At 26.2% G+C, this 57,671-nt stretch carries 59 protein-coding genes (2 of these 59 running past the window's edge); 13 read left to right on the forward strand and 46 right to left on the reverse strand.

The features are described 5' to 3' along the window. The 3 genes in view from B0175_RS01495 to B0175_RS01505 are tightly spaced (each overlapping or abutting the next) and all read left to right on the forward strand, a layout consistent with a single transcriptional unit that may run on beyond the window. On the forward strand, positions 1-678 hold the 3' portion of the coding sequence (locus B0175_RS01495) for a metallophosphoesterase (RefSeq protein WP_108526962.1). Its footprint begins 54 nt before the window's first position; the window shows 678 of its 732 coding nt (coding positions 55-732); the start codon falls outside the window, past its left edge; the stop codon is at positions 676-678. Then, complete coding sequence (locus B0175_RS01500; RefSeq protein WP_108526963.1) at positions 675-1,352, forward strand: response regulator; 678 nt, start codon at positions 675-677, stop codon at positions 1,350-1,352. Before B0175_RS01495 ends, B0175_RS01500 begins: the two co-directional genes overlap by 4 nt. Further along, on the forward strand, positions 1,342-2,718 hold the full coding sequence (locus tag B0175_RS01505; RefSeq protein ID WP_108526964.1) for a sensor histidine kinase: 1,377 nt from the start codon (positions 1,342-1,344) through the stop codon (positions 2,716-2,718). Before B0175_RS01500 ends, B0175_RS01505 begins: the two co-directional genes overlap by 11 nt. 348 nt (positions 2,719-3,066) lie before the next feature. Here B0175_RS01505 and groL read toward each other — a convergent pair whose 3' ends face one another. The 5 genes from groL to panD all read right to left on the reverse strand — a co-directional run bounded on the left by groL (position 3,067) and on the right by panD (position 6,656). Then, positions 3,067-4,701, reverse strand: a complete 1,635-nt coding sequence (gene groL, locus B0175_RS01510; RefSeq protein ID WP_108526965.1) for a chaperonin GroEL — start codon at positions 4,699-4,701, stop codon at positions 3,067-3,069. Continuing rightward, on the reverse strand, positions 4,701-4,958 hold the full coding sequence (groES, locus tag B0175_RS01515) for a co-chaperone GroES (RefSeq protein ID WP_108526966.1): 258 nt from the start codon (positions 4,956-4,958) through the stop codon (positions 4,701-4,703). The genes groL and groES overlap by 1 nt, the downstream gene beginning before the upstream one ends. A 136-nt stretch (positions 4,959-5,094) precedes the next feature. Beyond that, positions 5,095-5,955 carry a polyprenyl synthetase family protein gene (locus B0175_RS01520; RefSeq protein ID WP_012012251.1) on the reverse strand — a complete coding sequence of 287 codons (861 nt, stop codon included), beginning with the start codon at positions 5,953-5,955 and terminating at the stop codon, positions 5,095-5,097. 4 nt (positions 5,956-5,959) lie between these two features. Then, the gene (locus B0175_RS01525) at positions 5,960-6,280 is read right to left on the reverse strand and encodes a YbaB/EbfC family nucleoid-associated protein (RefSeq protein ID WP_108526967.1); all 321 of its coding nucleotides are present in this window, start codon (positions 6,278-6,280) and stop codon (positions 5,960-5,962) included. Next, positions 6,273-6,656, reverse strand: a complete 384-nt coding sequence (gene panD, locus B0175_RS01530) for an aspartate 1-decarboxylase (RefSeq protein ID WP_108526968.1) — start codon at positions 6,654-6,656, stop codon at positions 6,273-6,275. The genes B0175_RS01525 and panD overlap by 8 nt, the downstream gene beginning before the upstream one ends. 153 nt (positions 6,657-6,809) lie before the next feature. On the opposite strand from panD, the gene B0175_RS01535 reads away from it, so the two are divergent. Next, complete coding sequence (locus B0175_RS01535; RefSeq protein WP_020847396.1) at positions 6,810-7,343, forward strand: peptidylprolyl isomerase; 534 nt, start codon at positions 6,810-6,812, stop codon at positions 7,341-7,343. A gap of 27 nt (positions 7,344-7,370) precedes the next feature. Here the strand turns inward: B0175_RS01535 and B0175_RS01540 are convergent, their stop codons facing one another. The 14 genes from B0175_RS01540 to B0175_RS01605 form a co-directional block, all read right to left on the reverse strand. Then, the gene (locus tag B0175_RS01540; RefSeq protein WP_004510490.1) at positions 7,371-7,850 is read right to left on the reverse strand and encodes a chemotaxis protein CheW; all 480 of its coding nucleotides are present in this window, start codon (positions 7,848-7,850) and stop codon (positions 7,371-7,373) included. A gap of 73 nt (positions 7,851-7,923) precedes the next feature. Next, complete coding sequence (gene xseA, locus B0175_RS01545) at positions 7,924-9,111, reverse strand: exodeoxyribonuclease VII large subunit (RefSeq protein ID WP_108526969.1); 1,188 nt, start codon at positions 9,109-9,111, stop codon at positions 7,924-7,926. 25 nt (positions 9,112-9,136) lie between these two features. Then, a complete protein-coding gene (ubiE, locus tag B0175_RS01550) occupies positions 9,137-9,847 on the reverse strand; it encodes a bifunctional demethylmenaquinone methyltransferase/2-methoxy-6-polyprenyl-1,4-benzoquinol methylase UbiE (RefSeq protein ID WP_108526970.1) in 711 nt (236 codons plus the stop codon). Positions 9,848-9,932: 85 nt separating this feature from the next. Continuing rightward, complete coding sequence (locus tag B0175_RS01555; RefSeq protein WP_108526971.1) at positions 9,933-10,181, reverse strand: hypothetical protein; 249 nt, start codon at positions 10,179-10,181, stop codon at positions 9,933-9,935. Next, positions 10,178-10,969: a P-loop NTPase family protein gene (locus tag B0175_RS01560; RefSeq protein ID WP_108526972.1), complete on the reverse strand. Its 792-nt coding sequence runs from the start codon at positions 10,967-10,969 to the stop codon at positions 10,178-10,180. Before B0175_RS01560 ends, B0175_RS01555 begins: the two co-directional genes overlap by 4 nt. A 49-nt stretch (positions 10,970-11,018) precedes the next feature. Then, the gene (locus B0175_RS01565; RefSeq protein WP_108526973.1) at positions 11,019-11,831 is read right to left on the reverse strand and encodes a TIGR00282 family metallophosphoesterase; all 813 of its coding nucleotides are present in this window, start codon (positions 11,829-11,831) and stop codon (positions 11,019-11,021) included. Continuing rightward, entirely contained in the window at positions 11,832-14,255 is a 2,424-nt protein-coding gene (locus B0175_RS01570) for a PAS domain-containing sensor histidine kinase (RefSeq protein WP_108526974.1), read from the reverse strand. Next, a complete protein-coding gene (locus B0175_RS01575) occupies positions 14,252-16,291 on the reverse strand; it encodes a PAS domain-containing sensor histidine kinase (RefSeq protein ID WP_108526975.1) in 2,040 nt (679 codons plus the stop codon). Before B0175_RS01575 ends, B0175_RS01570 begins: the two co-directional genes overlap by 4 nt. Then, positions 16,292-16,669, reverse strand: a complete 378-nt coding sequence (locus B0175_RS01580; RefSeq protein ID WP_108526976.1) for a response regulator — start codon at positions 16,667-16,669, stop codon at positions 16,292-16,294. After that, positions 16,662-18,074: a methyl-accepting chemotaxis protein gene (locus B0175_RS01585; protein ID WP_108526977.1), complete on the reverse strand. Its 1,413-nt coding sequence runs from the start codon at positions 18,072-18,074 to the stop codon at positions 16,662-16,664. The genes B0175_RS01580 and B0175_RS01585 overlap by 8 nt, the downstream gene beginning before the upstream one ends. A gap of 51 nt (positions 18,075-18,125) precedes the next feature. Beyond that, positions 18,126-19,259: a BaiN/RdsA family NAD(P)/FAD-dependent oxidoreductase gene (locus B0175_RS01590; protein ID WP_322873859.1), complete on the reverse strand. Its 1,134-nt coding sequence runs from the start codon at positions 19,257-19,259 to the stop codon at positions 18,126-18,128. An 18-nt stretch (positions 19,260-19,277) separates the two neighbouring features. Next, the gene (locus B0175_RS01595; RefSeq protein WP_108526979.1) at positions 19,278-20,513 is read right to left on the reverse strand and encodes an ArsS family sensor histidine kinase; all 1,236 of its coding nucleotides are present in this window, start codon (positions 20,511-20,513) and stop codon (positions 19,278-19,280) included. Next, positions 20,510-21,190 (reverse strand): response regulator transcription factor, encoded by a 681-nt coding sequence (locus tag B0175_RS01600; protein WP_108526980.1) that lies wholly within the window; start codon positions 21,188-21,190, stop codon positions 20,510-20,512. Before B0175_RS01600 ends, B0175_RS01595 begins: the two co-directional genes overlap by 4 nt. A gap of 82 nt (positions 21,191-21,272) precedes the next feature. Next, positions 21,273-21,719, reverse strand: a complete 447-nt coding sequence (locus B0175_RS01605) for a Spy/CpxP family protein refolding chaperone (protein ID WP_108526981.1) — start codon at positions 21,717-21,719, stop codon at positions 21,273-21,275. Positions 21,720-21,822: 103 nt separating this feature from the next. Here B0175_RS01605 and B0175_RS01610 point away from each other — a divergent pair, with 103 nt between their 5' ends. After that, positions 21,823-22,764 (forward strand): endonuclease/exonuclease/phosphatase family protein, encoded by a 942-nt coding sequence (locus B0175_RS01610; protein WP_108526982.1) that lies wholly within the window; start codon positions 21,823-21,825, stop codon positions 22,762-22,764. On the opposite strand, the gene B0175_RS01615 is transcribed toward B0175_RS01610, so the two are convergent. The 3 genes from B0175_RS01615 to B0175_RS01625 are packed head-to-tail and all read right to left on the reverse strand — an operon-like array spanning position 22,761 to position 26,583. Next, positions 22,761-23,279, reverse strand: coding sequence for a GNAT family N-acetyltransferase (locus B0175_RS01615; protein ID WP_108526983.1), 519 nt, complete (start codon positions 23,277-23,279; stop codon positions 22,761-22,763). The two genes, B0175_RS01610 and B0175_RS01615, sit on opposite strands and share 4 nt — an antisense overlap. A gap of 11 nt (positions 23,280-23,290) precedes the next feature. Continuing rightward, positions 23,291-26,278: a transcription-repair coupling factor gene (mfd, locus tag B0175_RS01620; RefSeq protein WP_108526984.1), complete on the reverse strand. Its 2,988-nt coding sequence runs from the start codon at positions 26,276-26,278 to the stop codon at positions 23,291-23,293. Further along, complete coding sequence (locus B0175_RS01625; RefSeq protein WP_004510470.1) at positions 26,278-26,583, reverse strand: hypothetical protein; 306 nt, start codon at positions 26,581-26,583, stop codon at positions 26,278-26,280. The genes mfd and B0175_RS01625 overlap by 1 nt, the downstream gene beginning before the upstream one ends. A gap of 119 nt (positions 26,584-26,702) precedes the next feature. On the opposite strand from B0175_RS01625, the gene B0175_RS01630 reads away from it, so the two are divergent. After that, positions 26,703-27,080: a hypothetical protein gene (locus B0175_RS01630; protein ID WP_108526985.1), complete on the forward strand. Its 378-nt coding sequence runs from the start codon at positions 26,703-26,705 to the stop codon at positions 27,078-27,080. A gap of 17 nt (positions 27,081-27,097) precedes the next feature. Here the strand turns inward: B0175_RS01630 and B0175_RS01635 are convergent, their stop codons facing one another. Then, on the reverse strand, positions 27,098-27,805 hold the full coding sequence (locus B0175_RS01635) for a DUF445 domain-containing protein (protein ID WP_108526986.1): 708 nt from the start codon (positions 27,803-27,805) through the stop codon (positions 27,098-27,100). A gap of 115 nt (positions 27,806-27,920) precedes the next feature. Here B0175_RS01635 and B0175_RS01640 point away from each other — a divergent pair, with 115 nt between their 5' ends. Next, positions 27,921-29,624: a GNAT family N-acyltransferase gene (locus B0175_RS01640; RefSeq protein WP_108526987.1), complete on the forward strand. Its 1,704-nt coding sequence runs from the start codon at positions 27,921-27,923 to the stop codon at positions 29,622-29,624. On the opposite strand, the gene B0175_RS01645 is transcribed toward B0175_RS01640, so the two are convergent. The 5 genes from B0175_RS01645 to B0175_RS01665 are packed head-to-tail and all read right to left on the reverse strand — an operon-like array spanning position 29,625 to position 36,243. Beyond that, a complete protein-coding gene (locus tag B0175_RS01645; protein WP_228156047.1) occupies positions 29,625-31,748 on the reverse strand; it encodes a DEAD/DEAH box helicase in 2,124 nt (707 codons plus the stop codon). Next, a complete protein-coding gene (locus B0175_RS01650; RefSeq protein ID WP_108526989.1) occupies positions 31,732-32,904 on the reverse strand; it encodes a folylpolyglutamate synthase/dihydrofolate synthase family protein in 1,173 nt (390 codons plus the stop codon). The genes B0175_RS01645 and B0175_RS01650 overlap by 17 nt, the downstream gene beginning before the upstream one ends. A 2-nt stretch (positions 32,905-32,906) precedes the next feature. Continuing rightward, the gene (gene lptE, locus B0175_RS01655; RefSeq protein ID WP_108526990.1) at positions 32,907-33,431 is read right to left on the reverse strand and encodes an LPS assembly lipoprotein LptE; all 525 of its coding nucleotides are present in this window, start codon (positions 33,429-33,431) and stop codon (positions 32,907-32,909) included. A gap of 2 nt (positions 33,432-33,433) precedes the next feature. Further along, on the reverse strand, positions 33,434-35,899 hold the full coding sequence (leuS, locus tag B0175_RS01660; RefSeq protein WP_108526991.1) for a leucine--tRNA ligase: 2,466 nt from the start codon (positions 35,897-35,899) through the stop codon (positions 33,434-33,436). After that, positions 35,899-36,243, reverse strand: a complete 345-nt coding sequence (locus B0175_RS01665) for a DUF6394 family protein (RefSeq protein WP_108526992.1) — start codon at positions 36,241-36,243, stop codon at positions 35,899-35,901. The genes leuS and B0175_RS01665 overlap by 1 nt, the downstream gene beginning before the upstream one ends. A gap of 146 nt (positions 36,244-36,389) precedes the next feature. Between B0175_RS01665 and motA the strand changes: the two genes are divergently transcribed. The 3 genes from motA to B0175_RS01680 are packed head-to-tail and all read left to right on the forward strand — an operon-like array spanning position 36,390 to position 38,317. Beyond that, on the forward strand, positions 36,390-37,148 hold the full coding sequence (gene motA, locus B0175_RS01670) for a flagellar motor stator protein MotA (RefSeq protein WP_108526993.1): 759 nt from the start codon (positions 36,390-36,392) through the stop codon (positions 37,146-37,148). Positions 37,149-37,151: 3 nt separating this feature from the next. Next, positions 37,152-37,907 (forward strand): flagellar motor protein MotB, encoded by a 756-nt coding sequence (motB, locus tag B0175_RS01675; RefSeq protein WP_108526994.1) that lies wholly within the window; start codon positions 37,152-37,154, stop codon positions 37,905-37,907. 5 nt (positions 37,908-37,912) lie between these two features. Beyond that, positions 37,913-38,317, forward strand: coding sequence for a hypothetical protein (locus B0175_RS01680; RefSeq protein ID WP_108526995.1), 405 nt, complete (start codon positions 37,913-37,915; stop codon positions 38,315-38,317). Here the strand turns inward: B0175_RS01680 and B0175_RS01685 are convergent. From B0175_RS01685 to yajC, 4 genes are all read right to left on the reverse strand, one after another. Then, positions 38,310-38,489, reverse strand: a complete 180-nt coding sequence (locus tag B0175_RS01685; RefSeq protein WP_108526996.1) for a hypothetical protein — start codon at positions 38,487-38,489, stop codon at positions 38,310-38,312. The two genes, B0175_RS01680 and B0175_RS01685, sit on opposite strands and share 8 nt — an antisense overlap. 69 nt (positions 38,490-38,558) lie before the next feature. Next, positions 38,559-39,527, reverse strand: coding sequence for a protein translocase subunit SecF (secF, locus tag B0175_RS01690; protein ID WP_108526997.1), 969 nt, complete (start codon positions 39,525-39,527; stop codon positions 38,559-38,561). Further along, positions 39,527-41,092, reverse strand: a complete 1,566-nt coding sequence (secD, locus tag B0175_RS01695; RefSeq protein ID WP_108526998.1) for a protein translocase subunit SecD — start codon at positions 41,090-41,092, stop codon at positions 39,527-39,529. Before secD ends, secF begins: the two co-directional genes overlap by 1 nt. 66 nt (positions 41,093-41,158) lie before the next feature. Further along, positions 41,159-41,422 carry a preprotein translocase subunit YajC gene (yajC, locus tag B0175_RS01700; RefSeq protein ID WP_004510454.1) on the reverse strand — a complete coding sequence of 88 codons (264 nt, stop codon included), beginning with the start codon at positions 41,420-41,422 and terminating at the stop codon, positions 41,159-41,161. A 28-nt stretch (positions 41,423-41,450) separates the two neighbouring features. On the opposite strand from yajC, the gene B0175_RS01705 reads away from it, so the two are divergent. Next, positions 41,451-42,683, forward strand: coding sequence for an apolipoprotein N-acyltransferase (locus B0175_RS01705; RefSeq protein WP_108526999.1), 1,233 nt, complete (start codon positions 41,451-41,453; stop codon positions 42,681-42,683). A gap of 9 nt (positions 42,684-42,692) precedes the next feature. On the opposite strand, the gene B0175_RS01710 is transcribed toward B0175_RS01705, so the two are convergent. Genes B0175_RS01710 through B0175_RS01760 form a run of 11 tightly spaced genes read right to left on the reverse strand, consistent with a single transcriptional unit; the run spans position 42,693 to position 54,017 of the window. Further along, positions 42,693-44,492 (reverse strand): Lnb N-terminal periplasmic domain-containing protein, encoded by a 1,800-nt coding sequence (locus B0175_RS01710; RefSeq protein ID WP_108527000.1) that lies wholly within the window; start codon positions 44,490-44,492, stop codon positions 42,693-42,695. Further along, positions 44,476-44,916 (reverse strand): DUF3015 family protein, encoded by a 441-nt coding sequence (locus tag B0175_RS01715; protein ID WP_108527001.1) that lies wholly within the window; start codon positions 44,914-44,916, stop codon positions 44,476-44,478. Before B0175_RS01715 ends, B0175_RS01710 begins: the two co-directional genes overlap by 17 nt. Positions 44,917-44,971: 55 nt before the next feature. Next, positions 44,972-46,219: a CCA tRNA nucleotidyltransferase gene (locus B0175_RS01720; RefSeq protein WP_228156048.1), complete on the reverse strand. Its 1,248-nt coding sequence runs from the start codon at positions 46,217-46,219 to the stop codon at positions 44,972-44,974. Next, positions 46,158-47,048, reverse strand: a complete 891-nt coding sequence (locus B0175_RS01725; RefSeq protein WP_108527002.1) for a mechanosensitive ion channel family protein — start codon at positions 47,046-47,048, stop codon at positions 46,158-46,160. Before B0175_RS01725 ends, B0175_RS01720 begins: the two co-directional genes overlap by 62 nt. A gap of 11 nt (positions 47,049-47,059) precedes the next feature. Continuing rightward, entirely contained in the window at positions 47,060-48,763 is a 1,704-nt protein-coding gene (locus B0175_RS01730; RefSeq protein ID WP_108527003.1) for a proline--tRNA ligase, read from the reverse strand. A 16-nt stretch (positions 48,764-48,779) separates the two neighbouring features. After that, positions 48,780-50,078, reverse strand: a complete 1,299-nt coding sequence (hemA, locus tag B0175_RS01735) for a glutamyl-tRNA reductase (RefSeq protein ID WP_108527004.1) — start codon at positions 50,076-50,078, stop codon at positions 48,780-48,782. After that, positions 50,078-50,977 carry a polyprenyl synthetase family protein gene (locus B0175_RS01740; protein WP_046995304.1) on the reverse strand — a complete coding sequence of 300 codons (900 nt, stop codon included), beginning with the start codon at positions 50,975-50,977 and terminating at the stop codon, positions 50,078-50,080. The genes hemA and B0175_RS01740 overlap by 1 nt, the downstream gene beginning before the upstream one ends. Positions 50,978-50,987: 10 nt before the next feature. Further along, a complete protein-coding gene (locus B0175_RS01745; RefSeq protein WP_012012214.1) occupies positions 50,988-51,290 on the reverse strand; it encodes a DUF2018 family protein in 303 nt (100 codons plus the stop codon). A 9-nt stretch (positions 51,291-51,299) separates the two neighbouring features. Then, on the reverse strand, positions 51,300-52,592 hold the full coding sequence (hisD, locus tag B0175_RS01750; protein WP_108527005.1) for a histidinol dehydrogenase: 1,293 nt from the start codon (positions 52,590-52,592) through the stop codon (positions 51,300-51,302). Position 52,593: 1 nt separating this feature from the next. Next, positions 52,594-53,103, reverse strand: coding sequence for a shikimate kinase (locus tag B0175_RS01755; protein WP_004510442.1), 510 nt, complete (start codon positions 53,101-53,103; stop codon positions 52,594-52,596). 53 nt (positions 53,104-53,156) lie between these two features. Further along, positions 53,157-54,017 (reverse strand): 1-aminocyclopropane-1-carboxylate deaminase, encoded by an 861-nt coding sequence (locus tag B0175_RS01760; protein WP_108527006.1) that lies wholly within the window; start codon positions 54,015-54,017, stop codon positions 53,157-53,159. A gap of 66 nt (positions 54,018-54,083) precedes the next feature. Here B0175_RS01760 and B0175_RS01765 point away from each other — a divergent pair, with 66 nt between their 5' ends. Beyond that, positions 54,084-54,557, forward strand: coding sequence for a MotA/TolQ/ExbB proton channel family protein (locus B0175_RS01765; RefSeq protein WP_108527007.1), 474 nt, complete (start codon positions 54,084-54,086; stop codon positions 54,555-54,557). Next, positions 54,557-54,946, forward strand: a complete 390-nt coding sequence (locus tag B0175_RS01770; RefSeq protein ID WP_014468168.1) for an ExbD/TolR family protein — start codon at positions 54,557-54,559, stop codon at positions 54,944-54,946. The genes B0175_RS01765 and B0175_RS01770 overlap by 1 nt, the downstream gene beginning before the upstream one ends. Here the strand turns inward: B0175_RS01770 and B0175_RS01775 are convergent, their stop codons facing one another. The 3 genes from B0175_RS01775 to fbaA all read right to left on the reverse strand — a co-directional run. Then, a complete protein-coding gene (locus B0175_RS01775; protein WP_004510437.1) occupies positions 54,947-55,336 on the reverse strand; it encodes a DUF779 domain-containing protein in 390 nt (129 codons plus the stop codon). A 53-nt stretch (positions 55,337-55,389) separates the two neighbouring features. Beyond that, entirely contained in the window at positions 55,390-56,886 is a 1,497-nt protein-coding gene (locus tag B0175_RS01780) for an aldehyde dehydrogenase family protein (RefSeq protein WP_108527008.1), read from the reverse strand. Positions 56,887-57,037: 151 nt separating this feature from the next. Beyond that, positions 57,038-57,671, reverse strand: the 3' portion of a protein-coding gene (fbaA, locus tag B0175_RS01785; protein ID WP_108527009.1) for a class II fructose-bisphosphate aldolase. The gene runs 434 nt beyond the window's last position; 634 of the gene's 1,068 nt are visible here — the last part of the coding sequence; the start codon falls outside the window, past its right edge — the gene reads right to left on this strand; the stop codon is at positions 57,038-57,040.

A 57,671-nucleotide genomic window follows, 5' to 3' on the forward strand; every position in this document is an offset into this window, starting at 1 on the left:
TTAGATGATTTAAAGATTCTTCATTTAAGTGATTTACACATAAATAAAAAAACTTCAATAGAAAAAATTTTAGAACTTGTAAATTTTTGTAATAGTTTAGAATTTGACTTTTGTATTATCACTGGAGATATAATCGATACAAAAGTAAAATTTATAAAAAAACAACTTGAAATTTTAAACTCATTGAAAAAAGAGGTTTTTTATATAAGTGGAAATCACGATTTAGTTTATGGATTAGAAGATTTAAAAAAAGAGTTAACAAATTTTATTTTTATGGATAATAAAACTTTTAAAATTAATTATAAAAATGAGATTATTCATCTAGCAGGACTTCCAGATAGATTTTCAAAGTTTTTTAAAATAAAAAGAGAAGAAAAAGTAGTAGAAGATTTTTTGAAAAACTCTCCATCTATTTTTATCTCACACCAACCAAAAGATTATAAAATTGCGTTAAATTCAAATACAAATCTATTTTTGTGTGGACATACACACGGTGGTCAAATCTATCCTTTTCACTATTTAGTAAAGTTAGTTCAACCTTTTTTAGCTGGACTTTTTTATAAAAATAAAACAGCAATTTATGTAAATAAAGGAATAGGCACTTGGGGAGTTGATTTTAGATATAAAGCAAATGCAGAAATTACAATATTGAAATTAATAACAAAAAGTGTAAAATGATTTTTATGAAGATACTAATAATTGAAGATGATTTAAAAATCATAAACTTTTTAAAAAAAGGTTTAGAAGAAGAGTGTTATGTTGTGGACTTTTCTACAAATGGTGATGAGGGATTATATCTAGCTAGTGTTAACTCTTATGATTTGATTTTACTTGATATTATGCTTCCAATAAAAGATGGAATAGAAGTATGTAAAAGTTTAAGAAGCTCAAATATTCAAACTCCTATTATTATGTTAACAGCAAAAGATTCTATTGAAGATAAAATCAAAGGTTTAGATATTGGAGCAAATGATTATTTAGCAAAACCATTCTCTTTTGCAGAATTACTTGCAAGAATCAGAGTCCAATTAAGAGTAACAGCAACAACTCAAACAAAACTATCTATTGCAGATTTAGAGCTTGATTTACTAAATAAAACAGCTTCAAGAGCAAATCAAAATATAGTTTTAACAGCCAAAGAGTTTTCACTTTTAGAGTATCTAATAAAAAATAAAAATAGAGTTTTAAGTGAAACAACAATAAATGAAGCACTTTCATCATTTGAAGATTCAAATATCAGTAATATTGTAAATGTTTATATTTATAGATTAAGAAACAAAATCGATAAAAATTTTGAAAATAAACTAATAAAAACAGTAAGAGGAATAGGATTTAAAATCAGTGAAGATTAATTTATCAATCAAAAAGAAACTTTTATTTTATAGTTTTTTTATTCAAACTATTATCTTAGTAATTTTTTCTTTTTCTTTATATAAAGCATTAGAAATTTCAACTGTTGATAAACTTGAAGCAACTTTGAAAGTAATAGTTCTTGATATAACAGATGATGTACTTGAAAAAAATAAAATTACAGATAATATTTTAGATGAAGAAAATGAATATAAATTTGAACCTCTTTATATTAGAATTTTAAATAGCAAAAATCATGAAAAAATAACTCAAACAGAGAATTTTCCTGACGATATTGAAGATAATGACAATTATTTGAATAATTTAAAAGAAAATGTTATAACTTTTGAAGAACAAAACAACTACTTTGTAAGCAGAATTAAAATAGATTTTCATGGGGAACAAAGCATCATTATTGAAGCAGTTACAACAAAAGATATTTTAACTTCAACTTTAGAAAATCTTCTTTATATTTTAGGATTTATTCTTCCAATTATTCTTATTTTTGCTGTTATTGGAGGAAATTTTATAATCTACAAATCATTTTTACCAATTGAAAATATTTTAGTTGAACTAAAACAGATAAATGCAAATGATTTATCAGCAAGATTAAAAACAACAAAATCAAAAGATGAAATAAACCAACTAATAAATGAAATTAATTCTTTATTATCAAGACTTGAAAACTCTTTTGAAAGAATGTCCCAATTTAGTTCAGATGCTTCTCACGAACTAAAAACTCCTCTTACAATTATAAAAGGTGAAATCGAAGTAACTTTAAGAAAAGATAGAACGATAAATGAATATAAAGAAGCTTTAAAAACATCTTTAGAAGAGATAGCAGGAATTGAACAAACCATAAATGATTTACTATTTTTAGCTAAAAATGAACAAGAGTTAATTGTAGATAAACAAGAAGAGTTTTATTTAGATGAACTTGCAGATGAAGCAATAAATGAACTTAAAAATTTTGCAAAACTTCATAAAATAAAAATATCTTTGATAGTAGAAGATAGCTTAGAGATGAAAGGATTTGCAAGTTTATTAAAAATTGCAATAAAAAATATTTTGAAAAATGCTATTCAATTTAGTTATGAAAATAAAGAAGTTATAGTAAAAATATTTAAAGAAAATGATTTTTTAAATATCTCTATTGAAGATTTTGGGATTGGAATTCCTGCAAATGAACAAGAAAAAATTTATGAAAAGTTTTATAGGACAGATAAAAGTAGAAATAAAAATAGTGGAGGAACTGGTCTTGGAATGTCGATTATGAAAAAAATTGTAGATATTCACAAAGGAAAAATTTCTTTAATAAGCCAAGAGAATATAGGAACAAAAATAACTCTCTCTTTTTCTATTAAATAATTTTATAAAATTTCAGTTTGTTTTAATTTAAAAAGATGTTATAATTACATTATCTTTAAGATTATAGGAGGTTCAATTGACGAAAACTTCACCTTTTATAACTGTTAACTTTTAATTTAAGCTATAAGTTTATTTCAAAGTAAGCTTGATAAATAAAGGTCTTATTTATCGAAAAATAATTTTTAAAAGAGCTCTTTCGCGGAGCTCTTTTTTTACTTAAAATAATATCTATTTCGTTTATAATCTTCCTATTAATTTCATAACCATTTAGATTTTTATTAATTATAAATTAAAAAACCGCACCTTAAAAAGGTACGGTTAAGAAAAACTAACAATTTTAGATAATTGTTACATCATTCCTGGCATTCCCATTCCACCCATATCTGGCATAGAAGGCATTGCTGGTTTATCTTCTTTTATATCACTTACAGTTGCTTCAGTTGTAAGTAATAGTGAAGCTACTGAAACAGCATTTTGCATAGCAACTCTTTCAACTTTTGCAGGATCTACAATTCCAGCTTCAAACATATCTACATATTCACCAGTTGCTGCATTAAATCCTAAATTTTCATTTGATGATTTTTCAACTTCATTTGCAACAACTCCAGCATCAAATCCAGCATTAATTGCAATTTGTTTTAATGGTGCAGAAATAGCTCTTAAAACAATATCTGCTCCAATTCTTTCATCACCAGTTAAATCAAGGTTTACTTTTTTAGAAGCTTTAATTAAAGCAGCTCCACCACCAATTACAATACCTTCTTCAACAGCAGCTCTTGTAGCACTTAAAGCATCATCAACTCTGTCTTTTTTCTCTTTCATTTCAGTCTCTGTTGCAGCTCCAACTTTAATAACTGCAACTCCACCAGAAAGTTTTGCTAATCTTTCTTGTAATTTTTCTCTATCATAATCACTTGTTGTATTTGATATTTCTGCTTTGATTTGATTTACTCTTGCAACAACTCTTTCATTATCACCATTTCCATCAACGATTGTTGTATTGTCTTTGTCAATTACGATTTTTGAAGCAGTTCCTAAACAACTAAATTCAGCTGTTTCAAGTTTCATTCCCATCTCTTCTGAAATTACAGTTCCACCAGTTAAAACTGCAATATCTTCTAACATAGCTTTTCTTCTATCTCCAAATCCAGGAGCTTTAACAGCAGCAATATGTAATGAACCTCTTAATCTATTTACTACCAATGTTGCTAATGCTTCACCATCTACATCTTCAGCAATAATTACTAAAGGTCTTCCTGATTGATTTACTGATTCTAAAATTGGTAACATCTCTTTTAATGAAGAGATTTTTTTGTCATATAATAAAATAAATGGATTATTAAACTCTGCAATCATTTTTTCAGGATTTGTTACAAAATATGGAGATAAATATCCTCTATCAAATTGCATACCTTCAACAACATCTAACTCATCAGAAATACCTTTTGCTTCTTCAACAGTGATAACACCATCTTTTCCAACTTTATCCATAGCTTCAGCTATCATTTTTCCAATAGCACTATCTGAATTTGCTGAGATTGTAGCAACTTGTTCAATCTCTGTTTTGTTTGCTACAACTTTTGAAGATTTTTTAAGTTCAGCTAAAATAGCTTCGCAAGCTTTATCCATTCCTCTTTTTAAAATAATAGGATTAGCACCTGCTGTTACATTTCTAAGCCCTTCTTTGAAAATAGAATGTGCTAAAACAGTTGCTGTTGTTGTTCCATCACCTGCTTCGTCATTTGTTTTTGAAGCTACTTCTTTTACAAGTTGTGCTCCCATATTTTCTAAAGTATCTTTTAATTCAATTTCTCTAGCAACACTTACACCATCTTTTGTAATTGTAGGAGCACCGAAAGATTTTTGTAATAAAACATTTCTTCCTCTTGGTCCCATTGTAACTTTAACTGCATCAGCTAATTTTTCAACACCTGAATATAATCTATTTCTTGCATTATCACTAAATAAAATCTCTTTTGCCATTACATAACTCCTATAACATTTTCAATATTTAAAATTAGATATTCTTCACCCTCAAGTTTGAATTCAGTTCCTCTATATTGTTCAAATACAATTGTATCACCAACTTTAACATCTTCAACTTTATTTCCAACTGCAACAACTTTTGCAGTTTGTGGTTTCTCTTTTGCATTATCTGGAATATAGATTCCACTTGCTGTTTTGTTCTCAACTTCTGTTCTTTTAACAAGAACTCTTTCACCTAGTGGTTTAAAATTCATACTATTTCCTTATTATTAAATTAATTTTATATTTTTGAACTTATAAATTAGCACTCTAATTTTATAAGTGCTAAATTTTAATAAATTTTAAATTATTTGTCAATATATTTGAGTCAAATTAACTAAGAGTTTAAAATTATTTGTGTCTATTTATATATTTTAGAAGTAACTCTTCTAAAGATTTTTTTAAATTTTCTTCAAAAGTATTAAGAGAATCTATACATTTTAAAGCTAAATCATCAGCACTTTTTTTTGCACCATCAAGTCCTAATAAATTTACAAAAGAGTTTTTAAATCCATCATTTTGTGTAGTTTTACCAGCTTCTTCTTCAGTACAAGTTTCATCAATAATATCATCTTGAATTTGGAATAACAGTCCTAAATCTATACCAAAATTATAAAGTTTTTCTTGTGTTTGCAAATCATATTCACTTATAATTGCACCCATTTTAAGGCTAGCTGCGATTAGTCTTGCCGTTTTATGAATATGTAAAAACTCTAATTGATTTAACTGTATTTTTTGTTTTTCAAAATGACAATCTATTGCTTGACCTATAATCATACCATTTATTCCACCATTATGTGCCAAACATTTGATAAGTTCAACTTTTATATCATTATGTAAAGAAGCATTTGCTATTAGGTTGAATGCTTCAGTGTTTAAAGCATCTCCAACTAAAATAGCTGTTACTTCATCATATTTTTTATGTAAAGTTTGAAATCCTCTTCTTAAATCAGAGTTATCCATAGCTGGCAAATCATCATGAATTAAAGAATATGTATGTAAAAATTCAACTCCTAATGCTACACTCATTGCATTTGGAACTAATAAAGATTTATTTGATTTTACAACAGATAATAAAAGCATCGGACGAAATCTTTTTCCACCTGCTTTTAACATATCTGCTAAAGCATCTTCAAAGTGAGGATGAAATGTTTTTGAGATAGGAAGATTTTTTAGTAAATAATCTTCAAAAGAATTTAATAAATCTTTCATCAAATCACTTTTGTCCAAATGAGCCTAAACCACCCATTAAGTTCATAGCCATCATTTTTTTATTTTCATCGCTTTGTTTAATTACATCATTCATACAAGAGATAAGTAAAATTTGTAAAGAGTCTTTATCTTCTAAAAGAGAATCATCAATTTTTAAATCAACAACTTCTGAATTTCCATTGATTGATATTTCTATCATTCCTCCACCAGCTTTTGAAGTAAAAATTCTTGAAGCATTTTCATTTTGTGCACTTTTTGCCATATCTTGAAATTGGTTTAACATATCACCCAAATTCAAATTTTTTAAATCAAGTCCATCAAACATATTTACCTCCTTCTAATTCATGAGTTATTAATTCAATATTATTTTTATCATCAACTAAAACAACTGTTGGTTTATAGTTTTCAAGTTCTGTTTCACTAAAAGTTGCATAAGCAATAACGATAATTTTATCGCCAATTTCTACTTTTCTAGCTGCTGCTCCATTTAAGCACATATCTTTAGAGCCTGCTTGCCCTTTTATAATATAAGTTTGAAATCTTTCACCATTATTAATATTTACAATATCAACTTTTTGACCAACTCTTAAATTAGCTGCTTTCATCAAATCTTCATCTATTGTAATCGAACCAACATAATTCAGATTTGCGTCACTTACAGTTGCTCTATGAATTTTGCTGTATAACATTTCAAATGTCATTTATAAGCCTTTTATTTTTTTATATTTAATAGTTAATAATTTTGTGCATTTTAACACTTTTTTTTTAAAGTATTATAAAATATCTTTTTTATCTTTTTTTAAATCTAATACACTATACTAATTTACTAAAAAATCTACAAAAAAGGCAATTTTATGAAAAGAATTCTATTTATTCTTTGTTGTTTTACACTATTTTTAAATGCTGCTAATCCAATAGCTACATTTAAAACTTCAAAAGGTGATATTGAAGTTGAATTAAGACCAGACTTAGCTCCAAAGGCTGTTGAAAATTTTGTAACTCATGCAAAAAATGGATATTACAATGGTCAAATTTTTCATAGAGTTATTAAAAACTTTATGATTCAAGGTGGTGATCCAACAGGAACTGGAGCTGGTGGAGAATCTATTTGGAAAGAAGATTTTGCAGATGAGTTTGCAAAAAATGCTGTTTTTGATAAACCTGGAATTTTAGCTATGGCAAATAAAGGTCCAAATACAAACAATAGTCAATTTTTCATAACAACTGTTCCAACTTATTGGTTAAATGGTTATCACACTATTTTTGGATATGTTATAAATGGATTTGATGTAGTAAAAGCAATAGAAAACGTAAGAACAAATGGAAAATATAATGGAGATAAACCTTTAGAAGATGTAAAAATTATCTCTATATCTATAAAAGAGTAAATCAAGAGATTCTTGATTTACTTAAAATCAGTCTTGTAACTCTTCTTTATCAACAACTCTTTCGATATCCATGATTACAAGCATTTGGTTATTATCAAGTCTAACATAACCTTTTAAATATTTAGGAGGAATCGCTGAACCCATCTCTGCAACTTGTGCTAACATACTAGTATCAAGTTTTTGAACATCATCAACTAAATCTACAACTATTCCTATCATTCTTTTATCTTCAGTAATAACTGTAATAATAGAAGTATTTTCATCATAAACAGCAGGTCCTGTGTTGAACTTTATTCTAATATCTAAAATAGGAACAACTTCTCCTCTTGAATTAATCAAACCTTTTACCCATTTTGAAGTATTTGGTAAAGTTGTAATATTATCTGGATAAGTTAAAATTTCTTTAATCTTTGGCAACTCAATTGCGTACTTCATTGCCCCTAACTCAAATGTCATAAACTCAGTAATCTTTGAAGAACTTACAGCTTTATCACGATTATTTTCCATTAATATTCCCTCTCTATTAGATATGTATAAATTAAACGAATTTTCATTATTTTATCTATACTAAACTTAAATTCTATTGTTTTAGTAATTTATTTAAAGTACAACTTGCAATATACTTTGGAGTTTGTAACTCTATTTCATCTCCAATTTTTAAATCTGCTAAATTTATAACTTTATTGCTTTTGCTAATTTGTACAAAACCATTTTTCTCTTTTTTATCTGGATGATTTGATAAATAATTTGATTTTAGTAAATCTATTTGATTTTGATAACTTAAAAATTTTTGATTCAAATTTATTTTCAATGATGACTTTATAAAATTAATTTGAGTTTGTATGAAATTGAATTTTGTTTCAATAGAGTTTTGTTCAAATAATTTTTTCATATTTTTTAACTCTTGTTCTTTATTGAATAAAATATTTTTAAATCTATTTGTAATTTCATTTTCTAAAGAATCAAGGTAAATTCTATGTTCATTTATATCTGGAAGTGCTATTTCAATTGCATTTGATGGAGTTGCAGCTCGAATATCAGCAACAAAATCTGAAATTAAATAATCAACTTCATGTCCAACTGCTGAAATAATTGGAGTTTTTGCTTCATAAATTGCATTTGCAACAATCTCTTCATTAAAAGCCCACAAGTCTTCTATACTTCCTCCACCTCGTCCAACAATCATAATATCACAGTTTAATTTATCAGCATATTTTATAGAATTTGCTATGTCTAAACTTGCCCCCTCACCTTGAACTAAAGTTGGGATTAATATAAACTCTACTAAAGACCAACGATGAGTTGCTACTTTTTTCATATCTTCTATTGCAGCACCAGTTGGAGAAGTTACTATTGCTATTTTTTTAGGATATCTTGGTAAAGTTTTTTTTCTGCTTCTTTCAAAGTAACCTTTTGCTTCAAGTTTAATTTTTAATTGTTCAAAAGCTAAAGATAAACTTCCTATTCCAGAAGGTTCTATTTTATTACATAAAAGTTGATAATTTCCTCTTGGAGCATAAACTGTTAAACTTCCTGTAATTACTATTTTTAAACCATTTTCAAGTTGAAATTTTAGATATTTTGTATTCCCTTTAAACATTACACAAGAAAGTGTAGAATTTTCATCTTTTATTGAAAAATATATATGTCCTGAGTTATGATAAGTAAGATTTGAAATCTCACCTTCTACATAAACTTGAATAAATGTAGTTTCAAGTAAAGATTTAATTTGAAGATTTAAAGTTGATACAGAAATTGGTGAGTTCAAAATTTACCTTTATTATTGCAAAAAACTATATTTTTTTTGCAATAATTAAAGTTGAAATATTCATAGAAAAAGCTTTCACATAAACTGGCTCTAAACCTGATTGTTTTAACTCTTTACATAAATTCTCAGTTGTTAAAAACTCATCAATTGAATCAGGTAAATATCTGTAAGCTTCTTTATTTTTAGAGATTAATCCACCTAAAACTGGAAGAACTTTGTTTAAATAAAAATCAGTTAAATGATCAAGTAAATTCTCTTTTTTATTTTTAGTAAATTCATTTATTACAACTAAACCATCTTTTTTCAAAACTCTTGCAAACTCATCAAAAGCTTCTTGTCTTTGAACTACATTTCTAATACCATAAGAAATAGAGATAATATCTGCACTTTTATCAATCAAAGGCATTTGTGTAGCATAAGCTTCTATAAATTCAACATCAGGAAGTTTTTTCTTACCAACTTCCATCATACCAACGCTTGGATCAACACCAATAATATTTTTTAAATTTATACCATTTTCTTTTGCGACTTGTTGCCAAAAAAGTATCATATCACCTGTTCCACAAGCAACATCAACTATCTTTTCTATATCTTTTTTTGCATACAATTCAAAAGTTTTATTACAAGCTTTATTTCTCCAAGATTTATCAATTCCCATTGATAAAACTCTATTTGCTATATCATAAGTTCCTGCTATATTATTAAACATCGATACAATTTTTTCTTGTTTTTCCATAATTTTCCTTTTAAATGATTCCCATTAAAAAGGAACCGTTTTATTTAATAACAACTTTTAGAACAAAGTCTAAATTTTAATTTTTTTATAAAAGATATTTTCCAATTAATAAACCAATAATCAAACCAATATTTCCAGCAACTAAAATTGCCATAATTGATAACTTTTTATCAGCATAAGGAAGTCTATTTATAATATCTTCTTGGTGTTTTAAAGTCTCTTCAAAGTTTTGTGATGATTTTTCTAAATTTTCCATTGCTTTATTTATAGCAATTTCAGAAAATTCCATTCTTTCAACTAGCTCTTTGGCTTGTTTGAAACTCATATCACTCATTTTTTAATTTCTATCCATTTATCTAAATCACAAAAAATTCTATTTAAAGTATTTAATACATAATCTTTTGCTTCTGTTTGTATTCTTCTAAAAAAGAGATATTTTCTTGCTGCTTCAATATCTCCTAATTCTTTTGCACTCATAGCTTTTGCTGCAAAATCAGTATTATTATAAGCCATTTCCCAAACAGTACTTCCTAAATATCTACTCATTGTTATAATCTTGTCATTTTTAACTGGAAAATATTTTGGATCTTTTACAAAATCACAAATTACAGAATTTGAATCAAGATATTTATGTCCGAAAAAATTAATAAATTGCTCATTATAATAATCTTCATCCATAGAAATAGCTCTTGTTAATGCAAAGATTAGATTATCTTCTGGATTTTTTTCAATTTTTTTAATTTTTTTCATAGTTGCAATTGCATTTTTTCCATCAAGCTCACCATCACCTAAAGGAATAATCCATTTTACATTTCCAAATGAACCAACTTTTTTTATCTCATCAAGAACTAAAGAAGATGTTTTATTTCCACCAACATCAACTATAACTTCATGTTTATCATCCATTAAGATTAGTTCATCTAAATCTGTTATTTTGTTTGTTCCAAGCATTCTTTTATCTACAATTTCTGTTCTTGTAAAAGATCTTGAATCATTATTTTCATCATCAATTTCTATGTAAGTTATCTTTTTACCATGCTTTTTATATAAATAAGGTGCGATTACTTGCATAGCAACTGTGGATTTTCCAACGCCACCTTTTGTTTGAGGAATTATTATCATCAATTAAACCTTTTTTAGCAATAATGTACTGATTTTATCGTAAATATTATTAAATAATAATTGCTTGAGTGATTATCAAATCTGAACTATTACAATATTTTTTTATCTTAAAACTATTTTTTGCAATACCATCTTCAATATCAACAACCATCATTTGTAAAATCGATTTACATGAGTTTGGAACTTCAAAATGTCCACTTATACCTGTCGTTACTTTTTGTATAGGAATTTTTGCATCCATTCCAATAACATTATCATAACAACCTGTCAATCCAATATCTGTTAAATATGCTGTATTTTCAAAGATTTGTAAATCATCTGTTCCAACATGAGTATGAGTTCCACAAATAGCACTTACTTGATTTTTTAACATCATTAACATTATTCTTTTTTCACTTGTTGCTTCAGCATGAAAATCTATAAAAATATTTTTAATATTTTCTTCTTGAAGTTTTGAAATTAATTTTTTTGCCCAATTAAAAGGATTTTCAACAATTGGCATACCATATTGTCCCATTAAATTTATAACTGCAAGTTTTTCATCTTTTATTTCACAAATTTTTACTCCACTTCCAACTAAACCTTCTGGATAATTATCTGGTCTTAAAACATTTGAAGTTTCAAGTAAAGCTAACATATCTTTTTTCTTATCAAAACTATGATTTCCACCAGTTATTAAATCTATTCCACTTTTAAAAAGCTCTTTAGCACTGTCAACAGTTAATCCAAAACCATGACTTGCATTTTCTCCATTTGCTATTATAAAATCTATATTAAACTCAGCTTTTATTTTTATCAAATTTTCTTTTATAATTTTTCTTCCAGGTCGTCCAACAATATCGCCTATAAATCCTATTCTCATTTATCTACTTTCATCTATATATTTTTTTAATTTTATTTCAAAAACTGCACCTTCATCTTCATTATATGCTGTTATAGTTCCATTTTGTTCTTCTATAATTTTTTTAGCTATATTTAAACCAATTCCCATTCCACTGTGATCTTTTGATGATACAAATGGTTCAAAGATATCATTTATTATATCTTCTTTTATTCCTCCTGCATTATCTTTAAATTTTACAATTATTTCATTTTCTTCTTCATATAAGAAAATATTTAAATTTCTATTTTCATAATTTTCAATTTTTATTAACTCATCAAGAGCATTATTTATAACTATAACCCAAACTTGTTCTATTCTTTGTTTTTGCACTTTACTAAAAAATGAAAACTGATTTTTATCTATATTATTTATATCAAACTGCTCATTATTTAAGTAAATTCTACTTATTTGTTTTGAGCGATTGTGTACCATTGTTAAAGAAGTTATTAAAGTGCTATAAATATTTGTTTTTTCTTTTACTTCTTTGCTACTTTGAGCCATTTCTCTCATTGATTCAACAATATTTGCAATTCTATTTATTCCCTCTTTCATTTTTTCACTATCAAGTAACATTCTATCTTTTATATCTCCATCTGGTAAATCCAAAATATCATAAGACATCATTTCAAGGTTACCTTTTATATAAGTAAGTGGAGTATTTATTTCATGTGTAATTCCAGCGGCTAATGATCCAATATAAGTCAATTTTGCATTTTTTAGTTGTTCTTGTTGATGGAACTTATCTTTTTGAATATTTTTTTCAACTTCTTGTTTAATTTTTTCTGCCAAATCTAAATTTAACTCTTGTAATTTTCTTTTATCTTCCAAAGAATTTATCACAAAAACAACTCTTTGTTTATCACTTAAAAGACTTAAAGAAAGCTCTAAATGAATCGGTGTTTTATCTTTTTTAATAAATATTTTTTCCAATTTTGAGATATTTCCTATGTCATCTATCTCTTTTAATATTTTGTCTAAAATAGTTTTTGAGTCATCTTCTACAACATCTATACAAGTCATTGTCAACAATTCATAACTTGTATAACCTAGAAGTTCACCCATTTTACTATTTAGTTTCACAAATTTTCCATCTAAATCAATCAAAGCAATTCCACTATGAACATTTTCAAAAATAGCATCATATTCATCAATTTGATTATTTAAATTATTATATAAATTTTCTATTTTTTTCTTGTTTGTTCTATCTGTACAAATTATATTATAAGAATCAATTTGATCATTTTCAAAAATTACTTCAATAAGTAAATCAACCCAAAAAAGTTCACCATCTTTTTTTGCACCTTTTATTTCATTTAAATGAAAAATTTTTTCATTTAATCGTTTTCTTACCATTCGTCCCAATTTTTTTATATCTTTATGAATTAATATTTTATAATCATGTCCTATCAATTCAGCTTCAGAAAAACCTAAAAAATAGCAAAAAGCTTTACTTACTTTTGTTATAAATCCATTTTTATCTATACGAATAAACATAATATGATTATCCATAATTTCTTGATTTTCATTTAGTTTTAAATATTTTTCTTTTATATTTAAATCTAATTTTTTATTGTCTTCTTCAATATTCCTATTTAATTTAGAAATTATTACTGAAAAAATCAAAGCTATAAAAAAAGCTATAAAAAATCCTGAAATTATAATAGATTTGTGATATTGTTCTATAAAATCTTTTTTTGATTCACTTTTTTTCTTTATTAAAAAAGTAAAATATTTTTTATTATCAATATAAACTTTTTTTGAAAAATAATCTTCTTCTTTAAATGAACTTGATTTGAAATCATTTAAAAATGTCCCTTTAGGATCAAGTATTAAAGTTTTTTTAGAAAAATCACTAGATAAACTTTGTAGAATATTTTCCAAGTCAATTTTTAAAATATAAAAATCATCTTTATTTCTAATAATAAAGTTGATAGTTTTTGAGATATCTTCATCGCAGTGAAATAAAACTTCTTTGTATTTTAAAACTCGCATCTCTTTAAAATAACTTTTAGAAAATAAATTCTTTAATCGATAATCTTTATCTGATTTTGTATTTTTTTGATTAAATAATTTCAATATTTCTTTAGAGTCTAAAGCTACTACTTTAAAAGCTATTATATTTTCATCTTCAAAAACTACATTTTCAATAAAATTTTTAATTTCATTTTGATTTTTAAACTCTGGAATAATAGATTGAATAAGCAACAATTTTTCATTATATTTTTTTAAATATGATAAAAACTTATCTTCTTGCTGATTTAAAATATTTTGACTAATTTGACTATCTTGTTTATTATCATAAATAGTATAAAAATTATTAAAAAGATAACTAATAAATCCTAATATAAGAGTAGCAAATAAAATAAATGCTAAAAATAATTTTATATAAAACGAAACTCTCATTTAATCTCTTTTGTTAGTTTTATATAATATTTAGTTTCATCTTCACTATTTTTACACCAAAATAATCCACTGTTTTTTTCAATAAGTAATTTAGCCAAGTATATAGATGTATCAAAATATTTTTCTTCTGAAGATAGTATTTCATCAAGTATAATTTTTTTATTTTTGCTTTTTATATTATCTTCTATTTTAATAAGAATATTATCATTCATATTCTCATAAATTGCACTTACGCATATTTTTACATTTTCAACTCTATTTAAATCTACTTGTTCAATACAATTTTTTAATATATTTATTATTATATTTTTTAACTCAGCAAATAAGATGTTTATATGAATTTCTTTATCAATATCTAATTTCACTTCTATATTATGTTTTTCTAATTCATTTTTTAAGTAGCTAAGTGACTCATTTGCAACAGCTAAAAGATTTGAATTTTCACTTTTTCTTGGATTAAAAATATATTTAATTTCATTTAAGATATCTGATAAACTTTTTAGTTCTGATTCTATATTTTTTTCAATATCTCTTAGATTCTTTTCTGAAATGTCATCTTTTTTAAGATTTTTTAATCTTAGTATTTCAAAAAATATTCTTGAAATTGGAACTTTCCATTGGTGTCCTAAAGAGTCTAAAATTTTTGACATTAAAGCAACTTTTGCACTTTCTACTAAATTTTTATCTCTCACTTTTATGTCATTTAATTTATTTGATAAATCTTCTTTTAACAGTTTATTTATTTTTTCAAACTGCTTAGTATCAGTTATATCTGTTCTTATTGAACTATATCCTACTATTTCATTTTTTAGATTATATCTTGGGAAAATAATAGATTTTATCCAATATGTATTTCCAAATTTATCTCTATTTTTTATTTCACCTTGCCAATATCCTTCAATTTTTAGAGTTTCCCAAAGGTTTTTAAAGAACATATTCGACATATCTGGATGTCTTAAAAGATTTATATTTTTTCCTATAATCTCTTCTTGCGAATATCCAGAAACTTTATAAAAACTTTTAGTTGCAAAAACAACATTTCCTTGTAAATCCAAATCAACTTTTATAATATAATTATCAACTTGTTCAAAAATATTTTCATACTTTTTATTTATAAAATCTCTTTGTGATTTAATATTTACCATTTTATAAATAATAAAAATTATAAAAAATGCTATTAAATTTAGAATTACCAATAATTTATTGTAAAAACTATTTATCTTCTCTATTTGATTTTTTTTATCTAAATCATAACTCATTAAATAGATACTATTTTTATAAAAATCAGAATAAAAAATTGGTATAAAAACTACTGGAATATTTGTATATCTATCTTCAATAATTAAACTAACTTCTTTTTTATTACCAAAGTTATTTATTAACTCTTTTTTTTGTTGTTCAGATATTTTGATAATATTTTCAAAATTAAAGTCATTTGAAATAATCTCTTTATATTCAATATGATTATCTTTTTTCATATTTTTTATTAAAGTTTCTAACTTAAATTCTATATTTACTACACCTAAAAAATTTAGTTTTTCATCAAAAATTGGTTTTGAAAATAGAATATAAATATTTTTTTCAAGAATTTTAAAACTAACTTCTTCTTTTTTATTTAAAACAACTTTTTGTACAACTTTTGATGTAAAGTTATCTTTTAAATTATCTTTTAAACTAAAAATCAACTCTTCTTTAGGATTATAAATACTTAATTCATCTAAATCTAAAATTGAATAAAAAGATAAACTGAGTTCAAGTTCTTCATAAAACTCTTTTTTCAGTGAAGCCAAATCTAAATTACTTTTTAATATTTTTATAGTTTTTTTGTTTTTTATGAATTCATTAAAATAAATTAGTTCAGAATTGTTCATATAAGTATTGTAATAGTTCAAATACTCTTTATATGTATTTTGTTTATAATTTTTCAAAGAAGTTTCAAACTCTTTTTCTTTAAAAAAATCTAAAAATAGAATTATTAAAAAAAAAGAGATTAAAAAATAGAAAAAATACCTAAAAAATAGGTTTTTGTCATTCATTTAGTGTTTCTCTAAAATATCTATTATCTTTTTTTCTAAATGTTGTAAAGAATCAAAAGGTTTCATAACATAATTCGTAGCACCCTCTTTATGAGACTTTAGAACCTTATCTAAAGTTGAATATGCTGTCATCATAATAACTTTTTGATTTTCATTTTTTTCTTTTATTTTTTCAAGAACTTCTAATCCGTTCATTTGTGGCATCATAATATCTAATAAGATAATATCATAATTATTGATATTCAAAGATTCCAATGCAGCAAGAGGATTTGCATAACTTGCTACTGAGAATTTTGGATTTCTACTTAAAAATCTACTTAGAAGATTTAAAATTTCTACTTCATCATCGATGATAGCTATTGAATATTTTTTATCCATTTGTTTTTTCTCCTTCGAATAATGTTTTAGCTGCTTCTTTCATAATTAAATCACTTTTTTCATCTAAAATCTTATCTAAGTATATAAATACTTGTTCACTTGCTTTTTCTACTAACTCAATTTTATCTTCTATTAATTGTTTTGAACAAGAAACTTTATTTCCTGAACACTCATTTGCCAATAAGTTTGCTTCATGATGTACAGTATGGTGATATTTTTCTAAAGCTTTATAAGATGGAACAACACTAAATTGCTCTCTTCCTAAACCTGTATCATACCATTTCCCTAATCTACAATTATGATGATCTACTGGTTTAAAGTTATGTTCTCCTCCAAAAATCAATTGGTAAAGATTATTTTTATAAATAACATGGTCAAGTTTTGCAAGATTTATAAAAATTCTATTTGAAATACTTTCAACTTCATAAACTCCTCTATTAGAATTTTTTTGGAAAGTATTCATCAATTTACTTAAAACACCAATTCTTGATTTAGTTTCATTTACTACACTTGATACTGTTTCTGAACTTTGTTTAATTTTTTCTGTTTCACTTTGAATCAGATTTACAACATCTTTTATCTGTTTTGCAGCATCTGCACTTCTTGTTGCTAAGTTTCTTACCTCTTGAGCAACAACAGAGAATCCTTTTCCAGCTTCACCAGCAGTTGCAGCTTCAACAGCTGCATTTAAAGATAAAATATTTGTTTGGAATGCTATTTCTTGAATTATATTTATTACTTGCGCAATATCTTTACTTTTTGAAACTAAAGAGACTACAACTTCATTTTCAAGCTCTATTTCTTTGTGTAAATTGTCTGTATCATAAACTATCTCATTAATTAAATTTAATCCTTGAGTTGAGCCATTTGCTGTTTCTTTAGACTCTTTAGACATATCTTGTAATTCATCTAATAAAGTTAAATATGTTTGTTGTGTACCATTTAAAGATTTTGTCATATTTATATTGTGTCTTGATAATAAACCACCGTCTTTGTTATCGTGAATTGAAGTTTTTTTAAGTGAAACTATTTTTTTATTTTCATAACTTTTTACTTCTATGTGTGCTTCACAATCTTCTAAAACTAAACTAGGTTTTTCATTTAAAACAGCATCTAACACAATAGAAAAATCTTTTATATTTGATTTTGATAAATTATTTGCAAAAAATAATTCATTTTTTTCATCAAAAACAACTAAACCTTCTTCTTGAGAAAAAGATGCTATTTGTTTGTATAATTCTACATCTTTTGAATTTTTTTCTAAAGCACTCTCAAGTTTAAAAGAGTAATTTTTTTCAATCTCTTCAATTTGTTTATCTTTTTGTAGTAATTGATTTTTTAAATCTTCAATTTCTTTGTCTAAATAAGCAACTTTTTCTTCTAAATTTTTATTTCCAAAAAACATAAAATACCCTCTATTGATATCATTTAATAATATATGATAACTAAGATAATCTTATATATTATTTAGGTACAAAGAACAACTATGTGCTTGACTAAATACTATTTGAAAATTAAAGCCACCGAGTTCTCCTGTTATATCTAAACATTCTCCTATAAAAAAGAGATTTTTTTGTTTTAAACTCTCAAAAGAAAGATGATTTATCTCATCTGTATTAATTCCACCTTTTGTAACTTCTGCTTTTGTAAAACCAAAATTTCCTGCTGGTGAGAATTCATAATTTTTTAATAATTTTAATTTTTCTATCTCATCTTGTGTTAATTTTGAAATTGCTTTATCTTCTAAGTTCTGTGAGACTAAAAATTCTTGAATAAATCTTTTGGCTAAGGGAAAAGATGATGAGATATTTTTATTTCCAGTTAAAAACTTTTCAATTTTTTTATTTGGTAAAAAATCAAGTACAATTTTTCCTTTTTTCCAATACAAAGATGTAGTTAAAATAAGTGGACCAGAACATCCTTTATGTGCAAATAAAAGCGAACCTTCAAAAGTTTTATCTTCTACAAAAGCTTTTGCAGGGAGTGAAACTCCTGATAAATTTTTAAACCAAAATTGTTCTTTTTGTACAGTAAATCCTACAAGTGCAGGTTCTAATTTTTTAATTGTGTGTCCAAATTTTTGCGCAATATCAAAAGCAATTGAACTTGCACCTAAAAGTGGAAAAGACAGTCCTCCACTTGCAACTACAAGTTTTTTTGCTTCAATAATTTTTGAATCAGTTTTTATTTTATAAAACTCATCAAAACTTACATCTAAAACTCTTGTTTCAAGATACTTTTTTACATGAGTTGTAAGTTTTGAAAACATATCAATAACATCTTGGCTAGAGTTACAAAAATATGTTCCTTTTACAATTTTTGGATTAACTTTTGGGAAAACTTGATTTTTATTTAAAAAAGACAATAAATCATCTTTTGAAAATCTTTCTAAAATAGCTTTTATAAAATTTTCATCACCTAAATAATTTTTATAAGTTACAAATTCATTTGTGATATTGCATTTTGCACCACCTGAAACTTTGACTTTTGGTGCTAGAGTTTTCGAACTTTCAATCAAACATATATTTTTATATTTTTTTTTATCTAATTTAGAAGCTAGCATTAAACCACTAGCTCCTGCTCCAATAATTGCTATATCGTAAATCTTTTATCCTTTTTTACAAATAAATCTATTCAAACCATCAATATATTCATAATCCAAAATATAACCGTTTGCTTTAAAAATATTGTAAACAATATATAAACCTAAACCAAAAGAGTTTTTTGATTTATCTTCACTTGAAAAAAATGGTTCAAAATATTTTTCAAAAGGAGCCTCTAATTTTTTTCCACTATTCTCAAAAATTATATTCTCATTTTCTACTTTAATTACTACTTCTCTATTTGGGGAGTATTTAACTGCATTGTCTATTAAATTTTTCATTGCAATAGAAAAAAGTTTAAAATTTACTTCTATTTTTTTATTTTCATAATTTTGAATAACTCTTTCATCTTCTATCATCAAAATATCTTTTGCATTATCTATAATATCATCTAAAAAATAAACTTTTTTTTCTATATTTTTTGTCGAAGAGATAAGTTCTTCTATTGTTGCAAACTCATTTATGAGAGATTCTAATCTATCAAATACTGATTTTAATTTTTCATTATTTTCTTCATTTTGTTCTAATTGAGTTAAGAATTTACCTTTTGTAATAGGAGTTTTTAGTTCATGCATAATATTTCTAATAAAAACATTTCTAGCTTCTTTTAGATTTTTCAATTTTGAACTCGTTTTTTTAAACTCCATAGCAAGTTGAGAAACTTCATCTTTTGCTTCAATATTTTTATATTCAAAATCAAAATTTTCATCACCTAAACTTTTCACTTTATCTTTTAAAATTTTTAAAGGTATCAACTTTTTTAAAGACATCAAATATAAAATTGTAATTGTAATAAGTAAAATAGAAAAAACTAAAATGATATATATTTGTCTATTACTATTAAATCCATTTTCATCTTTCACTAAAACTTCATTATCTTTAACTTTCATATATAAATAGTAGTCAGTATTGTTTTTTAAAATTCTAAAAATATCTCCATGTTTAGGGTGAATTCTTTCTGAATAAACTTCCATTTTTTTGTCATTGATAATTTTATTTATTTGCTTTTCGTCAACATATAGTTTATAATTCATCTCTTCAAAATTTTTTATAATCTCTTCATTAAAATCAAACTCAATTCTATTTATCATTTTTGAAATAGGTATATATCTATCATAGATTTGTTCTTCTTGTGCTTTATAACTATTTGCTAAAATAATTATAAAACTAATGATTACCAATAAAATAGAAATAATAAAACTTATTAGAATAGTAAAAAAAATTGATTGTCTATTTATCATTGTATAAATTTATATCCCATTCCTCTAATTGTATGTAAATATTTTGATTCTTTTGAATTATCTTCTATTTTATGTCTAATTCTATTTATAATAACAGCTAAAGAACCTGAACTTTCATAATCTTGATTTAAAAGATCAGAATTTTCAAATATATCTTCTCTACTTATTACAAAACCTTCTCTTTTTATCAATAAAGATAAAACTTCAAATTCAGCAGCAGTCAGTTTTATAAACTTACCATCTTTTGTTATCTCTTTTTTTTCTTCATTTAATCTAAAAATTTTACCTTTTGTATCTTCTTCACTACTTTGAGAGTTATTAAATCTTCGTAAAATTGTTTTAATTCGCACTTCAAGTTCTCTTGGATCATAAGGTTTTGGCAAATAATCATCAGCTCCAAGTTTAAGTGCTGTTACTTTATCTGCAATATCACTTCTTGCACTTGAAATAATAATAGGGATATTAAAACTTTTAACTATCTCTTTACAAACATCTAATCCATCCATTCCAGGTAGTGTTAAATCTAAAATTATTAAATCATATTTGTTTACTTTTAAAGCAGAAAGAGCCAAATATGGCTCTTCGTAATTTGTAACTTCAATGTTAAATTGCTTTAAATATTGACATAGAACTTCTGCTAACTCTAAATCATCTTCTATCATTGCAATTTTTATCAAAATTTATCCTTTTCAATTTACTTTGAATGGTGTTTATAAAAATATCTAAAGTAAACAAATTCTAAAAGGCTTCAAAAAAGCCTTATTTTTTATTTATTTTTTCTTTTTTTAAATCAATTAGTACTTTTAGTTGCTCTTTTTGTTTACTATCTAAAACTGCATAAGTTTTTTCGATAACTTCAGCTCTTGATTTTAGCATAGAATCTCTTTTTTCATTCTCAATTTGAATAAATTTTGCTTTATCAAATCCATCTTTTGTAAATGCATCTAGTGGATTTTTTTCAGTATTTCTACTTTCATCCATAATTTTTTTGATATCTTCTTTTTGTTTAGTAGTTAAATTTAATTCATGAATTAATCCAAAAATATCATTTCCACCTCTATTTTCTTTACCTTTAAAATCACCTTTTTGATGCATACAATTTGGTCCATCAAATCTTTTATCATCTTTTTTCATTTCACCATTTGCAGCAAAAAGTGCTCCTGCAACTAAACCTGTTATAACTAAACTTGAAACTATTTTTTTCATTTTCTACTCCTTTTTTAAAGTATGAAATTATTACATTGTGCTTTTAATCATTTTTAAATTTTATATTAATCAAAACTTAACAATCTTTGGCTAACATATCAGAATGAAAATAAGAGTCGGAACATTTAACCTTTTTCAATTTTGCTCTCCACCATTCTCTTTTTATACAAAAAAAGAAAAATTCACACTTGACGAATGGAATGAAAAGATAGCTTGGTGTAAAAATCAACTAAATCTTATGAATTGTGATATTGTAGGATTTCAAGAAGTTTTTTCTAATGATGAACTAAAAAATTTATGTTTAGAACTTGGATTTAAGTACTTTGAAGTTGTGGATTTTGCAAAAGTTGATAAAAAAAATGAAAAAATTTATATAACTACAACAGTTGCAATTGCTTCAAAATTTCCAATAGTAAATATAGAAAAAATAGATACAAAAAGTTTTAAGTTTGCAAGAATTCCAATAAAAGCCATAATTTCTCTACCAAATGAAAAAAATATAACAGTTTATATAACACATCTAAAATCAAACAGAGAAAATGAATTTGAATATATTTTTACAAAAAATGATACTTTAGAAGATAAACTAAAAAAAGTTGAAGTTGCTTTAAAAGATAACTATTCTTTATCTTTAAAACAAAGAATTAATGAAGCTAAAATACTTTTTTATGATATAAAATCAAATAAAACTCCTACGATTTTAATGTGCGACTTAAATGACAAAGAGTTTTCTATAACAATTGATGCTCTTACAAATAAACGATTTTATAATAAAAATTTAAAAAAAGATGACTATTTACTCTTTGATGCTTACTATTTACATAAACCAAAGATTTATAATCCTCATCCAGAATTTAAAGGAATAAAAAGAACTCCTACAAGCTATTTTGCTGGAAAAGGAAATATTTTGGATTATATTTTTGTATCAAAAGAACTTCAAAAAATCAGTTCTTATGAAGTTTTTGATAAACATTTACAAAAAAATCACAATGGAAGTTTAAAACAAAGTGATCATGCTCAAGTTGTTTGTGAGATTGAAGTTTAAATAGTTTTTTTCAATACTAAAAGTTTAAGTTCTTCATTTGTATTTGGTGTCCAATATTCTGATTTTGGAAACTCTATAAAACTATTTGTATTTTGGTATCCTCTTCTTATGTAATAGTTGATAAGTTCAGTTCTAGAAGAAATTACTTCCATTATAAAAGTAGATTTCTGCCAAAGTTTTGATGAACTATTTTCTGCAAATTCTAAAAGTTTTTTTCCTATTCCACTTGCTTGTGATTTTGTATCAACAGCAAAAAGTCCAATATGAATACTTTCACCATCAAGTTTGGATTGAATAGTTCCAACTATTTTATTATCAACTTTTGCAATATAAGTTTTAGTATTTTTTTCTTCTAAAATCTTTTTCATCATATCTTCATTTACTCTAATTCCATCTAATATATGAGATTCAGTTGTCCAAACTTTATCTTTTTTTTCTCCTCGATAAGCTTCATTTATCAAAAGAATAACTTCTTTTATATCTTCTTTTTGTAATTCTTTAAATTGCAAGTTCATCGTTTCTTCTTTTATTTTCTCAAATATCTTAAAGTTGTATTTATAATATCATCATCATCTTTTGATGGTGATTTTATACTCTCTTTTGTATCATCAGCTTTTGTAAATGTAATATTCATCTCATAAGAACTAATAGTTTGAATTCCAAGTTTTAAAGCTAAAATTTTTATGATAATCAACTCAATAAACTGTTTTGTAACAATATCAGGCTTTCCAAATCTATCTTCCATCTCTTCTTCGATACTATAAACTTCTTGAATATCACTTGCTTTACTTAATCTTCTATAAAGTTCAAGTCTAACTCTATCTTCACTAATGTATTCATCACTTATATATGCTGAAATAGCTAGTTTTATATCAACTGTTTTCTTTTCACTTTTTTCATCACCACTTAAAGTTGCAAGAGTATCTTCCAACATTTTAAGATATAAACCATAACCTATTTGTTTGATATGTCCACTTTGTGCTTCACCTATGATATTTCCACCACCTCTGATTTCTAAATCTTGATGAGCTAAAGCAGTTCCACTTCCTAAATATGAGTTTGACTCTAAAGCAACAAGTCTTTTTACAGCATCATCTGTAATTGATTTTTTATCTTCAACTACATAATAACAATATCCCTCTTTATTACTTCGTCCAACTCGACCTCGAAGTTGATGTAAATCAGCAATTCCAAATCTATCTGCACCATCAATTATAATAGAGTTTGCATTTGGTAAGTGAATTCCTGATTCAACAATAGAAGTTGCAAGTAAAATATCAAACTCTTTGTTTTCAAAGGCTTCTATGATTTTTTCAGCCTGTTCTGGTTTTATTTGAGAGTGAATAATATCTATTTTGATATTTGGAACAATAGCTTCTATATCTTTTTTCTTTGCTTCAATTGATGCTATGTTGTTGTGAACATAAAATAGTTGTCCACCTCTTCTTTTTTCTCTTAAAATTATCTCTTTGATTAGTTTTTCGCTGTACTCTTTTACATAAGTTCTCACTCCCAATCTTTCACTAGGAGGCGTAAGAAGTGAACTCATACCTTTTAGTTTTGATAAAGCTAAGTTTAAAGTTCTTGGAATTGGAGTTGCACTCATAGAAAAAATATGTACATCTTCTCTTAATTGTTTTAATTTCTCTTTTTGTTTTACTCCAAATTTATGCTCTTCATCGATGATAACTAAAGCTAAATTAGAAGTTTTTATATCAAGTAAAGAGTGTGTTCCAATAACAAGTTTTATATCACCATTTTCTAAACCTTTTTTGATACTTGTTTTTTCTTTGGCTGTTGTTTTTCCATCAAGCTTAGCAACTCTTATTCCAAAACTTTCAAGTCTTTTTTGAATACTATGATAGTGTTGAGTTGCCAAAAGTGTTGTCGGACATACAAATATAGTTTGATAACCGTCTAAAATAACTGCCAATAAAGCATTCATAGCAACTTCTGTTTTTCCAAAACCAACATCACCTGAAAGAAGTCTATCCATAACTCGACCGCTACTTAAATCATCAAAAATCTCTTTGATACTTCTTTTTTGGTCTTTTGTATATTCAAAACCTGCACTTTTTTGGAAATCTTCAAGAACTTTTTTATCTGTATTGATTTTAATACCATTTACAAGTTCCCTTGCAGCTGCTAGTTTGATAATATCATTTGCAATAGCAAAAAGTTTATCTTTTACTTTCTCTTTTAGTTTTGCAAAACTTCCTTTTCCAAGCTTATCAACAACAGCATAAGAACTTCCATCAGCAACATATCTATCTATTAAATCAAGATTTTCAACAGGAACTAAAAGTTTATCTTCTCCTTGATATTGAATAATTACAAAATCTCTTTTTGCACCCATTACAGTAACTGGTTCAATTCCTTTATATTGACCAATTCCATATTTTTCATGTACCACAAAATCATTATATTGTAACTCATCAAGAACAAGTTTTACTTTTTTCTTTCTTCGTTTTTTTACTTCTTTATTTAAAGAGATTATTACTTCGTCATCTGAAACTAAATTTAAAATATAGTTTTCAAAAACATAATTAATATTTTTATCACTTAAATCTAAATCATAACCTTTTACTTTTGCTTCACTTCCACTAATTATTGTGATTTTTTTATCATTATGAAAAGAGATAAACTCTTTTACATTTGCTGGATTTATCTCTTGATAATTTTTGCTATTGTAAATCTGAGGTGTAAGTAAAAACTTATCTTTATTTACTCTTTTTTCTTCAAAAACATAAACTTCTTCAAGCTCATCTAAAGCATCTTGAGTGATAAATGAACTCATTTTTTGAGGTAAATACTCTCCAAGTTCTCCTAAATACCAAAATCCTAAAGAGTGAATATCTTTGATAAAAGCATCACTTGAAACAGTTTGAATTTGTTCATTTATCTCTTCAAAAGTTGCTTCATCAAGAGCAAGAAAAGCTGGATTTATAGAAAAGCTTTCAATCTCTTCTTTTGAAGATTTTTGGTCTTCAATATCAAACTTTCTGATACTTTCAACCTCATCATCAAACAAACTTACTCTATATCCAAAATCACTTCCTAAAGGACAAATATCTAAAATATCACCACGAAGTGAAACTTCACCTTCACTTGTAACAATATCTACAAAATAGTATCCCCAATTGTATAGTTTACTTTTTAACTCTTCAAGATTTAATCTATCTGCAAAATTTATAGTAAAACTTTCAAAACATTTTTCTTTTGGAAGAGGATAAGAGATTGTTCTTATTGGAGAGATTAGGATTTTATCTTGTTTTTTGTATGAATAAAAATCACCTAAAGTTTTAGTTATTTCATGTAGTTCTTCACTAAAGGAAAGTAAGTCATCTCCAAAATTTGCTCTAAAATCAGCTAATAAAAAAGGTTTAAATCCTAAGTAAGAAACTATATCAGAAGCTATTTGAGCTTGTCTGTCATCATTTACGATTAAAAGCTGACACTCTTTTAATCTTTTTTCATCTTTTAAATTTTTTAAAAATTCATAAATATTTTTCACTATTTTTCTACTTCTACTAACTCAAATTCATTTGTATTTTTATCATAATAATATGCTGGGTATGGTGTTTCATTTAATAAAAAAATCAAATTTGCACTTTTAAAATTTGTTTTTTGAAGACCTTTTTTAAATACTTCTAAAATATAAGCTTTTGTTGAAAAAGTAGTTGTTGTCGAGTGTCCTGTATAAACAAACTCTTCTCCTTCTACATTTTTAAAACCCTCTTTTTTTAAGTGTTTTTCAAATTTTTCTTTATCTTCTAACTCAACTACATCTAATAAAATTAAAACTTCGATTCCATTCATAAATATTGCCTAAAAATTTTTCGCAAATTCTAACATATATAAACTTTTATCCATTTATTACTATATTATTGCTATTTTTATAATATAATATTTTACTAATTTTTTTAGAGGGATTTTTTATGAATTATGAACTACTAAGTAAAATTGCTATGAAAGAGTCTGATGCACTGAAAAAAGAAGTTGCAATTTTACAAAAAAGAGATGATCTTTTAAACTTAGAAATCACAAATTTAAAATCTATGATAGAAATAATAGAGAAAGAAAAAACTGAATTAAGAGAAGAAAGAAACCATTTAAAAAATGAAAAAAATACTTTAAATGCTGAAAAATTACTTCTAATAGAAGAAAGAAAAAGCTTAGAAAAAGAAATAATATCTTTAAAAAAAGATTTAGACTTTTTGAGAAAAACTACTCATATGGAAGATATAAAAGATATTCAAAAAGAGAAAAAAGAAGAGATTCAACAAAAACAAACCTCTTTTGAGTTTTATTCGTAACAGATTTTTTAAATCTATTACGATATTAACATACCAATAAGTCCGAACAATCCACCAAAAACTGCACCCCAAAGTACAAGCCAACTTAAATGTTCTTTTATCATATTTTGAACTATCTCTTTTACCATTTTAGGAGTTAACTCTTCTAGTCTTGTATTTACAATTTTGCTAATTTTTTCATATATTTCATCATTGAAGTTTTTTGATTTTATTACTTCATTTACAATAGTTAAAAATGATGGTGAATTTGATATCTCTATCATTGAAATTTGTAGTTTATTTATAAAAGGTTCTTTTAGCGGTTCAAGAGCGCTAGCACCTCCAAACATAGCTAACATTCCACCAAAAGGAGATTCAACAACAGATTCTTTTAAAGAGTAAAATGCTGGAGTAAAATCAACTTGATTTAATATTTTTTCAAAATCAATACTATTTTTACTATTTTGAACTTCCTCTTCAAAAAATTTTGCTAAGTTCTCTTTTGTAAAAAATTGATTCATTATCAAATCATGAATAGATATTTTAAAAGCTGTGAATTTGCTCTCTATTACACCACTTCCGTATAAAAAAGGGATTTTTTCAAATAACATATAAATAGCAAGTGAATTTGTAACTGCGCCACTTAAAGCAAAAAGTCCAACCATAAAAACAAGATTATTCCCATTTGAATAACCATAAGCCATAACTAAAACAGCTATTAAGTTTGTAATATCACCCTTATTCATAATATCTCCCTATAAAAATAAGATTTTATCATATTTTTTTTAAAAAGTTTTTTTGTTTTCTTGTAACTACTTTGTAACTTTAATTTCTTAAAATTCTCTAATTTAGGAGATATAAATGATTGATATACAAAAAGAGATAGAAAAAAAGTTTCCAAAAATAAAAGAGAAAGAAAATGTTCTTAAAAAATCGTTATTAAAAATAGCAAAAAAAATAGTTCATGAAGATTCTATAAATCAGTTTTTATCACAAAACTCTCATTTAAAAGGTTTTGATTTTGTAGATGCTGTTTTAGACTATTTTGATTTTGATTACACAGTTTCTAGTAATGATTTACAAAATATTCCATCAACAGGAAAAGTTATAATAATTGCAAATCATCCATTAGGTGGACTTGATGCTTTATGTTTATTAAAACTTGTTGGTCAAATAAGAAAAGATGTAAAGATTTTGGCAAATGACTTTTTAGTTGGATTTGAAGCTTTACACTCTCTTATGATTCCACTTGATAATTTCAAAGATAGACAATCAAAAGAGAGTATAAAAAAGATATATGAAGCTTTAAAAAATGAAGAAGCTATCATCATTTTTCCAGCAGGAGAAGTAAGTCGTGCAACACCAAAAGGTGTAAAAGATCCAGCTTGGAATAAAGGTTTTTTAAATTTTGCAAAAAATAGCAATTCTGCGATTTTACCAATATTTTTAGATGCAAAAAACTCTAAAACTTTTTATACTATTTCACTTATAAACAAAACTTTTTCAACACTTTTATTATCAAATGAGATGTTTAATAAAAAATCAAAAAATATAAATATAAAAATTGGACAAATAATCCCAAGTGAAAACATAACTCCAAAAGGTTTAAATAAAGATTTTTTAGTAAATTTATATAAAAAACATCTTTATGCACTAAAAAAAGGAAAAAAATCATTTTTTGAAACACAAAGTGCAATAGCACATCCAGTTAGCAAAATTGATTTATACAATGAACTAAAAAAGTCTCCACTTTTAGGACAAACAAATGATGGGAAAAAAATATATTTATATGATTATGTAGAAGATTCTATTGTATTAAAAGAGCTTGGAAGATTAAGAGAGATATCTTTTAGAAAAGTTGGAGAAGGTGTAAATAAAAAAAGAGATATTGATAAATACGATGTTTATTATCAACATATAATTTTATACGATAAAAATGAGTTGGAAATTGTAGGAGCTTATAGAATAGGAAAGTCTGATATGATATTTAAAGAGTTTGGAACGAAAGGGTTTTATTCTAATACTTTATTTCAATTTAATGATGAATTTATGTTCTATTTACAAAACTCTATTGAACTTGGACGAAGTTTTGTACAACCAAAATATTGGGGAACAAGAGCCTTAGATTATCTTTGGTATGGAATTGGAGCTTATGTAAAAGCAAATCCAAATATAAAATATATGTTTGGTCCAGTTTCAATTAGTGGTGCTTTTCCAGCAATTGCAAAAGATATGTTGGTTTTTTATTATAACTACTATTATTCAAGTGAAAAAAACTTGGTTGAAGCTAGAACTCCATTTTCTTATTCAAGTCATATCCATGATATAAAAGAGTTTTTTACTCTTGAAGATAAAAAACGAGATTTTAAATCTCTAAAAATTGCTTTATCAAATATTGGTGTAAATGTTCCAACTTTATACAAACAATATAGTGAACTAACACTTGATGATGGTGTAAAATTTTTAGATTTTAATATTGATAAAAATTTTGGTGACTGTATTGATAGTTTTATTTTAGTAGAAATTGATAAAATCAAAGATAGCATGAAACAAAGATATATGTGATTATCTATAATGCATTTGTTTGTAACCTTCAAGCCTTTTTTTGTAAGCAGAGTTTAACATCGCATTTTTTGAATCAAGAAAATCAATTGCCAAACACTCTTGATTTCCTCTTCCAATTCTTCCTAAATATTGAATCAATCTTCCATAATAAGAGATTGGTGTTGCAAAAAGAATAGTATTTAAGTGTGGAAAATCTATTCCCTCACCAAAATAAGAAGTTGTTGCAAGAATAAGGGATTTAGTTTTTACTAAATTCATATTTTCAACTTGCTCTTTTTTATTTAAACTTCCATGAACACTTATATAATCAATATTCTCTTTTTGCAACAAATTTTCTAAAACATTTATATGTTCTATTCTGTCTGTTAAAAGTAAAATCTTTCTATCTATATTTTTCTTTATTATGTCAACTATTAAATTATTTCTATCTTCATCAATACAAAGTTCATTTATAATAGTTGCATAGTTATCTGCATTACTTACAAATTGCGTTCTGATTATTTGTAGTTTATTTGTATGTGTTTTTTTCTTTTTATACTCATAAGATATTTCACCTAACTGTTGAAATAAAATTGGTTGAAGTTCATCTTTTCTATTTGGAGTTGCACTAAGTCCTAAAATGTATTTACCTTTAAAACTTTTTATAATTTGTTCAAAAGTAAGTGCAGGAATATGATGGCACTCATCAACTATTACAAAAGAGTAGTTTTCTATAATTTTTGGGTCATTTTTCAAACTTTGCATAGTTGCAACATCAATTTGACCATTTAATTTATTAAATCCTTTTCCTAAATATCCAATATCTTTTTTGTTGTATCCAAAATAATCCACAAATCTTTCAATCCACTGATTTAAAAGCATATTTTTATTTACAACGATTAATGTTGTACAAGCTCTTATTTCAAATATTTTTGCTCCAAGCAGAGTTTTTCCAAATCCAGGAGGTGCAACACAAATAGAGTAATCAGATTTTTTAATCTCTTTTATTGCTTCATTTTGTTCTGGGCGTAAGTTAAAAGTTACTGTTTTAGTCTGGATTTTATTTAAAACTCTTTTATCAACAAAAGAGTATGAAACTGCATTAACATTAAAAAAATCTATTAAAGTCTCTTTTAATCCTCTTGGAAGCATCAAAAAATTTTCATTCTCTTCAAAAGACCTAATATATTTTGGAGTATTAAAAAGTGGTTTTCGCAAACTTAATAAAACTTTTATTTGAGGATTTTCAAAAGTTGCAAATGATTTTAATTTACTTATTAGTGATTTTGATAAATTTAAAGTTGGAATATAGATATAATCTTCTAAAATAATTTCGATTTTTTCAAGTGGAAATTCAATCTTTTTTAAATCTTTTTGTATATTTGTTGAGTTTGGAACGTCAGCAAAATTAGAAATTGTTTGTTTTGAAACCTTTGAAACATTTGCTAAAACACTCCATTGGTCTTCATAAATTTTATTTGTATTCATATCAATAAAAACTGTTCTATTTTTATCTCTATGTTTTAAATGAAGTGGCAGTTCTATACAATTTCCCAAATTTTCTTTTGTAGCAAACTCTTTATTTGGATAAGTTTTTGCACTAATATTTGCTTTTTTCAAAAGATATAAAGCAAAATTAAAAGCTATTTTTGAAGAGATTTCTTCTTCAAAAAATACCCAAACAAAAAGTGAATTATAAGAGCTAAGTTCATAATATGCTTTTATATTTAAAGAGTTTAGAGCGATTTGTAGTTTAAATTTATCTTCATCAGCTATTTCGAAAACTACAAATTTAGACATATTTTTTTGATTTATACAATAACTTGCTAAAAAAAGATTTCCTCTTAAATGCTCTTCTATTTCATAATTTGTTAAAGGAGTATAATCTTCCCCTTGAAAAGTCTTTGTTACAGGAAAGAATCCTTGTTTTGAACCATCACGACTAACCCATTTTTTTGCATAAATATCAAATCTTGCAACAAATAATGATTTAAAAAGTTCAATCTTTTCATTTTTAGAAAAACTCTTTTTTTGATTTGAAGTAGCTTTTTCTTTTATCTGATTTGTTAGAAAAGCTATCTCTTCTTCAATTTTAGTTTTTTGAATATATAGTTCTTCTAATCTTTTTTCAAGAGTTTGCATCATAACCAATCAAAGTTAAAAATTTTTCAACAACTAAAAATGAACCAAATACTAAATACTCTTCATTTTTTTCTATTTTTATTGTCTTATTATTTGCTAATTCTAATTGTTTTATTAGTTTTTCTAACTCTTCTTTTTCTACTATTCTTTTATCTTCAAGTTCTATTATTGTAATTGTTTTAATTATAGGTTTTAATATTTTTAAAACAGTTTCATAATCTTTATCTTTGTAAGAGTTATAAATAAGATTTACTTTTTTATTTTTAAACTCATTTGCTAAAACTAATGCAGCAAGTGGATTATGTCCAACATCAACAGTTACATTTTTTAAAACTTTTTGGCATCTTCCAAAAAGTGGTGTATCATCAAAAAGTTTTAAATCAAGTTCAATTTTCAATTCATTTAAACAAGCGATTACTAAATGCAGATTTCTTTTTAGAAAAGTTGCAAATTTAGGATTTAATTCATATTTATCAAACTCTTTAACTTCAATGATTTTTATATCTTTGTTTCTTTGTTCTTTTATTTGCTCTTTTACTTTATATGCTGTTTCTAAAACTTCAGGAAAAACTTGATAACCAATAAGCATTTTGTTATCAGCTGAACGCATTTTAGTTGAGGCTATTTCTTCAACTGTATTCCCTAAAAAGCTTTGATGGTCAAGTCCAATAGTTGTAATTAGTGAAAGATTATTTTCTACAACATTTGTAGCATCAAATTCTCCACCAAGTCCAGCTTCTAAAACTAAATAATCAAAATCTTTTGATAAATAAAAAGCCAATAGTGTTGTATATTCAAAATATGTTAATTTTTCTAAAAGTTCTATTTCAAATAACTCTTGTAAAAATTTGTGAGCAATTTCCAAATTTTCATCACTAACATCATTTCCATTTATCCAAATTCTTTCATTGAATTTTAAAATATGAGGAGAACTATAGTGTAAAACTTTGAAATATTTTTTGTGTAAATAATGAGCTAAAAATCGTCCAGTACTTCCTTTTCCATTTGTTCCAACAATATGAATTACAAAAGGAAGTTTTATTTTCGTTGAAAGTTTATTCCAAGAAGACCTTACTATCGTAAAATCTATCTTGTCATAATAAAGAGTTTTATATTTTAAAAACTCTTCTAAATTTACTTTTTTTAAATCAAGTTTCATATCTATTTAAAAGATTGTACTGCAATTCTTGATACGATTTCACTTACAGCTTGGTCAGAAGCTTTAGTAATAGCATCATATCTATTTGCATCAGTGATTGTTCCACCTATGTCAACAGCAAAGTCATATTCTCCGTCAACTGTAAATGATTTTTTTATTCCATTTTCTTTTCTATAATAATCAACTTTTATGAAAACTTCTGCTTTATATAGTTTATTATACCCTTTAGCATCATACTGTAATGCACTCATTCTAACAGAATTTATTCCCAAATTCATAATTACATCAGCATCATTTTCATTATTTACCATATTTGAATCAAGTTTTTGAATCAAAATTTTTGTAACAGCATCTTTCACTAAAACAGAGTTTTTAGGATCTTCTAAACTAACATCAAGTTTTACATAAACATTTCCAGCCATCTCTTTTTTTGCATAATAAGTTGATGGTTTATATCCACAAGCGACAAATAAGAAAGCCAAACTTACAGAAAAAATAGTTAATAAAACTTTTTTTGTATGAAACATATCTATCCTTTTATTACAAAGTTCACAAGTTTATTTGGAACAACAATCTCTTTTAAAATTTCACTATTTTCTAACCATTTTGCAGAAGCAATTTTTGCTTTTACTAAAATTTCATCTTTTGAAGTATCTGGAGCAACTTCAATCTCACATCTTTTTTTACCATTTACTGTTACTGCTAAAACTATTGATTCAAGTGCAAAAACTTCTTCTTTTAGTTCAATTTTTCCATCAAAATTTTTCAAATCAAACAGTTTTTTTGATAATTCCCAACAAGCATGAGGAATAATTGGTTCTAAAATATTTGTTAAAATATAATAACCTTCTGCCCAAATACTATCATTTTTTTGAGTTTGAAGCGCATTTAAAGCTTCCATACAAGAAGCTATTAAAGTATTAAAAGTATAAGTTTTTGTAAATACTTCATTTGATTTTAATAATGCCTCATATACTTTTTTTCTTGCTTCTTTTTCTTCTTTACTTAAAGCTGAATGGTCTATTGATTTAAAATTATCTAATCCATTTTGATTTACATTTTCTGCTCTTTCAAAGAATTTTTTTATAAATCTAAAAGCACCTTCAACAGCACTATCATTCCACTCTAACTCTTTTGTTGGAGGAGCAGCAAAAAGAATAAATAATCTTGCAGTATCTGCACCATATTTGTCAATAATCAAATCAGGATCAACTACATTTCCTTTTGATTTTGACATTTTTGCACCATCTTTTAAAACCATTCCTTGAGTAAGAAGTTTTTTAAATGGTTCACTTGAATTTGTATATCCTAAATCTCTTAAAACTTTTGTAAAAAATCTTGCATATAAAAGGTGTAAAATCGCATGTTCAATTCCACCAATATATTGATCAACATCCATCCAATAATCACTATCTTCTTTTGATATTCCAACTTCATTCCATTTTTTATTATCAGTTGCATATCTTAAAAAATACCAAGATGATTGAACAAAAGTATCTAAAGTATCAGTTTCTCTAGTAGCTTTTTCTCCACATTTTGGACAAGTACAATGTTTCCAAGTTGGATGAGTATCTAAAGGATTTCCTTCTCCTGTAATTTCAACATCTTCAGGTAATGCAACTGGAAGATTTTCAATTTTTTCAGGAACTAAACCACATTTTTCACAATGAATAAATGGAATTGGTGCTCCCCAATATCTTTGTCTTGAAACACCCCAATCTCTTAACTTATAATTTACTTTTTTAATCCCAAAAGAATTTTGTTCAAAATGATAAATTATTGCTTTTTTAGCTTCAGTATTTGTAACTCCAGTAAAATTTTCACTCTCTATTAATCTTCCTTCTGCTGTATAAGCTTCTGTTTGATTTTCAATAATTCCATCTGGTCCAACAATAACTTGTTTTATTGGTAAATCATATTTTTTTGCAAATTCAAAATCTCTTTGATCATGTGCTGGAACTGCCATAACAGCACCTCCACCATAAGAACTTAATACAAAGTTTGCAACCCAAACAGGAATAGTTTTTCCTGTTAATGGATGCATTACTTCAATTTCTAAATCAATTCCTTCTTTTTCTTGAGTTGCTCTATCTCTTTCTGGAATTTTTTGCATAGCTTTTATAGCTTTTATTTTTTTCTCAGGTAAAAGATTTTTTTCAACTATATATTTAACTATTGGATGTTCAGGAGCAAGTGCAGAATAAGAAACTCCATAAATTGTATCAGGTCTTGTTGTAAATACAAAATATTTTGTAAAAGCTCTTTCTAATTTTGCTTTTGATTCTTTTGATAAATCAAATTTAAACTCTAAACCTTCACTTCTTCCAATCCAATTTTCTTGCATTGTTAAAACTTGAGAAGGCCAATCTTCTTTTAATTTTTCTAAATCATCAAGTAACTCTTGTGCATATTTTGTAATACCAATATAATATCCTGGCATCTCTTTTTGTACAACTTCAGTTCCACATCTCCAACAACATCCTTCTTCAAGTTGTTCATTTGCTAAAACTGTTTGATCATGAGGACACCAATTTACAGTTGCAGATTTTCTATAAATGATTCCTGCTTCATACATTTTAATAATAAATTCTTGTTCCCATTTTGTATAAAGCTCATCACTAGTTGCAAACTCTCTATTTTTTGAAAAAGATAAACCTAAAGATTTTAATTCATCTCTCATATAATCAATATTTTCATAAGTCCATTTTTTAGGATGAAGTTTATGTTTTATTGCTGCATTTTCTGCTGGCATTCCAAAACTATCCCAACCAATTGGGTGTAAAACATTAAAATCTGATTTTCTAAAATGTCTTGCAAAAGCATCACCAATACAATAGTTTCTAACATGTCCCATATGGATTCTACCACTTGGATATGGAAACATACTTAAAATATATTTTTTCTCTTTTGTTTTACTACTGCTTGGCTCAAAAGATTGATTCTCACTCCAAAAATTTTGCCATTTTTTTTCAATATCTTTTGAAATATATTCCATTAAAAATCTTCCTTATCTTGACTTTTTGCACTTTCAATTAAAGCAAGAGCTATTGAAAAAATATTTGCTACTATAGCTCCAATTGCTAATGATATAGCCAAAGGTAAATTGTTTGTAAAAGTAAGTACAAAGAATGATGGAATTAAGTGTAAATCTGCAACTAAAGAACTAGCTAATAACTCAGCTGCAAGTAAATTTTTAACACCTAGTTTTAATATTGTTGAAATCACATTTACACTTGCCGCAATAAATAAAGCTATTGCATTTGGCTCATATAAAAAACCTGCTGTCGTAGTCAAAGACATTAGTGAAAAGAAAATATATATTACCTTACCCCAGTCCATTTTTATCCTTTTTTATTTTTTATCAAAGTTAAGATGATAACTAAAAAATGTTAAAAAATTGCTTTTCATTTATCACTAATAATATTACAGCAAATTTTTAATAATTATTAGATAATATAATATACAAAAAATTATCAGGATATTTTATGGATTTATCAGTACTTATAGGTATGATTGGTGCGGTTGCTTCTATTTCAATTGGTGACTTAATGGAGGGAGGAAATCCTCTTCACGTTCTTCATTTTTCATCTTTTCTTATTGTTATTCCAACAGCTATGTTATCTGCTGTAACAGCGACTGAGTCACATGCAATATCTGCAGCTTTTAAAGAATTTAAGATGATATTTAAAAAGTTGCCTATAAATTTTGAAGCTAGAATTGATGAATTAGTCGAATATGCAATTACTGTTAAGAAACAAGGTGTTCTTGCTTTAGAAAAAGATGTTCAAGTAATAGAACATGAATTTTTAAAAGAAGCTTTGAGTATGGTTATTGATGGTTCAAAAGAAGAACAAATTGAAGAATCTTTAGAACCAGTTATAGAAGAAACAGAGCACTATTATCACAGTGCATCTCATTACTGGTTGCTTGCTGGAGAAACATGTCCTACAATGGGACTTGTTGGAGCCGTTTTAGGACTTATTTTAGCTTTACAAAAATTAGATAATCCAGCAGAAATGGCAGCAGGAATTGCAGGAGCATTTACAGCAACTGTTACGGGGATTGCTGGTTCATATATGTTTTTAGGTCCTTGGGGATTAAAAATGAAAGCAAAAGGTCACGTTATAGTAAAAGAACAACAATTAATTTTGGCTGCAGCAAAAGGTATGGCTAGAGGTGATGCACCAGGTGAATTGAAACTAAAATTAACAAAAATGGTAACAGCAATGCCATTAAAAGTTTAATACATGGCAAAAAAGAAATGTAAATGTGAATGTCCAGCAGGTGAAAAATGGGCAGTTCCTTATGCAGACTTTCTTAGTTTATTACTAGCTTTATTTATTGCACTTTATGCACTTGCTTCAGTAAATGTTGAGAAACAAAGAGCACTAAAAGAAGAATTTATGAAAATATATAATTTTGCAGCTTCTGATACTATAAAAGAACAAGAAGAAACAGAAAAATCAATGACAACTGATCCTACAAATGAACCTGATGAAGGAAGAAAACCTATTGTTCCACCTCTTTCTAAACAAAATGAATTAGAAAATAAAAATGCAAAGGGAGGAAATTTATTAGAGTTATCTGATGGAACTTTTATGAGTGTTCCTGCTCACTTAGTATTTGAATCAGGAAAAGCGGAATTAACAGGTAATGATTCAGCAGATTTTCTAAAAAAATTAGCACAACTTATTTCTGCAATGCCAAGTGACACAGAAATAAATGTAAAAGGTTATGCTGATGATAGTGAAGTTAATAAATCTCGATATAGAGATGCTTTAGATTTATCAACTGCACGTGCAAACAATGTTATTAGAGAACTTTTAAAATATAATATTCCTAGCAATAGATTATATTCAAGTGGCTATGGCTCAAATAAATCTGGAAATTTAAAAGATAAAAAAGTTGTTGTATTTGAATTACAAACAATGCAAAAAGTAGAAGAAGGTAATGTAGATTTAGAAACAATATTTAACAACATGAAAGATAATGGGCAACAGTAATAATTATGAAAGAGAAAAGAAGAATTCTTTGGCCAAAGTCAAAATGTTGTTTAAAAAAATTTCTTGATTTAGAGTTTCTTGCAAAATATGGTTCAATAGCTGTTATAATTGGTTCAATAGTTGTACAATCATTAAATATAATGGAAAATAAAAACTTTGAACTATCTTTTTTTTCAATAATAGTTAATCTATTTTTTTTAGTTGTAGTTTTAACAAAATTAGAAATTCTAAAAATTGATTCTTTGGAAAAATATTTGGATGGCTTACTAAAGATTATGATATTTATATTTCTTTTAAATTTTGTTGCTTATTTATCAACTACAAACTTAATTCAAAATTATGTATATGCACCATTAAGCTTTTTAGGTGCATATTTTTTCTTTTTATTGCTGTATAGAAAGTCTATTTAAAGACTTCTTTTAAAGCGTTTCTTCTATCTTTTATAGAACTTTGTTGTGTTTCTTTATTCTCCACTATTTCTTCTTCGACTTTTTTATTGCTATCAATTATTTTAAAAATAATAGTAGCCAAAAGAATTAAAAGTACAACTGTAATACCTATTAATACTTTACTAGATTTCATAAATTTCTAACCCTTGTTTCAAGCACTCAAAGACTTTCCTCTTTGGATGCTTTATACTTTTTTAATATGTTAAATTGTTCCTTGTTCATACATTGAACGAAGTTTTTCTTTATCTTTTTTTCTTTTTATTTTTTCTGCTTCTTTATTTCTATAATCATCAACAGAGAAACCAAAGAATTTTAGGAAACTTGAAACGAAATAAATAGATGAATATGTTCCAATTATAATTCCCACAAATAAAGTAAATGAAAATGCATAAATAATTTCACCACCAAAAATAAGCATCGTTGTTACAACAAATAAAGTTGAAAGTGACGTTAAAATAGTTCTTGATAAAGTTCTACTAACTGATTCATTAATAATTTTATCTAAATCTTTTTCTTTTGTTATTTGAACTTGTTCTCTAATTCTATCATTAACAATAATTGTATCATTTATCGTGTATCCAATTAGAGTTAAAAGGGCAGCAATCATATCTAAGTTAATATCTACTTTAAATAAACTTAAAAGTCCTAAAGTAATGATGATATCATGAATAAGACCTAAAATAGATGCAATAGCAAATCTCCACTCAAATCTCCAACCAATATATATCAATATTGCTGCTAAAGCTAAAATTAAAGATGTAACACCTTTTTCTCTAAGTTCAGCACCTACTTTTGAACCAACCATATCAATTTTTCTAATCTCGAAATTTCCTGTTGGAACTAGAATTTTATTCATTTCATCACTAATATCATGACTTAAATCCGAACTAGTACCCGTAATTCTGATTGTTAATTCTTCAGCTGAACCAAACTCTGTTACAACTGCACTTGCATATTTTGTATCTTTTAAAACTTCTCTTATTTTTTCAATAGGTGCAGTTTGATCATATTTTACTTGAACAATTGTTCCACCAACAAAATCAATACCAAAGTTAAAACCTCTTGTAAAAACTAATACTAATGAAATAATCATCAAAATAGTTGAGAAAATCAAGAAAGGCCACTTTTTACCCATAAAATCATAGATTTTTTTCTGATTAAAAATTTCCATTATTTAACTCCAAACCATTTTTTATGGTCTTTATCTTTTACAATTTTTGGTAATATTGCTTGATAAATACCTTGTGTTCCTAAAATTGATGTTAACATTGAAGTTAAAATACCAATAGCAATAGTTACAGCAAAACCTTTAATTGGTCCTGTTCCATAAGCATATAAAACCATAGCAACTAATAAAGTTGTAATATTTGCATCAACAATCGCCCTCATTGCATTAGAATATCCATCTTCAATAGCTTTTGGTATTGTTGCACCTGTCCTTAAAACTTCTCTAATTCTTTCATTAATAATAACATTTGCATCAATTGCCATACCAATTGTAAGAATAATTCCAGCCATTCCAGGAAGTGTTAAAGTCGCACCAAATAGAGCAATTACTCCAATAATAATGAAAATATTTGCAACTAAAGCAACATTTGCAATAAGCCCTGCTCTTCTATAATAAGCTATCATAAATAGAAAAATCAAAACTGTACCAGAAACTAATGCTAACATAGAAGCTTTTATTGAATCAGCTCCTAAAGATGGTCCAACACTTCTTTTTTCTAGTAATGTTACACTTGCAGGAAGTGCTCCACTTTTTAAAGCAATTGCAACATTTCCAGCTTCAGCAACTGTAAATCCACCAGAAATTTGCCCTGTTCCTCCACCAATTCTTTCATTGATATTTGGAGCAGAATAAACTTTTCCATCAAGTACAATAGCCAATCTTTTACCTACATTTTTTGCAGTAAAATCTCCAAAAATTCTTGCACCAGCTGAATTTAGTGTAAATCCAATCACAGGTTGATTTTGTTGACTAAATGAAACATGTGCATCAACAATTTGACTACCATTTAAAATAGGTATCTCTTTTACAAGATATTTAACATTTGGATTATTAGTATCTTCTAAAATCAAATCACCATAAGCTGCTGCTTGAGAAGATGTCATACTATGTACTTGACTTGCTCTATCTTCATCAACTGCCATTAATTCCAAATTTGCAGGTTTAGAAATAAGTTCACGTGCAGATTTTTCTTCTTCTGCTGTTTTTATTCCTGGAAGTTGAACAACAATATCTGTTTCACCTTGTCTCAAAACTGTTGGTTCAGACAAACCAAATTGGTCAAGTCTATTTCTAATAGTTTCAACAGCTTGAGAAACAGCAAAATCTTTTGTCTTGATTTCATCTTCTTTAGTTAGTTTTATGTGATATTCTAAATCATTTATTGAAATATCCAATCCATTTATTTCTTTTAACATAGTATCCATTTTAGGTATTTCATCTTTATCTAAAACAGAAAAAGTGATAATATCATTTGAAATAGTTAATCCATCAATTAAAAGTTCTTCATCATCTGAAAAATATTTTATTGATGTTGCTACTGATTTTATTTTTGAAGTTACCGCTTCGTGAGTATTTACACCTAAAAGTAAATGTAAACCACCTTGAAGGTCTAATCCTAAAGATATTTTTTTACCGTGTTCTGTTTGAAATAAAGATGGAATTGACAATGCAATACCAAAAATAATACTAATAAGAAAAATTACGAGTTTATAATTAAAAATTTTCAATTTTTTTCCTTAAATCAGGTTAAAAAGGTGCTTTAAGATATGTAAAGAATACATATCTTAGAAAGTTTAGTCTTCTAAAAGTTTTGCTACAAACTCTTTTATTAGCTTCATCTCACTTCCATCGTTATTTTTTACTAGAAAATATGTCTCTTCTACTTTAACAACTTCTACCATTAAGCCACCATTTGTTACAATCTTATCACCTTTTTTTAAATTAGCAACCATATCTCTATGAGCTTTCGCTTGTTTTTGTTGTGGTCTAATTATTAAAAAATAAAAAATAGCAAACAATGCAACAAGAGGTAACAATGAACTTACTAAATCATTCATCTAATTTCCTTTTTAAAAGTGGTTTATTATGTTTTTGCTAAAACGGGAATATTTTATCCAAAACTTTATAATAAAAGGCTTGTTCACTGCAATTTTATTAAGTTTGTTTATTTACTTAAGTTATTTTGATATTGAAATAAAGATTATCAATACATTAATTGGTCTTTTAGGTATATACTTTTTACTTACAATTCCTAAAAAAGCTCTATTTATAGCAGGATTTTTTACTGGTATTTTATGGTGTAATTGGATGAGTGTTAGTTTACAATACTACGATTTGAAATATTTAACTCCTGTTTTAATCCTTGGAATTGGTTTAGTTTATGGAATAATTTTTTATTTATTTGCCTTTATAGACAAACTTACTATTAGAATATTGATGGTTTTTGGATTTACCTTTTTTGCTCCTTTTGGCTTTAATTGGATGAAATTTGAATTGTTATTTATAGATTCTTATATAAGCACTTCAAAAATAGCTTTTGCTTTGATACTTATCTCTTTTTATTTTATTATTAAACTAAAAAAACATAAACTTTTAGGAATTATTCCTCTTTTATTTATTTTTGACTTTGGAAAGGGAACTTATATAGATACTCCAAAAGCAAAAATTTATATGCCACAAATGTATATAAATCAAGATTTAAAATGGCAAAAAGAGTACCAAAAAGAGTTAAATGCAAAAAATATTGAGGAAATACACAAAGCAATAGATTTAAAAAAAGATTTAGTAATATTACCTGAAACTGCTTTTTCAACTGCATTAAATAGAAATATTGTTTTACTAAATGAGTTAAAAAATCTATCTTTTAGTATCGATATAATTACAGGTGCTTTATATGTTGAAAATAATCAAATATTTAATGCCACTTATCATATAAGCAATGGTGAAGTAAAAATCGCTCAAAAAGTTGTGCTTGTTCCTTTTGGTGAAAAAATTCCACTTCCTAAATATTTTGTTGATTTGATAAATAAAACTTTTTATAACGGTGCGCAAGATTATACAGAAGCTTCAGAACCAACTGATTTTGTAGTTTTAGGTGAAAAATATAGAAATGCTATTTGTTATGAAGGAACAACTGATACAATCTATGAAAATTTAGGTGATACAAGATATATAATAATGACTTCAAATAATGCTTGGTTTACACCTTCGATTGAGCCAACACTGCAAGATTTGCTTTTAAAATATTATTCAAAAAAATATCAAGTTACAGTTTTTCATATAGTAAATGGAAGTCCTAATAAAATCTATCGTCCATAAGTACTGAGTTTAAAAGTAGAACATAACTCCTACTTTTACTCTATCTTGTTTTTCATATAAATCATCATTTATATATTTTAAATTTAAAGCTAAATTTCTATGCATTTTATAAGTAGTAAAAGCTTCAAATTGATTGTTTTCTAAGCTTTTATTATATTTATCGTAAGTGTAATTTACTCCAATATTGAAGTTTTCAATCCTATTTGTAATAAATCCAATATTTACTCCAGCTGAATATAATTGGTCATTCCCTTTATAATAGATATTTGAACCTAGCATTGAGTAGATAAAATCTTTATCATTTCCAAAGCTAATTCCCACTTCTGGTTTTACTTTAAAATAATCTTCTTCATCTTTAAAATGTTCATAACCAACATCAATTCCCCAAGAAATTGGTTTAAATATCATATCTTGTGGAGAGTATGACTTTATTTTTAAAAGTGTAAATCTATCAAGTTTCACATCTTTATCTTTTTGTTTTTTAAAATTTAATTCAAAAAAATCAATATATGCACCTTGTAAATATCCATCAACAATATCATACATATCATTGTATGCTGGTTTTATACTTGCTTCAAAACTATCATTTGAATCATAAAATAAACCAATTCTAGCAGAATCATGAGAAATAAGTGGATCAAGAGGTGATTTTATGTTATAAGTTCTTGTTTGTTTATAAGCACTTCGCTCTTTTAAAAGTTTTAAATAGTTTTTTATATACTCTTTTTTTTCAGTTCCATCTTCTGAACGTTGATATTGAGTATAAGCAATCTTAAAATCTAAATATGAGATTTTATCACTTTGACTTAAACTATCTGGTAGTTCTATTTCATCACTTATATAAGCTTTTAAAAACTCTTTATTTTCTATCTCTTCATTTAAAATATGTTTCATCTTTTTCAAATTTGAGTATCTATATCTTGAATCAACTATCAAACCATCATATTTTGTTAATATTTTTATAGTATCAAGTGGAATTGCTTTAAAATCAAAATAACTAACTAAATCTAAACTTGGTCTTGCAATTTCCAATAACCATAAAACATTATATGAACAATTTTCTTTGAAAAAATAGTAATTTGCATAAGAATCTTTTAGTTCCCAAGTATGAAGAACAAGTTTATTTATCTCTTCTTGAGATAAGTTTAAATCATACTCCCAAACATCTCTTTGTTCAAGGTTGTTATACTCTTTTATCTTTTCATAATATGGCATTATTGAATATCTTCCTTCATATCCACCAAATAGTCCATTATAAGCAAAAATCAAACCATTTTTTTCATCTGTTTTTGCTGCATAATTTATAGCATTTGAAATAAGTGGTGTTTCTTTATCTGCTCCAACTTTCAAAAAAGTGTGTCCATACATAGAAGCTGGTGAATTTATATGAGCAGTAGGGAAAACGATAGTTACATATTTTGCATCTGTCAGTTCCAAAAACTTGTCTAACTCTTCACAAGAATATGGAACTATTTTTTCTTCTAAAGTTGGAATATTTTCTTTTAGCCACTCTACTCTTAAAGGAAATCTACATAAAACATTATTTGTTCCAGTTTCCAAAGAATTTATAGTTTCAAATAACTCTTCTTTTAAATCTTCTTTTCCATTATTTGATATAAAAAAGTTAGTTGAATCTATTTCACTAATACCATTTCTGTAGTGCAATAATTTTGCCCAATAAGAATTTTCATAAAGTTTATGTTCTTCGATATAATTTTTTAGTTCTAAAGAGTTTGAAGCTGAGAAAAAAAGAGAAATAAGTATAAAATACTTAATTCCTCTTTCTATAAAATTAGATGTATTTTGCAATTGAATCAATTACATTTGCAGAAGTTACATTTTCACTAGAGTAAATTTCTGAGAAATTAGCTTGTAATTTAGCTGAAAATGCATTTGTATCTTCAACATTCATAAGTTTTGCAACTGTACTTAAAGTTTCACCATGTCCAGCTGAAATATCCATAGCTAATTCATCCATGTTTTCATTTACGAATTGATTTAATTTGTCATTTGATACAAAGTTATTTGGTTTATTACAATTTGAAGTACCACTTGAAATACCAAAAGTTTGTGTTCCAGAAGTTCCATTTGTAGTTGCAGCTAAAACTTGTAATACTGTAGTGTTTTGATTTTTAAGAATAATTGAACCAAGTCCACAACCAGTATTTGTATTATTTGCATAAAGCGAAGTCGTAAGACCAACTGCTGCTACTAAAGTAACAAGTTTTTTCATAAATTCTCCTTTTTTGAAAGTCATTAATGATATACAATTTCATTTATAAATAGGCTTAAATACTAAACTGTTTACTTATTTCTTCTATTATGTTACTTTTTGATAAATTATCTTCAATTTGTAAATCAAAAGCAAAATCTAAAATTTTTTTAAATTTTTCAGAAGGAACAAATCCTAATTTTATTAAATCTTTTCCTAGAATTAAGGGCTTTATAGGAGTATTTAAAATATCTAAATTTTTTAATATTTCAAGAATTTTTAATGAAATTTGATTTTTAAAAGCTTGATTTAATACTATTAAATCTTCAAGTTTCAATTTTAAAGAGAGTCTTTTTAATATTTTTATATCATTTGTTAAATTTGTTTCATTCAAAATCAAAATATTTTTTATAAACTTTTTATCATCAGTTAAATTTTTTATAAAAGAAAAAGTTTCATCTTCATTCATCCCTTTACATAAACAACTATAAAATAGATACAATTTTCTAAAATCATCATAATTTTTATCTTTTAAAATAAAAGCTAAATTATCAATCTCTTCTAAGTTTTGTTCAATATTCATAATATTAAACTCTTTTAAAAGATTCAAACCAAATGAAGGTTTTTTTGATTTTAAAAAAAGTTTTTTTAACTCTTCAAAAATTCTCTCTTTTGGTAAAAATTTTAATTCACCACTTGATACTATTTTTTTGCAAAGTATTTTTGTATTTTCATCTATTTTAAATTCAAATCTTGAAGCAAATTGTACACTTCTATAAACTCTTAAACTATCTTCTACAAACGTTTTATCATCTATGTGTTTTATAATTTTATTTTTTAAATCATTCATTCCACCAAAAGGATCTAAAATCTCATTTTTAAAATAGTCATATCCTATTGCATTTATAGTGAAATCTCGTCTTATTGCGGCTTCTTTAAAAGATAAATTTGCATTAGTAGAAACTTCAAAATCAGTATGAGAATTCCCTACTTTTTTTTCAATTCTAGGAAGAGAAAAATCAAAATCATATTCATCAATTTTTAAAGTCAAAACTCCAAAACTTTTTCCAACAAGGTTGACATTTCCAAATTCTTTTAATGATTTTTCTAATATTTCTAAAGAGTCAAAATTAAAAATCTCTACATCATAATCTTTAATTTTTTTGTTTAAAAAGCTATCTCGTACACAACCACCAACAAGAATAGGCTTTGAACCTAACTCCTGTAAATCGTTTAAAATTCTAATTAATATTTTTGGTAAATTAATTTTTATTATATTGATAAACCTCTTGTTTTGGATAAGGAATGGAAATACCAATCTCATCAAATGTTGTTTTAATACTTTCTAAAAGTTCAGCTTTAGTACTTGCAAAATCAGAAGATTTAACCCAAACATTTATTGTAAGATTTACAGAACTATCAGCAAGTTCTGTTACATTAATTCCAACTGCTTTATCTTTTAAAACTTTTGAATTTTCATTTATAATATTTGCTAAAACTTCTTTTGCATGTTTTATATTATCTTCATAAGAAATTCCAACAATTATATCAACTCTTCTTGTATCATTTGCATTTACATTTGTAATACTTCCAGCAGTAATAGAACTATTTGGAACAATAATCTTTTGATTATCTGCTGTTAAAAAAACTGTATTAAAAATAGTAACTTCAGTAACAATTCCAGTAACTCCACTTGCAATTACATTATCTCCAACTTTAAAAGGTTTGAATATAACTATCATAACTCCTGAAGCAAAGTTTCCTAAAGAGTCTTTTAATGCTAAACCAATAGCAAGACCAGCTGCTCCAAGTATTGCTAAAAATGAAGTTGTAGCAATTCCTAATTTATTTAAAGCTGCTATTATAACAACTGTTAATAAAGCATAATAAACGATATTTTCTAGAAATTTTACTAAAGTTTCATCGATTCCATTTATTCTTCTTAAAACTTTTCCTAAAATAGCAACTATCTTATTTACAATCCATTTTCCAATAAAAAATATTAATAAAGCAACAATAAATGAAAAAACATGACTTGCTATAACTTCTACAATGTTATTTGGAATATATGACTTCAAATCTCTTGTGATGACATCAACATTTTTTTCTATTGATTTTTCTATTGTTTTACTTATCTCTTTTTCTATTTCCATAAAAGCCTCTTTTATTTAACTAATTCTAAGATTTTAGAAATAACTTCATCTACTTTTACATCAATTTTTTCTAAAGTTTTTCTATCTACAATTTCAACTAAACCATCTTCTAATTTTTTACCAATTACAACTGCATATGGAAAACCTAAAAGTTCAAAATCACTCATTTTAAAACCAAATCTAGCATTTATTCTATCGTCTAAAATTGTACTAAGTCCAGCTTGTTTTAATTTAGAGTAAAGTTCTTCTCCAACTTTTGATTCTTCTTCTTTTTTTGAATTAGAAACAATAATGTCAACCATAAAAGGAGCTGTTGCTTTTGTCCAAATACAACCTTTATCATCATGGTTTTGCTCAATTACAGCAGCAACAAGTCTTGAAACTCCAATTCCATAACATCCCATAATAAATGGTTTTGCTTTTCCATTTTCATCTAAGAAATTTGCATTCATAGCACTTGAATATTTAGTTCCAAGTTGGAAAATATGTCCAGCTTCAATTCCTTTTGTATAAGATAACTTTCCACCACAACAAGCACAAATATCACCCTCTTGAACTGCAACTAAATCTGCAAAATTCAAATCTTCCATTGAAGTTAAATTAACACCTTTTAGATGATAGTTTTCTTCATTTGCACCACAAACTAGATTATTGTCTTCTTTTAATTCATTATCGATTACTACAGTATAATCTTTTAGTCCTACTATTCCACAATATCCAGGAACTAAACCAACATTAATGATTTCCTCTTCTGTAGCATCTTCTAACTCTAAAGCACCAACTGCATTACAAGCTTTTGTTTCTTCAAGTTCATCTACTCCTCTTACAAAAAAAACAACAATGTCTTTTCTATTTTCATAAACTGCTTTTTTTATTACAGCTTTCATTGAATAGTATGAATCTGCATTTAAAAAAGTGCTTACTTCTTCAATTGTTTTACAATTTGGAGTTTCAATTTTTTCAATAGCTATTGTTTCAAGTTTTTCTGATTTTTTAGGTTTTCTTGTCGCTGCTTCAATATTAGCTCCATAATCACAAGAATCACAAACAACTAAAGTATCTTCTCCACTATCAGCAATTACGTGAAACTCTTTTGAACCACTTCCACCAATTGCTCCTGAATCAGCTGCAACAACTCTAAAATCTAAACCTAATTTTGTATAGATTTTTTTATAAGTTGCTTCCATAAGATTGAATTCTCTTACTAAATCCTCTTCGCTTGAGTGAAAAGAGTATCCATCTTTCATTAAAAATTCTCTTCCTCTCATAAGACCAAATCTAGGTCTTGCTTCATCTCTAAATTTTGTATTTATTTGATAAAGATGAAGTGGTAAATCTTTGTATGAAGTGATTCTATTTTTTACCATATTTACAACAGCTTCTTCATTTGTTGGACTTAATACAAACTCACCATTTTTTCTATCTTTAAATCGAAGCATTTCTGCTCCCATAGTTGTAGCTCGTCCTGATTCTTGCCACAAAGTTAGTGGTGTAACAAAACCAAATTGAACTTCGTTTGCACCAGCTTCATCCATCTCTTCTTTTACAATAGCTCTAATTTTTTCTAAAACAATTTTTCCTAAAGGCATAAAATCATAAATTCCAGCTCCAGTTTGAGCTATAAATCCACCTCTTACTAAATATTGATGAGATGGAAGTGTTGCATCATTTGGAGTCTCTTTTGTTGTTGGAATAAACATTTTACTAAATTTCATTTACTATTTCCCTATATTAATTTTTTGATAAATGGTCACATTTATATCTATTTTTTGAAGTTGAATTCTCATTTAAAGAAAACATATTTTGAACAGTTCCTACAACTAAATCACACTCCATATTTTTTGAAATATCTTTTAGCTGTTTTGCTGGATTGTGTAAATATTCAGTAATTACTGTTAAACATAATTTCCTAATATTTTCTTCATCTTTTGAATCTATAAAACCTTTTTTAATAGCATTTTTTACTTTTTTATCTATTATTTCATTACCTTTTAAATAAAGATTTTTTACTATTGGTTCAATTTCAAGAGATTTTAACCATTCAAAAAACTCTAAAGACATACGACTTACTATTCCATAAGCAGTTTTTGCTTGTTCTGCTCTTAAACTCATATTTTCATTTACTATATCTTGTAAATCATCAACAGAAAAGATTTCTAAATTTGACATAGATATATTTTCATCAATATCCCTTGGAACTGCAATGTCAAACCAGTATCTATTTATATTTGAACTTGGTGCATTCTCTTTAGTAATTATTGGATATGGAGCTGAAGTTGCTGTTATCATAACTGGTGTTGTTATTAGTAATTGTGTTAATTTATCATAAGACTCAACATTTACATGAACTTCAAAAGTTGAAGCTAAATTTTGGGCTTTTTTTGTATCTCTACTGATTATTGTTACATCAAATCCTGAAGTAATAAGATGTTTAACTGTAAGCTCACTCATCTCACCAGCACCAATAACAAGAGCCTTTACCCCTTTTGTATTTCCTATTATATCTTTTGCTTTTGAAACTGCTGTTGACGCAACAGAAACTGAACCTGTTCCTAAACTAGTTGCTGTTCGCACCTGTGCAGCACATTTAAAAGCATAGTGCATAACTCTTGTTATATTTAAAGAACAATATCCTTTTGCTTGAGAAAATCTAAAAGCGTCTTTTAATTGACCAACTATTTGAGTTTCCCCAATAACAAGAGAATCAAGTGCAGAAGCTACTGAAAATAAGTGATGAACTGCACCATCTGCATCATAAATATCTGCTCTATCATATAAAACATCAAAATCAACTTTCGAATAAGTAGCTAACTTTTCAATAATATCTTTTGAACTTTGTTTTATATTTAAACTTCTTGTGATTATTTCAACTCTATTACAAGTAGATAGTAAAATAGCTTCTTTTGTAATATCATTTTCCAAAATTAGTTTTAAAAATCTATCTTTATCTTCATCACTATTAAAAGCTAGTTTTTCTCTTAATTTTATATCTGTATTTTTATGAGAAAAACTAATCACTAAATAACTCATTAAAACTCTCTTTCTATCATTGCTTTCATTATTTGTACTAGAGTTTGACTATTTTCTTCATCTTTAACTGCTTGAATAGCACTATTTCCAATCGATTTTGCTTCTAAAATTGAATCTTCTAAAGCTTTTGTTATTTTTAGTTGTTCTTTTATCCAAAGAGATTCATCTTCTGATAACTCTTTTTTATATAAAGATTCTAACTTAGTTTTATCTTCAACTCTTTCATAAAGATACAAATATGGAATAGTTACTTTTCCTTCTACAAAATCAAGCATTGCAGGTTTTCCCAAAGTTTTAGAATCCTGAGTAATATCCAAAATATCATCTATCATTTGAAATGCAAGTCCAAGATTTTTACCATAAGTTGCATATTTTTCTTCATCAAGATTTACTAAAATTGCTGCACTTCTTGCGCTTGCTTCTATTAAAGAAGCTGTTTTTTTATAAATCATATCAAGATATTTTGTATAAGATGTATTAAAACTTTGTGTTAAATCAACATCCATCATTTCACCAATACTTAAAAGTGTTACTGCGTTTGAAATATGATAAGCAACTCTTTTATCCATTTGAGAAAGTTCTGTAAATGCACGTGAGTATAAAATATCTCCAAACATAATTGAAGTTTTATTATCATAAAGTGCATTTACACTAGGTTGTCCTCTCCTTGTATCAGCTTCATCAATAACATCATCATGTAAAAGTGATGCTGCATGAATCATCTCAACAATTGCACACAACTTAATACTCTCTTCGTTTATCCCAGCAATTTTAAGTATAAGTTTTGAACGCAACATTTTTCCAGTTGCCAATTTATCTAAAAGTTCTAAACTTTTTTCATAATTACAAACTTCTACAAATTTTTTTATCTGATTTTTTACTAATTCTAACTCTTCCACAAACAGCCTTTTATGAATCTAATCTACAAATAATCTCACCAGTAAACTCAACATAAAGACCTTTTTTCATAGCTTTTACTTTATCTTCATTTTCTAATATATACTCTTTAATATGATTGTTTATATTAAATTCTTCACCTTTGTCTTCACTCATCATCATTTCTAAAACTGCTAATTTTTCTATTATTTTATCTATCTCTTCTTCAACTATATCTTTTGAAGCTTCGTTTACAACATCAAAAAATTTAGATTTTGGGCTACCCATAAAAATATCATCTTCATCTTCGGTAAACCAATCTTTAAATATCGACATAATTTTTCCTTATTTCTCTAATCTAACTCTTACAGATTTTGCGTGAGCTGTAAGACCTTCAGTGTCAGCTAAAATAGCACAAGCTTCTCCTAACTCATTTATAGCATTTTTAGAAAAGTTTATAATAGAACTTTTTTTCATAAAATTTTCTACATTTAATGGGCTATAAAATTTAGCTGTACTTCCTGTTGGAAGAGTATGATTAGGACCTGCTATATAATCTCCAATTGGTTCAGGAGTATTTTCACCTAAGAAAATTGCTCCTGCATGTTTAATAAATGGAAGTAGTTCAAAAGGATTCTTTGTCATAACTTCTAAGTGTTCAGGAGCAATTTCATTCATAAGTTCAATTGCTTCTTCCATATTCGAAGCAACAATTATTGCTCCTCTTTCATCAATTGATTTTCTAGCAATTGTTTCTCTACTTAAAGTTTTTAAATACTCTTCTACTTCATTACTTGTTAAACTAGCAACTTCATCACAAGTTGTAATCATAATAGAACTAGCCATTTCATCGTGTTCTGCTTGAGATAATAAATCAATTGCTAAATAGTGAGGTTTTGCTGTTTCATCTGCAAGTATTCCAATCTCACTTGGACCTGCAATCATATCAATATTTACTTCACCAAATACAAGTTTTTTAGCTGTTGCAACAAATATATTTCCAGGTCCTGTTATAACATCAACTTTAGAAATAGTTTGAGTTCCATAAGCCATAGCAGCAATTGCACTTGCTCCTCCAACTTTATAAACTTTTGAAACTTTACATAAGTGACAAGCTGCAAGTAAAAGTTCATTTACTTCATTATTTGGAGTTGGAGTACATACAACTATCTCTTTTACTCCTGCAACTAATGCTGGAATTGCATTCATCAAAAGTGAACTTGGATAAGCAGCTTTTCCACCAGGAATATAAAGTCCAGCTCTATCAACTGGAGTTACTTTTTGTCCTAAGATTGTTCCATTTGACTCAAAATCTATCCAAGATTTTGGAAGTTGTTTTTCATGATAAGCTTTAATTCTATTAAAAGCAGTATGTAAAGCAAGTCTTAATTTTTCATCAATATTAAGATATGCTTTTTCCATATCATCTTGTGAAATAAGAAGCTCTTCATCACTTTTAACTTCCCATTTATCAAACTTTTCAATATGTCTTTTTAAAGCAATATTTCCTTCATTTACAATTTCATCAATAATATTTGAAACAATAGAAGAAACACCTTTTATATCGCTTTTTGCTCTTGCTAAAATCGATTCAAATTCAGCTTTAAAATTTGCATCTTTTGTATTTATAATTTTCATTTTATATTTTCCCTAAAATCTCTTTTATAATATCTTTTATATCTTTTTTTTCAACATCAACCACTATTTTTGCAACTTTTTCATACTCTTTAACTCTTGAATCATAAAGTTTTATTGCTTCTTCAATATTTTGTAAAAGTGGTCGTTTTTTTAATTTATTTTGAGCATTTGGTGCTTCGTTTATTCTATCTAGTATTCCTTGAAATGATGATTTTAGATAAACGACTTTTCCAATTTTATTTAAATTTTCTTGTTTATAAAATCCACCACCAGTTGAAATGATAGTATTTGAGACATTTTTTTCTAACCATAAGGCAGTTTTTTTCTCTAAATTTCTAAAATATGGTTCACCTTCATCTTCAAAAATCTTTTTGATTTTTCTGTTTTCCATACTTTCGATTAAATCATCAGTATCTATTGCAAACATATCAGTTTTTTTTACTAAAGCTCTTGCAACTGTACCTTTACCAACACCCATAAAACCAATTAATATTATATTTTTCTTTTTCATAGTGAAGGATTATATCCAAGTTTGTAATAAAGTTATATAAAGTAAAAATATTGTTATATTTTATATTTAAATTTATATCTTTCAATCATAGATTTATTTCCCAAAACTCCACCTTGATGAATATATAAAAAAGTATATTTGTCTTTATTTTTTAAATTTTTTACATAATTTTGAAAAACTATCCAACCCAAACTATCATAAAGTAAATCAAATTCAATATTTGTTTGTTTTAAAATCTCTTTATGAATTTCATAAAATTCTTTGTATAGTTTTCCAAAATGATATTTTTTTTCTTTTTTTAAAATTTTAGGAAAATTTTCTTTTTCAAGTTCAAAAAATTGCTGTTTTAAATATTCATCATCTCCTACACAAGAGCATGTTAAAACTTCAAAAGGTAAATATTTTTGTAAAAAAAGGGCCGTTGTTCCTGTACCACTTGGCAAAAAAATCTTTAGATTCTCAATATTTTCTTTTTTTGCCCAATCTTTTATCTCATTTGCTAAAAGTTCTATTCCCAAAGAAGCCTCTTTTACAGCTCCACCTTCACAAATAAAAAGTTCATCATGATTAAAGCTTTTTGGCAAATCACCAACTATTAAATTCATACCATTTTTAACTGCTTCTTTATAATTACCATTTGGATTCTCTTTTAAAAATGAAGAAATATGAGAAACATAATAATCAAATTTTAGATTTTTTATTTTGCAAAGAACGGATAGTGAATACATAGCATTTGATTGAGCTGAACCATGAGATATGATTTTATTTATTCCTTTTAAGTCATTTTTTAAAAAATAGTATAATTTTCTTGCTTTATTTCCTGAAAAATCAACATGGAGTAAATCATCTCTTTTTATAAAATATTTTTGATTATTAAAAGATATCTCTTCTATTGGCGAATTAGTGTAGTTCATAGCGAAAATTGTACCATTTATTAACAAAATTTCTGTACAATACACCAAAAAATAAAAAGGCTATTTATGAATTTTTTTGAGTATGTTGATAAAGGTGGAGTCATCGTATATATTTTAATATTTTTAAATATTGTAGGTTTTACTATCATTATTTGGAAGTTTCTTGTACTTTTTAAAAAGAACTTACTTATTCTTCAAATCAAAGAAAATCTTGACAGAACTAAACCTCTTGAAGCTCAAATTGAATATGAAACAAAAAAATTAGAATCTGGACTTACAGTTATAAAAAATATTGCAATTATTTCACCACTACTTGGACTTTTAGGAACAGTTATTGGAATATACATTTTATTTGATCAGATTACTTTAAAAGGATTAGGTGATCCTACAATATTCTCAGGTGGAATTGCTATTGCACTTATCACAACAGTTGCAGGAATTATCGTATCTATTCCACATCAAATAGCTTACAATCACTTCATTTCAGCTATTGATACTATTGAAGTAAAAGCTAAAAAAGAGCTAGTTGGTCACATCTAATGAAAAGAAGAGAAGCTTTAGGCTTAGACTTAACTCCTGTTATTGACGTTGTTTTTATTCTTTTAATCTTTTTTATAGTAACAAGTGTATTTAAAAAAGAAGAACTTGCTCTTTTACTTGATTTACCTACATCTAATGCAAAAGAGATGGAAGTAAAAGAGGGACAAATTTTTATAGAGTTAGGAAAAGACAAATTAGCAATTAAAGGAATAGAAGTATCATTTGATTCTTTAGAAGATAATTTAAAAGCTATAAAAAATAGAAATAATCCTGTAATTGTAAGAATAGATAAAAAAGTAGAATATGAAAGAGTTGTGAAAGTTTTAGATTTACTTCAAAAATATAGTTTAGTAAATCTTGCTTTAGTTACAAATGAAGAAAAAAAGTAGCTAATTGCTAGCTTTTTTTTCTTCTTCTAAAAGTTGTCTATATTCATCATCTGTAAAAATTCTAGATTGAGTTATAAACTGATAACCTAAATCTATTTCTAAAGAAAATGAGTTTCCAAAGGCTGATTTTTCTTCTTTTACATCAATAGTTATAAAAGTTTGTTTGAAATATTCATATTGTTCATGATCTATAAAAAACTCACAACCACAAATTTCTCCCAGCTTTATATTACGACTTGGAACTATAAAATCGCCTTTTTCATAACACATAGGAGCTGTTCCATCACAACAACCACCACTTTGATTAAAAACTAATTCTCCATGAAGTTCTTTTAGTTTTTCTATAACTTGGGCAGCTTTTGGTGTAACATCTAATCTTTTTAAAGCCATTTTAGACTCCTTTTTATAAGCCCATAATTTATCTTATGGGCTTAATTTATATTTTAGAAAAATCCTAAAGCATTTGGACTATATGAAGTTAAAATATTTTTTGTATGTCTATAATTATTTAACATCATCATATGAGTTTCTCTTCCAATTCCAGATTTTTTATATCCACCAAAAGAAGCATGAGAAGGATACATATGATAACAATTTACCCAAACTCTTCCTGCTTCTATACCTCTACTCATTCTATGAAGTTGATGTGCATCTCTTGACCAAACACCAGAACCTAAACCATAGATTGTATCATTTGCAATAGCAAGTGCTTCATCTTCATCTTTAAAAGTAGTAACTGCAAGAACAGGTCCAAAAATCTCTTCTTGGAAAATTCTCATTTTATTGTGACCTTTAAATAAAGTTGGTTGAATATAGAATCCATCTGGATTAACTGAAGAATTATATGCATCTCCACCAACTAATAGCTCAGCACCTTCTTCTTTTCCAACTTTTAAATAACTTAAGATTTTTTCTTTTTGATTTAAAGAGCATTGTGCACCCATCATGCACTCTGTATCAAGTGGATTTCCAAGTTTAATTGCTTTTACTCTCTCTAAAACTCTTTTCATAAATGGTTCATATATTGATTCTTGAATTAATGCTCTTGAAGGGCAAGTGCACACTTCACCAGAGTTAAATGCAAATAGCACTAAACCTTCTATTGCTTTATCAAAAAATTCATCATCTTCATCCATAATTGATTCAAAGAATACATTTGGTGATTTTCCACCAAGTTCTAAAGTTGAAGGAATAATATTTTCTGTTGCATATTGCATAATTAATTGTCCAGTTGTTGTTTCACCTGTAAATGCAACTTTTTTAATATCAGGATGAGTAGAAAGATATTTACCTATTTTTCCACCTGCTCCATTAATAATGTTTATAACACCTTTTGGTAAAGCTTCTTGAATAATTTCCATTAAAAGTAAAATTGACATTGGAGTTGCACTTGCAGGTTTTAAAACTACACAATTTCCAGCTGCTAATGCAGGAGCTAATTTCCAAGCAGCCATTAAAAGTGGGAAATTCCAAGGAATAATTTGAGCTACAACACCATAAGGTTCGTAAATTTCTTGAGAAATTGTATTTTCATCTAAGTCAGAAACTGTTCCAGATTCTGCTCTTATAACAGAAGCAAAATATCTAAAATGATCAACAACTAAAGGAATATCAGCATTTAAAGTTTCTCTAACTGCTTTTCCGTTATCTAATGTTTCTGCAATAGCTAATGTTTCTAAATTTTTTTCAATTAAATCTGCTACTTTATTTAACATTGTACTTCTTTGTACAACTGATGTATGCTTATAAGATTCAAATGCCTTTTTAGCAGCTTGTATTGCTAATTCAACATCTTTTTCATTTGATCTAGGAATTTTTGTAAGAAGTTTTCCATCAACAGGAGAAATATTATCAAAATATTCACCACTAACAGGAGCGATCCACTCTCCACCGATAAAGTTTTCATATTGCGTTTTGTACGTTGGTCTTGCATAAATCATCTTTTCTTCCTCTTTTTTATTTAAAGAAAAATTTCTTTTTCTTCATTCAAAAATTATACTCTTATTCCATAGCATTATAGTAACAAATAAATAATGATTTTTATTTTTATAGGAAAGAAGTTTATTTTAGGGAATTTATTCCCTAAAATATTTAGTTTTTATTTAATGAACATAAATCCGAAAATGCAGTTTCAAGTCTAGCAATCATAGTTTCTTGACCAGCTCTTAACCATTTTCTTGGATCATAATAATTTTTATTTGGTTTATCTTCACCTTCAGGATTTCCAATTTGCCCTTGTAAATATCCATGATATTTAGCTTCATAAGCTCTAACACCATCCCAAGTTGCCCATTGAGTATCTGTATCAATGTTCATTTTAATAACACCATAAGAGATAGCTTCTCTAATTTCACTTAAAAGTGAACCTGAACCACCATGGAAAACGAAATCAACTGGTTTATCAGAAGTTTTTAATTTATCTTGAATATATTTTTGAGAATTATTTAAAATTTTTGGACTTAATACTACATTTCCTGGTTTATAAACTCCATGAACATTTCCGAAGCTTGCAGCAATTGTAAAATTATCTCCAACTTCTTTCAATTTTTCATAAGCATAACAAACTTCTTCAGGCTGTGTATAAAGCAGAGCATTGTCAACATCACTGTTATCAACACCATCTTCTTCTCCACCTGTAATTCCAAGTTCAATTTCTAGCATCATATCAAGTTTAGTCATTTTTTTAAAATATTCAACACATGTTTCAATATTTTCTTCTAAACTC

This window comes from Arcobacter lacus, assembly GCF_003063295.1.
GTDB classification, from domain to species: domain Bacteria; phylum Campylobacterota; class Campylobacteria; order Campylobacterales; family Arcobacteraceae; genus Aliarcobacter; species Aliarcobacter lacus.

Excerpts from the sequence above, each read along its gene's own strand:
- B0175_RS01500 (WP_108526963.1), top strand. The coding sequence starts at position 675 with ATGATTTTTATGAAGATACTAATAATTGAAGATGATTTAAAAATCATA.
- groL (WP_108526965.1), bottom strand. The coding sequence starts at position 4,701 with ATGGCAAAAGAGATTTTATTTAGTGATAATGCAAGAAATAGATTATAT.
- groES (WP_108526966.1), bottom strand. The coding sequence starts at position 4,958 with ATGAATTTTAAACCACTAGGTGAAAGAGTTCTTGTTAAAAGAACAGAA.
- B0175_RS01520 (WP_012012251.1), bottom strand. The coding sequence starts at position 5,955 with ATGAAAGATTTATTAAATTCTTTTGAAGATTATTTACTAAAAAATCTT.
- B0175_RS01525 (WP_108526967.1), bottom strand. The coding sequence starts at position 6,280 with ATGTTTGATGGACTTGATTTAAAAAATTTGAATTTGGGTGATATGTTA.
- panD (WP_108526968.1), bottom strand. The coding sequence starts at position 6,656 with ATGACATTTGAAATGTTATACAGCAAAATTCATAGAGCAACTGTAAGT.
- B0175_RS01535 (WP_020847396.1), top strand. The coding sequence starts at position 6,810 with ATGAAAAGAATTCTATTTATTCTTTGTTGTTTTACACTATTTTTAAAT.
- B0175_RS01540 (WP_004510490.1), bottom strand. The coding sequence starts at position 7,850 with ATGGAAAATAATCGTGATAAAGCTGTAAGTTCTTCAAAGATTACTGAG.
- ubiE (WP_108526970.1), bottom strand. The coding sequence starts at position 9,847 with ATGGAAAAACAAGAAAAAATTGTATCGATGTTTAATAATATAGCAGGA.
- B0175_RS01555 (WP_108526971.1), bottom strand. The coding sequence starts at position 10,181 with ATGAGTGATATGAGTTTCAAACAAGCCAAAGAGCTAGTTGAAAGAATG.
- B0175_RS01560 (WP_108526972.1), bottom strand. The coding sequence starts at position 10,969 with ATGATAATAATTCCTCAAACAAAAGGTGGCGTTGGAAAATCCACAGTT.
- B0175_RS01565 (WP_108526973.1), bottom strand. The coding sequence starts at position 11,831 with ATGAGAATAGGATTTATAGGCGATATTGTTGGACGACCTGGAAGAAAA.
- B0175_RS01570 (WP_108526974.1), bottom strand. The coding sequence starts at position 14,255 with ATGAGAGTTTCGTTTTATATAAAATTATTTTTAGCATTTATTTTATTT.
- B0175_RS01575 (WP_108526975.1), bottom strand. The coding sequence starts at position 16,291 with ATGAATGACAAAAACCTATTTTTTAGGTATTTTTTCTATTTTTTAATC.
- B0175_RS01580 (WP_108526976.1), bottom strand. The coding sequence starts at position 16,669 with ATGGATAAAAAATATTCAATAGCTATCATCGATGATGAAGTAGAAATT.
- B0175_RS01585 (WP_108526977.1), bottom strand. The coding sequence starts at position 18,074 with ATGTTTTTTGGAAATAAAAATTTAGAAGAAAAAGTTGCTTATTTAGAC.
- B0175_RS01595 (WP_108526979.1), bottom strand. The coding sequence starts at position 20,513 with ATGATAAATAGACAATCAATTTTTTTTACTATTCTAATAAGTTTTATT.
- B0175_RS01605 (WP_108526981.1), bottom strand. The coding sequence starts at position 21,719 with ATGAAAAAAATAGTTTCAAGTTTAGTTATAACAGGTTTAGTTGCAGGA.
- B0175_RS01610 (WP_108526982.1), top strand. The coding sequence starts at position 21,823 with ATGAAAATAAGAGTCGGAACATTTAACCTTTTTCAATTTTGCTCTCCA.
- B0175_RS01615 (WP_108526983.1), bottom strand. The coding sequence starts at position 23,279 with ATGAACTTGCAATTTAAAGAATTACAAAAAGAAGATATAAAAGAAGTT.
- B0175_RS01625 (WP_004510470.1), bottom strand. The coding sequence starts at position 26,583 with ATGAATGGAATCGAAGTTTTAATTTTATTAGATGTAGTTGAGTTAGAA.
- B0175_RS01630 (WP_108526985.1), top strand. The coding sequence starts at position 26,703 with ATGAATTATGAACTACTAAGTAAAATTGCTATGAAAGAGTCTGATGCA.
- B0175_RS01635 (WP_108526986.1), bottom strand. The coding sequence starts at position 27,805 with ATGAATAAGGGTGATATTACAAACTTAATAGCTGTTTTAGTTATGGCT.
- B0175_RS01640 (WP_108526987.1), top strand. The coding sequence starts at position 27,921 with ATGATTGATATACAAAAAGAGATAGAAAAAAAGTTTCCAAAAATAAAA.
- B0175_RS01645 (WP_228156047.1), bottom strand. The coding sequence starts at position 31,748 with ATGATGCAAACTCTTGAAAAAAGATTAGAAGAACTATATATTCAAAAA.
- B0175_RS01650 (WP_108526989.1), bottom strand. The coding sequence starts at position 32,904 with ATGAAACTTGATTTAAAAAAAGTAAATTTAGAAGAGTTTTTAAAATAT.
- lptE (WP_108526990.1), bottom strand. The coding sequence starts at position 33,431 with ATGTTTCATACAAAAAAAGTTTTATTAACTATTTTTTCTGTAAGTTTG.
- leuS (WP_108526991.1), bottom strand. The coding sequence starts at position 35,899 with ATGGAATATATTTCAAAAGATATTGAAAAAAAATGGCAAAATTTTTGG.
- B0175_RS01665 (WP_108526992.1), bottom strand. The coding sequence starts at position 36,243 with ATGGACTGGGGTAAGGTAATATATATTTTCTTTTCACTAATGTCTTTG.
- motA (WP_108526993.1), top strand. The coding sequence starts at position 36,390 with ATGGATTTATCAGTACTTATAGGTATGATTGGTGCGGTTGCTTCTATT.
- motB (WP_108526994.1), top strand. The coding sequence starts at position 37,152 with ATGGCAAAAAAGAAATGTAAATGTGAATGTCCAGCAGGTGAAAAATGG.
- B0175_RS01680 (WP_108526995.1), top strand. The coding sequence starts at position 37,913 with ATGAAAGAGAAAAGAAGAATTCTTTGGCCAAAGTCAAAATGTTGTTTA.
- B0175_RS01685 (WP_108526996.1), bottom strand. The coding sequence starts at position 38,489 with ATGAAATCTAGTAAAGTATTAATAGGTATTACAGTTGTACTTTTAATT.
- secF (WP_108526997.1), bottom strand. The coding sequence starts at position 39,527 with ATGGAAATTTTTAATCAGAAAAAAATCTATGATTTTATGGGTAAAAAG.
- yajC (WP_004510454.1), bottom strand. The coding sequence starts at position 41,422 with ATGAATGATTTAGTAAGTTCATTGTTACCTCTTGTTGCATTGTTTGCT.
- B0175_RS01705 (WP_108526999.1), top strand. The coding sequence starts at position 41,451 with ATGTTTTTGCTAAAACGGGAATATTTTATCCAAAACTTTATAATAAAA.
- B0175_RS01715 (WP_108527001.1), bottom strand. The coding sequence starts at position 44,916 with ATGAAAAAACTTGTTACTTTAGTAGCAGCAGTTGGTCTTACGACTTCG.
- B0175_RS01720 (WP_228156048.1), bottom strand. The coding sequence starts at position 46,219 with ATGAGATTGGTATTTCCATTCCTTATCCAAAACAAGAGGTTTATCAAT.
- B0175_RS01725 (WP_108527002.1), bottom strand. The coding sequence starts at position 47,048 with ATGGAAATAGAAAAAGAGATAAGTAAAACAATAGAAAAATCAATAGAA.
- B0175_RS01730 (WP_108527003.1), bottom strand. The coding sequence starts at position 48,763 with ATGAAATTTAGTAAAATGTTTATTCCAACAACAAAAGAGACTCCAAAT.
- hemA (WP_108527004.1), bottom strand. The coding sequence starts at position 50,078 with ATGAGTTATTTAGTGATTAGTTTTTCTCATAAAAATACAGATATAAAA.
- B0175_RS01745 (WP_012012214.1), bottom strand. The coding sequence starts at position 51,290 with ATGTCGATATTTAAAGATTGGTTTACCGAAGATGAAGATGATATTTTT.
- hisD (WP_108527005.1), bottom strand. The coding sequence starts at position 52,592 with ATGAAAATTATAAATACAAAAGATGCAAATTTTAAAGCTGAATTTGAA.
- B0175_RS01755 (WP_004510442.1), bottom strand. The coding sequence starts at position 53,103 with ATGAAAAAGAAAAATATAATATTAATTGGTTTTATGGGTGTTGGTAAA.
- B0175_RS01760 (WP_108527006.1), bottom strand. The coding sequence starts at position 54,017 with ATGAACTACACTAATTCGCCAATAGAAGAGATATCTTTTAATAATCAA.
- B0175_RS01765 (WP_108527007.1), top strand. The coding sequence starts at position 54,084 with ATGAATTTTTTTGAGTATGTTGATAAAGGTGGAGTCATCGTATATATT.
- B0175_RS01770 (WP_014468168.1), top strand. The coding sequence starts at position 54,557 with ATGAAAAGAAGAGAAGCTTTAGGCTTAGACTTAACTCCTGTTATTGAC.
- B0175_RS01775 (WP_004510437.1), bottom strand. The coding sequence starts at position 55,336 with ATGGCTTTAAAAAGATTAGATGTTACACCAAAAGCTGCCCAAGTTATA.
- B0175_RS01780 (WP_108527008.1), bottom strand. The coding sequence starts at position 56,886 with ATGATTTATGCAAGACCAACGTACAAAACGCAATATGAAAACTTTATC.